This is a genomic window from Pseudoalteromonas sp. Z1A8, assembly GCF_011378855.1.
Classification (GTDB): Bacteria; Pseudomonadota; Gammaproteobacteria; order Enterobacterales; family Alteromonadaceae; genus Pseudoalteromonas.
Genome location: NZ_WTLB01000009.1, coordinates 1 through 57,671, shown reverse-complemented (window position 1 = coordinate 57,671; position 57,671 = coordinate 1). Strand labels below are relative to the sequence as shown.

At 38.8% G+C, this 57,671-nt stretch carries 48 protein-coding genes (1 of these 48 running past the window's edge); 6 read left to right on the top strand and 42 right to left on the bottom strand.

Going from position 1 to position 57,671, the window contains the following annotated elements:
* Nucleotides 1–1,971, top strand: partial view of an adenylate/guanylate cyclase domain-containing protein gene (locus GQR55_RS20340; protein ID WP_346774252.1) — the 3' portion only. It extends 141 nt beyond the left edge of the window; 1,971 of the gene's 2,112 nt are visible here — the last part of the coding sequence; its start codon lies beyond the left edge, outside the window; its stop codon occupies nucleotides 1,969–1,971.
* Nucleotides 1,943–3,604, top strand: coding sequence for an HD domain-containing phosphohydrolase (locus tag GQR55_RS05520; RefSeq protein WP_166419766.1), 1,662 nt, complete (start codon nucleotides 1,943–1,945; stop codon nucleotides 3,602–3,604). The genes GQR55_RS20340 and GQR55_RS05520 overlap by 29 nt, the downstream gene beginning before the upstream one ends.
* 288 nt (nucleotides 3,605–3,892) lie before the next feature.
* On the opposite strand, the gene GQR55_RS05515 is transcribed toward GQR55_RS05520, so the two are convergent.
* From GQR55_RS05515 to GQR55_RS05455, 13 genes are all read right to left on the bottom strand, one after another.
* Entirely contained in the window at nucleotides 3,893–5,320 is a 1,428-nt protein-coding gene (locus GQR55_RS05515; protein ID WP_166419765.1) for an NAD-dependent succinate-semialdehyde dehydrogenase, read from the bottom strand.
* A 248-nt stretch (nucleotides 5,321–5,568) separates the two neighbouring features.
* A complete protein-coding gene (gene fdx, locus GQR55_RS05510) occupies nucleotides 5,569–5,907 on the bottom strand; it encodes an ISC system 2Fe-2S type ferredoxin (protein ID WP_165735300.1) in 339 nt (112 codons plus the stop codon).
* Nucleotides 5,908–5,918: 11 nt separating this feature from the next.
* Entirely contained in the window at nucleotides 5,919–7,781 is a 1,863-nt protein-coding gene (gene hscA / locus GQR55_RS05505; RefSeq protein ID WP_166419764.1) for a Fe-S protein assembly chaperone HscA, read from the bottom strand.
* A gap of 41 nt (nucleotides 7,782–7,822) precedes the next feature.
* Nucleotides 7,823–8,350, bottom strand: coding sequence for a co-chaperone HscB (gene hscB / locus GQR55_RS05500; protein WP_166419763.1), 528 nt, complete (start codon nucleotides 8,348–8,350; stop codon nucleotides 7,823–7,825).
* A 95-nt stretch (nucleotides 8,351–8,445) separates the two neighbouring features.
* Nucleotides 8,446–8,769 (bottom strand): iron-sulfur cluster assembly protein IscA, encoded by a 324-nt coding sequence (gene iscA / locus GQR55_RS05495; protein ID WP_007377674.1) that lies wholly within the window; start codon nucleotides 8,767–8,769, stop codon nucleotides 8,446–8,448.
* A gap of 12 nt (nucleotides 8,770–8,781) precedes the next feature.
* Nucleotides 8,782–9,165, bottom strand: coding sequence for a Fe-S cluster assembly scaffold IscU (iscU, locus tag GQR55_RS05490; protein WP_002958426.1), 384 nt, complete (start codon nucleotides 9,163–9,165; stop codon nucleotides 8,782–8,784).
* Nucleotides 9,166–9,206: 41 nt separating this feature from the next.
* Nucleotides 9,207–10,424: an IscS subfamily cysteine desulfurase gene (locus GQR55_RS05485; protein WP_002958425.1), complete on the bottom strand. Its 1,218-nt coding sequence runs from the start codon at nucleotides 10,422–10,424 to the stop codon at nucleotides 9,207–9,209.
* 24 nt (nucleotides 10,425–10,448) lie between these two features.
* Complete coding sequence (iscR, locus tag GQR55_RS05480; protein ID WP_166419762.1) at nucleotides 10,449–10,940, bottom strand: Fe-S cluster assembly transcriptional regulator IscR; 492 nt, start codon at nucleotides 10,938–10,940, stop codon at nucleotides 10,449–10,451.
* A gap of 236 nt (nucleotides 10,941–11,176) precedes the next feature.
* Nucleotides 11,177–11,902 carry a tRNA (cytosine(32)/uridine(32)-2'-O)-methyltransferase TrmJ gene (trmJ, locus tag GQR55_RS05475; RefSeq protein ID WP_024589846.1) on the bottom strand — a complete coding sequence of 242 codons (726 nt, stop codon included), beginning with the start codon at nucleotides 11,900–11,902 and terminating at the stop codon, nucleotides 11,177–11,179.
* Nucleotides 11,903–12,097: 195 nt separating this feature from the next.
* Entirely contained in the window at nucleotides 12,098–12,853 is a 756-nt protein-coding gene (locus GQR55_RS05470) for a class I SAM-dependent methyltransferase (RefSeq protein ID WP_007586369.1), read from the bottom strand.
* A 57-nt stretch (nucleotides 12,854–12,910) separates the two neighbouring features.
* Nucleotides 12,911–14,089: a response regulator gene (locus tag GQR55_RS05465; protein ID WP_166419761.1), complete on the bottom strand. Its 1,179-nt coding sequence runs from the start codon at nucleotides 14,087–14,089 to the stop codon at nucleotides 12,911–12,913.
* A 140-nt stretch (nucleotides 14,090–14,229) separates the two neighbouring features.
* Complete coding sequence (prlC, locus tag GQR55_RS05460) at nucleotides 14,230–16,269, bottom strand: oligopeptidase A (protein ID WP_166419760.1); 2,040 nt, start codon at nucleotides 16,267–16,269, stop codon at nucleotides 14,230–14,232.
* A 345-nt stretch (nucleotides 16,270–16,614) separates the two neighbouring features.
* Nucleotides 16,615–17,295 carry a DUF2461 domain-containing protein gene (locus GQR55_RS05455; RefSeq protein WP_166419759.1) on the bottom strand — a complete coding sequence of 227 codons (681 nt, stop codon included), beginning with the start codon at nucleotides 17,293–17,295 and terminating at the stop codon, nucleotides 16,615–16,617.
* 78 nt (nucleotides 17,296–17,373) lie between these two features.
* On the opposite strand from GQR55_RS05455, the gene gorA reads away from it, so the two are divergent.
* The 3 genes from gorA to GQR55_RS05440 all read left to right on the top strand — a co-directional run bounded on the left by gorA (nucleotide 17,374) and on the right by GQR55_RS05440 (nucleotide 20,622).
* Entirely contained in the window at nucleotides 17,374–18,735 is a 1,362-nt protein-coding gene (gene gorA, locus GQR55_RS05450) for a glutathione-disulfide reductase (protein WP_166419758.1), read from the top strand.
* Between the two features lie 310 nt (nucleotides 18,736–19,045).
* Complete coding sequence (locus GQR55_RS05445; protein ID WP_166419757.1) at nucleotides 19,046–19,678, top strand: hypothetical protein; 633 nt, start codon at nucleotides 19,046–19,048, stop codon at nucleotides 19,676–19,678.
* Between the two features lie 107 nt (nucleotides 19,679–19,785).
* On the top strand, nucleotides 19,786–20,622 hold the full coding sequence (locus GQR55_RS05440; RefSeq protein WP_165739313.1) for a mechanosensitive ion channel family protein: 837 nt from the start codon (nucleotides 19,786–19,788) through the stop codon (nucleotides 20,620–20,622).
* Between the two features lie 52 nt (nucleotides 20,623–20,674).
* Here GQR55_RS05440 and tldD read toward each other — a convergent pair whose 3' ends face one another.
* From tldD to GQR55_RS05315, 25 genes are all read right to left on the bottom strand, one after another.
* Nucleotides 20,675–22,114, bottom strand: coding sequence for a metalloprotease TldD (gene tldD, locus GQR55_RS05435; protein ID WP_165739311.1), 1,440 nt, complete (start codon nucleotides 22,112–22,114; stop codon nucleotides 20,675–20,677).
* On the bottom strand, nucleotides 22,111–22,950 hold the full coding sequence (locus GQR55_RS05430) for a carbon-nitrogen hydrolase family protein (protein ID WP_166419756.1): 840 nt from the start codon (nucleotides 22,948–22,950) through the stop codon (nucleotides 22,111–22,113). Before GQR55_RS05430 ends, tldD begins: the two co-directional genes overlap by 4 nt.
* The gene (locus tag GQR55_RS05425) at nucleotides 22,947–26,804 is read right to left on the bottom strand and encodes a YhdP family protein (RefSeq protein ID WP_166419755.1); all 3,858 of its coding nucleotides are present in this window, start codon (nucleotides 26,802–26,804) and stop codon (nucleotides 22,947–22,949) included. Before GQR55_RS05425 ends, GQR55_RS05430 begins: the two co-directional genes overlap by 4 nt.
* Entirely contained in the window at nucleotides 26,804–28,276 is a 1,473-nt protein-coding gene (rng, locus tag GQR55_RS05420; protein ID WP_002958405.1) for a ribonuclease G, read from the bottom strand. Before rng ends, GQR55_RS05425 begins: the two co-directional genes overlap by 1 nt.
* Before the next feature lies 1 nt (nucleotide 28,277).
* Nucleotides 28,278–28,847, bottom strand: coding sequence for a Maf family protein (locus GQR55_RS05415; RefSeq protein ID WP_166419754.1), 570 nt, complete (start codon nucleotides 28,845–28,847; stop codon nucleotides 28,278–28,280).
* Entirely contained in the window at nucleotides 28,847–29,326 is a 480-nt protein-coding gene (mreD, locus tag GQR55_RS05410) for a rod shape-determining protein MreD (RefSeq protein WP_007586341.1), read from the bottom strand. The genes GQR55_RS05415 and mreD overlap by 1 nt, the downstream gene beginning before the upstream one ends.
* Nucleotides 29,319–30,161: a rod shape-determining protein MreC gene (gene mreC, locus GQR55_RS05405; RefSeq protein ID WP_197175766.1), complete on the bottom strand. Its 843-nt coding sequence runs from the start codon at nucleotides 30,159–30,161 to the stop codon at nucleotides 29,319–29,321. Before mreC ends, mreD begins: the two co-directional genes overlap by 8 nt.
* Nucleotides 30,161–31,204 carry a rod shape-determining protein gene (locus GQR55_RS05400; protein ID WP_007586338.1) on the bottom strand — a complete coding sequence of 348 codons (1,044 nt, stop codon included), beginning with the start codon at nucleotides 31,202–31,204 and terminating at the stop codon, nucleotides 30,161–30,163. The genes mreC and GQR55_RS05400 overlap by 1 nt, the downstream gene beginning before the upstream one ends.
* Before the next feature lie 134 nt (nucleotides 31,205–31,338).
* Nucleotides 31,339–33,387 carry a formylglycine-generating enzyme family protein gene (locus GQR55_RS05395; RefSeq protein WP_166419753.1) on the bottom strand — a complete coding sequence of 683 codons (2,049 nt, stop codon included), beginning with the start codon at nucleotides 33,385–33,387 and terminating at the stop codon, nucleotides 31,339–31,341.
* A 121-nt stretch (nucleotides 33,388–33,508) separates the two neighbouring features.
* Entirely contained in the window at nucleotides 33,509–37,249 is a 3,741-nt protein-coding gene (locus GQR55_RS05390) for an H-type lectin domain-containing protein (protein WP_166419752.1), read from the bottom strand.
* Nucleotides 37,246–37,737: an agglutinin biogenesis protein MshP gene (locus tag GQR55_RS05385; RefSeq protein ID WP_166419751.1), complete on the bottom strand. Its 492-nt coding sequence runs from the start codon at nucleotides 37,735–37,737 to the stop codon at nucleotides 37,246–37,248. The genes GQR55_RS05390 and GQR55_RS05385 overlap by 4 nt, the downstream gene beginning before the upstream one ends.
* Nucleotides 37,727–38,566, bottom strand: a complete 840-nt coding sequence (locus GQR55_RS05380) for a type II secretion system protein (protein WP_166419750.1) — start codon at nucleotides 38,564–38,566, stop codon at nucleotides 37,727–37,729. Before GQR55_RS05380 ends, GQR55_RS05385 begins: the two co-directional genes overlap by 11 nt.
* On the bottom strand, nucleotides 38,566–39,102 hold the full coding sequence (locus tag GQR55_RS05375) for a prepilin-type N-terminal cleavage/methylation domain-containing protein (protein ID WP_166419749.1): 537 nt from the start codon (nucleotides 39,100–39,102) through the stop codon (nucleotides 38,566–38,568). Before GQR55_RS05375 ends, GQR55_RS05380 begins: the two co-directional genes overlap by 1 nt.
* Nucleotides 39,089–39,580, bottom strand: coding sequence for a type II secretion system protein (locus tag GQR55_RS05370; RefSeq protein WP_166419748.1), 492 nt, complete (start codon nucleotides 39,578–39,580; stop codon nucleotides 39,089–39,091). The genes GQR55_RS05375 and GQR55_RS05370 overlap by 14 nt, the downstream gene beginning before the upstream one ends.
* An 8-nt stretch (nucleotides 39,581–39,588) precedes the next feature.
* The gene (locus GQR55_RS05365; RefSeq protein ID WP_166419747.1) at nucleotides 39,589–40,119 is read right to left on the bottom strand and encodes a prepilin-type N-terminal cleavage/methylation domain-containing protein; all 531 of its coding nucleotides are present in this window, start codon (nucleotides 40,117–40,119) and stop codon (nucleotides 39,589–39,591) included.
* Between the two features lie 22 nt (nucleotides 40,120–40,141).
* A complete protein-coding gene (locus GQR55_RS05360) occupies nucleotides 40,142–40,726 on the bottom strand; it encodes a prepilin-type N-terminal cleavage/methylation domain-containing protein (RefSeq protein ID WP_166419746.1) in 585 nt (194 codons plus the stop codon).
* Between the two features lie 4 nt (nucleotides 40,727–40,730).
* Complete coding sequence (locus GQR55_RS05355) at nucleotides 40,731–41,951, bottom strand: type II secretion system F family protein (protein WP_166419745.1); 1,221 nt, start codon at nucleotides 41,949–41,951, stop codon at nucleotides 40,731–40,733.
* Nucleotides 41,938–43,665: a GspE/PulE family protein gene (locus GQR55_RS05350; RefSeq protein WP_166419744.1), complete on the bottom strand. Its 1,728-nt coding sequence runs from the start codon at nucleotides 43,663–43,665 to the stop codon at nucleotides 41,938–41,940. Before GQR55_RS05350 ends, GQR55_RS05355 begins: the two co-directional genes overlap by 14 nt.
* Nucleotides 43,662–44,804 (bottom strand): tetratricopeptide repeat protein, encoded by a 1,143-nt coding sequence (locus GQR55_RS05345; protein WP_166419743.1) that lies wholly within the window; start codon nucleotides 44,802–44,804, stop codon nucleotides 43,662–43,664. The genes GQR55_RS05350 and GQR55_RS05345 overlap by 4 nt, the downstream gene beginning before the upstream one ends.
* The gene (locus tag GQR55_RS05340) at nucleotides 44,801–45,703 is read right to left on the bottom strand and encodes an AAA family ATPase (RefSeq protein WP_166419742.1); all 903 of its coding nucleotides are present in this window, start codon (nucleotides 45,701–45,703) and stop codon (nucleotides 44,801–44,803) included. The genes GQR55_RS05345 and GQR55_RS05340 overlap by 4 nt, the downstream gene beginning before the upstream one ends.
* 2 nt (nucleotides 45,704–45,705) lie before the next feature.
* Nucleotides 45,706–47,358: a pilus (MSHA type) biogenesis protein MshL gene (mshL, locus tag GQR55_RS05335; RefSeq protein WP_166419804.1), complete on the bottom strand. Its 1,653-nt coding sequence runs from the start codon at nucleotides 47,356–47,358 to the stop codon at nucleotides 45,706–45,708.
* Nucleotides 47,342–47,668 (bottom strand): agglutinin biogenesis protein MshK, encoded by a 327-nt coding sequence (locus GQR55_RS05330; RefSeq protein WP_165724855.1) that lies wholly within the window; start codon nucleotides 47,666–47,668, stop codon nucleotides 47,342–47,344. The genes mshL and GQR55_RS05330 overlap by 17 nt, the downstream gene beginning before the upstream one ends.
* A complete protein-coding gene (locus GQR55_RS05325) occupies nucleotides 47,646–48,341 on the bottom strand; it encodes an agglutinin biogenesis protein MshJ (RefSeq protein ID WP_166419741.1) in 696 nt (231 codons plus the stop codon). The genes GQR55_RS05330 and GQR55_RS05325 overlap by 23 nt, the downstream gene beginning before the upstream one ends.
* Nucleotides 48,338–48,937: a PilN domain-containing protein gene (locus GQR55_RS05320; protein WP_240916827.1), complete on the bottom strand. Its 600-nt coding sequence runs from the start codon at nucleotides 48,935–48,937 to the stop codon at nucleotides 48,338–48,340. Before GQR55_RS05320 ends, GQR55_RS05325 begins: the two co-directional genes overlap by 4 nt.
* Nucleotides 48,934–49,857: an MSHA biogenesis protein MshI gene (locus GQR55_RS05315; RefSeq protein WP_165724857.1), complete on the bottom strand. Its 924-nt coding sequence runs from the start codon at nucleotides 49,855–49,857 to the stop codon at nucleotides 48,934–48,936. The genes GQR55_RS05320 and GQR55_RS05315 overlap by 4 nt, the downstream gene beginning before the upstream one ends.
* A 78-nt stretch (nucleotides 49,858–49,935) precedes the next feature.
* On the opposite strand from GQR55_RS05315, the gene GQR55_RS05310 reads away from it, so the two are divergent.
* Entirely contained in the window at nucleotides 49,936–50,844 is a 909-nt protein-coding gene (locus GQR55_RS05310) for a pyridoxal-phosphate dependent enzyme (RefSeq protein ID WP_166419740.1), read from the top strand.
* A gap of 3 nt (nucleotides 50,845–50,847) precedes the next feature.
* On the opposite strand, the gene GQR55_RS05305 is transcribed toward GQR55_RS05310, so the two are convergent.
* The 4 genes from GQR55_RS05305 to GQR55_RS05290 all read right to left on the bottom strand — a co-directional run bounded on the left by GQR55_RS05305 (nucleotide 50,848) and on the right by GQR55_RS05290 (nucleotide 57,488).
* The gene (locus tag GQR55_RS05305; RefSeq protein WP_166419739.1) at nucleotides 50,848–52,536 is read right to left on the bottom strand and encodes an EAL domain-containing protein; all 1,689 of its coding nucleotides are present in this window, start codon (nucleotides 52,534–52,536) and stop codon (nucleotides 50,848–50,850) included.
* Between the two features lie 246 nt (nucleotides 52,537–52,782).
* A complete protein-coding gene (arsB, locus tag GQR55_RS05300) occupies nucleotides 52,783–53,799 on the bottom strand; it encodes an ACR3 family arsenite efflux transporter (protein ID WP_166419738.1) in 1,017 nt (338 codons plus the stop codon).
* Between the two features lie 10 nt (nucleotides 53,800–53,809).
* On the bottom strand, nucleotides 53,810–54,526 hold the full coding sequence (gene arsH, locus GQR55_RS05295; protein WP_166419737.1) for an arsenical resistance protein ArsH: 717 nt from the start codon (nucleotides 54,524–54,526) through the stop codon (nucleotides 53,810–53,812).
* 181 nt (nucleotides 54,527–54,707) lie between these two features.
* Nucleotides 54,708–57,488, bottom strand: coding sequence for a response regulator (locus GQR55_RS05290; RefSeq protein ID WP_166419736.1), 2,781 nt, complete (start codon nucleotides 57,486–57,488; stop codon nucleotides 54,708–54,710).
* Between the last annotated feature and the right edge of the window lie 183 nt (nucleotides 57,489–57,671).

Here is a 57,671-nt window from a genome sequence, read left to right as displayed (position 1 = left end):
CGCTCAAAAATAGCCGACCTTGTTACAAAGCTTACCGATGCAGGTGTTATTGTCATTGCGTTCGATATATTTTTTTCTGAGCCGGAAGAAAATCCCGTCGCAAAAATTATGTCTGAAATACCCGATTTATCAAAAAAGTACGCTATTCCCTTTGCTGAAATAACAAAACAAGTCGATGCAGACACAAAACTAGCAAGCGCATTATCTAAAAATGATACTGCTCTGGGGTTTTTATTACTGAATGAACAGCTCACCAGCCAAAAACCGCTAGCCAAAAGCAGTGTTGTATGGGCAACCGAGGAGCATACTAATTCACAACTTAACCAGTTTTCTGGCGCTATTGTAAATATTTCTCAGTTACAAAATGCTACAACGGGTACCGGTTTTATCAATGCTCATAGTGATGAAGATGGCTTTATTCGTAAAGCAGCTATTGTAAGCCGAGTTGGCGATAAGCTCTATCCTTCTTTAGCTCTGGAAGTTGCTCGACTTTATACGCTTGCTGAAAACATAGAAACTCGTTCCAATATATTAAATGATATAACCTTATTCGAAGGTATAAAGTTTCAAGATAAGTGGATTCAAACGGATGAATATGGGCAAGTATTAATTCCTTACAAAGGGCGTGCGCATAGCTTCCCTTATTATTCTGCTACCGATATTTTGTCCCAACGAATTGGCTCAGATGAATTAGAAGGCACTGTTGCTTTTATTGGCACATCTGCAATTGGACTCGCTGATTTAAGATCAACACCTGTTGGTTTGCAGTACCCCGGTGTAGAAGTACATGCCAATATATTTGAAGGATTAATGCACCCAGAACTACTTCCATCTAAACCTAACTGGTCGTTAGGAGCAAGCCTATTCATTATTGTATTAACTGGTAGCGTATTGTCGTTTTTTAGCCATGGTAAAAGCGCACGTTTTATTATTGTTTTGTCTCTTATAATTACAAGTGTGGTTATATTTTTAAATGTTTATTTATGGTCAGTACAAAAAATTAGTTTACCTTTATTAATGCCTCTTTTAATCATCATAATATTAGCGGGTTATTACATTATTATTGGCTCTATTGCTGAGATGAAACATAGCCGAAAAATAAAATCTATGTTTGACCAATATATGCCTCCTGAACGTATAAATCAGATGATATTACAAGGTAAAAGTTTATCTCAAAAAAGTGAGCGAAAAAATATGACAGTGCTGTTTGCCGACATTCGTAGCTTCACCTCGCTATCAGAAAGTATGTCGCCTCACCAGCTAAGTGAATATTTAAACGAATATCTTACGGCTATTACTAAAATCATATTTGATAATAACGGAACTATTGATAAGTACGTAGGCGACATGGTGATGGCATTTTGGAATGCTCCGCTAAAAGATGAAAACCATGCCCGCCATGGTGTTGAAGCCGCAATGGGTATGATCAACGGGTTAACGCAAATAAATAAGTTATTTGCAGAGAACAGCCAGCCTGCAATAAAAATTGGTATAGGCATAAGTACTGGTGAAATGAATGTAGGTGATATGGGTTCGGTTTATCGTAAAGCCTATACAGTTCTTGGTGATACTGTTAATTTAGGATCGAGAGTAGAAAACTTGACCAAATTTTACGGGGTAGTTATTCTTGTTACAGAAGAAACGATGAAGGAATGCCCTCATATTTCATTTCGTCTAATAGATAAAGTGCAAGTTGTTGGAAAAACAACGACTGTACAGTTATTTGAACCTATAGACTTTATAGATAAGCTCGATGAAAAGCAGTTAAATGAAGTTAAAAAATCACAGCAGGCCATGACGCTTTTTTATAATAAAAACTGGCCACAAGCGCTTAGCTTATTTAAAGAACTACAAATCACTACCGTATTTAGCTCTAACGTTTATACCATTTTTATCGAACGTATTAAGGGCACTGATTTAAAAACACTTGCTAAGGATTGGAATGGTGCCTTCAAACATACTAAAAAGTAGTAAAAATATGCGACAGCACATTAATGACAAAACAAATCTTCAACATTTTATCGATATTAGTATTAGGCTAACAACCGAAAAAAACTCGTCTAAGTTACTTGATGAAATACTGCAAGTTGTGATGTCGATAGCTAATTCTGATGCTGGCAGCATTTACTCTATTACCCCAAACAAACAACTCAAGTTTGAAACAGTAATAAATAAGTCATTAAATCTTTATTTAGGTGGCACTTTAGGTAGCCCTGTTGATTTTCCTAACATTGATCTTTTTATTGATGGCAAACCAAATGAAACAGCGATTGTCGCCCACTCGGTTAATTCAGGAGAAGTGATTAACATTCCTGACGTGTATGATGCTCTGCCTTTTGATATGAGCGCTGCACGCAAAATGGATGAACGCATCGGTTATCGCTCTGAGTCTATGCTAACTATACCTTTAAAAGATCACGAAGATGACATTATTGGTGTAATCCAGCTTATAAACGTAAAAGATGTACATAATAAAAATATCCCTTTTAGTGAAGAGCTCGTTACTTTAATCCGCTCGTTCGCTTCTTTAGGCGCCATTTCATTAACGAACTCTACTTTAATTAAAGATATGGAAGTGCTTTTTTCAACTTTTGCCGAAGCGATCGCTATGGCAATCGATGAAAAATCACCTCATACAGGTGGCCACTGTAAACGAGTGCCTGCACTAACGTTAATGCTTGCTGATGCAGTGCATAAAATAGATAAAGGTCCGCTTGCAGAGTTTACAATGAGTGCAGCTGATCGCCATGAGCTAAATGTTGCGGGATGGCTACATGATTGTGGAAAAATTGCTACTCCAGATCACATCATGGAAAAATCGACAAAGTTAGAAACCATTTTTGATCGTATAGAGTTTATTGATGCCAAATTTGAAATAATTAGCCGAGATTTAGAGATCTCTTATCAACAGCAAATAATTTTTGCAATGAAAAAAAATAAGCCGATTGAAGTTTTACAACTTGAACGGCTACTTGATACAGATCTAAAACAATTAGCGCTCGACCGAGCTTTATTACAACGAGTGAATGTTGGTGGAGAGTTTTTAGGCGAAGAGGAACAAGCTCATATAATCAGAATATCAAAGCAGTATTCACTGAAAATAAAGGGTGAAAAAACACCGTTACTTACTGATAATGAAGTTGAAAACCTAATGATACGACGCGGCACACTTACACAAGATGAGCGTGACATAATGAAGCGTCATATGGATATAACTAAAAATATATTAGATATATTGCCGTTCCCTAAACATCTTAGTAATGTGGCTGAATATGCATTGGGCCATCATGAAAAACTAGATGGCACTGGCTACCCACGCGGATTAACTAAAGAGCAAATGTCTGTACCTGCGAGGTTAATGGCGATCACTGATATTTTTGAGGCCCTTTCAGCTGTAGATAGACCTTACAAAAAAGCAAAACCAGTAAGTGAATGCTTGAATATTTTAGGAAACATGGTCAGTAACAATCATCTTGATCCTGACATTTTTGCTATTTTTATTGAGTCAGAAGTCTATAAAAATTATATCAATGAATATGCTAACCCAGAGCAGCTAGATGAGATAGATTTTGATAACTTACCCGGTTACACACCTATAAGTTAGCACCTATAAGCCATGCCTTTATTCAAAATGCGCTTATTACAGCCTATACCTATCCAAACAAAAAAATGCCACCTTACGGTGGCATTTACACACGGGGTTATTTCTACTTATAGAAATCCTTTTACTTTTTATTTGTTTTTTTATGTTGTTTTATTAACAAAAAATATGTTCCCAAAGGTAGCATTTAGCGCTTTGGGTAGCAACAGTAAAAGGTAAAGTTCATATATCTGCCATATTAACGTCATAAAAAAGCGCGAAGTAAATTCGCGCTCGTATACTTAACTGCCGTTATATTTTAATACAAACGTATTTTTCTTCTAGGTACTCATCCAGCCCTTGATGCCCACCTTCTCGGCCCAAACCAGATTGTTTAACGCCACCGAAAGGCGCTACTGGGTTTGATATAACACCTTCGTTTACACCTACCATACCAAATTCAAGCCCTTCACTAATTCGGTAAATTTGCTTAATATTTTGGCTGTAAAAGTAGGCTGCCAGACCAAATGGTACATCGTTAGCAAGTGCAAGCACTTCACTTTCTTCATCAAAAGGAATAACCGTTAATACTGGACCAAATACTTCTTCGTGGTAAATATCCATCTCTGTCGTTACGTTGTTTACTATTAATGGGTTTTGAAAGCTGCCACCTAAGTCACTATTATCGCCAATCAACGTAGCACCTTTATCGAGTGCGTCTTGTACTAACTGTTGTACTTTATCTTTGGCTTTAGGGTAAATGAGTGGGCCAATATCAACATCGTCTTCAAAACCATTTGCCACTTTTAGCGCTGCAACCTTAGGCGTGATTTTTGACAGTACTTTGTCGAGAATATTACGCTGTATAAAGATACGGTTTGCAGCAACACATGCCTGCCCACTATTTCTAAATTTAGCCGCCATTAGCCCTTCTACAGCTTCATCTAAATCTGCATTATCAAAAATGATAAAAGGCGCATTGCCGCCAAGCTCCATCGAGGTGCGTTTAATTGTGTCTGCACATTGAGATAGCAACTGCTTACCTACACCGGTAGAGCCGGTAAATGTAAACTTACGCACGACTTCTGAGTCAGTCAGCATTTTACCTACTGTTTTGGCATCTTGTGAAACCAGTACATTAAATGCACCTTTAACAAAACCAGCTTGATCGGCCAAATAAGCAAGTGCGATAGCGCATAGTGGCGTATGTTCAGAAGGTTTAAGTATAAAGCTACAGCCCGCAGCGTAAGCTGGAGCTACTTTACGAGTAACCATAGCAACAGGGAAGTTCCACGGCGTAATACCAGCTACAACACCGACAGGCTGCTTAAAGCTAGTTAAACGATGCGAGTCATCTGTTGGCGGAATTACATCTCCGTAACTACGTTTGGCTTCTTCTGCAAACCATTTGATAAAACCTGCACCGTAATCAATTTCACCAAGGGATTCTTTAAGTGGTTTGCCTTGCTCTTTAGTCATTAGCTCTGCAAGTGTTTGCTTGTGCTTTATAACTAGCTCATACCAGCGCATTAACGTTTCGCTTCGCTGCGTTGCATTCGCCGTTTTTAGTTTTACAAAGGCACCTTGTGCGGCGGTTATTGCATTATTTACGCCTTGCTCGTCTATGTCACTTACATCTACGATACTTTTTTCGGTCGCGGGATCGTTAACGCTAAAGCGCGTATCAGTTTTATAAAATTCGCCGTTAATAAATGAGTCAGAAAAAATAAGATTACTCAAAATACACCTCCGAAATAAATTTTAGGGGTTAGGTTCAACCCGTAGCAGCGGGTTTACCCCGCGTTTATATAATCTGAAAAATACGTAATCATTTTTGAGATAAAACCTAAAATTAGTAAAATTTAGCTTAAAACGTTTGAGATTTAAAAAACGCGACATAAAGTCGCTGCTACATGTTTATGAATGGTTTTTTGAAACAAAAAAGCCGCTGTATCAAACAGCGGCTTTTAAAAATACATCGTTAAAAACTAGTGCTCTTCATTAACGATATTGAGATTGTACTTAGGTATTTCAACCACTAGGTCTTCATCTCTTATAATTGCTTGGCAACCAAGGCGTGACTCAGGCTCTAAACCCCATGCTTTATCTAGCATGTCATCTTCTAGCTCATCACTCTCTTGTAGTGAATCAAATCCTTCACGAATCACTAAATGACACGTAGTACATGCACACGACTTTTCGCAGGCATGTGCAATACTAATGCCATTTTTAAGTGCAGCGTCGAGTACTGTTTGGCCTGCAGGGGCTTCAATTGCAGCGCCGTCAGGACATAATTCAGGATGTGGAAGAAAAACAATTTGTGGCATTCTAATCTCTCTTAAATGTTGTCTACTGACTGCCCTGTAAGGGCCTTTTTAATTGATGCATCCATTCTACGCGATGCAAAGTCGCTACTCGCATTATCGACTTTTTCGATAGCTGCTTTAATTTCGCCAGGCTCTTGTGCATTTTCGCGCACTTTTACCAGTTCTGCAATTTCAGCGCGTAAGTTAGCAAGTTGCATATCGTCAAGTAATGCAGCATCGGCTGCAAGTGATGCATTAAGCGCTTCTATTACGCGTAACGCTTCTACTTGTTGCTCTTTAAGCATACGTGCTTGCATGTCGCCTTTAGCGTTGCTCATTGACTCTTTTAGCATGTTAGCTACTTGGTCGTCAGATAAACCAAACGAAGGCTTAACTTGAATTTCAGCTTGTACGCCTGTTGATTTTTCCATAGCTGAAACACTTAATAGGCCATCAGCATCAACTTTAAAGGTTACACGAATATGCGCAGCACCTGCCGCCATTGGTGGAATACCTTTTAAGCTAAACTTAGCAAGCGATCGACAATCATCAACAAGCTCACGCTCACCTTGCAGCACATGTAATGACATAGCTGTTTGGCCGTCTTTAAACGTCGTAAATTCTTGCGCGCGTGCTACCGGAATTGTTGTATTACGCGGAATGATTTTTTCAACCAAACCACCCATAGTTTCAAGGCCTAGCGATAACGGTAATACATCAAGCAATAGCATGTCAGAATCGGGCTTATTGCCAATTAACACGTCGGCTTGAAGCGCAGCACCTAGGGCTACAACACGATCAGGGTCGATTGAAGTTAGCGGCTCTTTATCAAAAAAGCTTTGTACTTGGCTACGTACCAGTGGCATACGGGTTGAACCGCCTACCATAATAACTTGCAGTACTTCGTCGTTTTCTATGCCAGCATCTTTTACAGCACGACGACACGAACGCAGTGTTTTTTTAACGAGAGGCATAGCCATTTCATCAAACGTTTCGCGTGTTACTTCTACTGTGTATTTTTTATCGTCAAACTCAAGACCCACGTTTACTTTAGCGTATTGGCTTAATGCTTCTTTACACGCTTTTGCTTTATTGATGAATAAACGTAAAACTGAAGGTGACAACGCTGACACACCAGTTTGCTGCTTAAAGTAATCAACAAGTAGTGAGTCAAAGTCATCACCACCGAGACTTGAGTCGCCGCCAGTTGCCATTACTTCAAATACACCTTGGTGTAATCTAAGTACTGATATATCAAATGTACCACCGCCTAAATCGTAAACAGCAATAATACCTTCTTGGCCAGAATCTAAACCATAAGCAACGGCTGCTGCTGTTGGCTCATTTAATAAACGTAGTACGTTAATACCAGCCAGCTCTGCGGCATCTTTAGTACTTTGGCGCTGTGCGTCATCAAAGTACGCTGGTACTGTGATTACAGCCCCTAAAATTTCTTGGTTGCCAAAACTTTGCTCAGCTCGTGCTTTTAATGCAGCTAAAATATGGCTTGATGCTTTAATTGGACTGATTTTACCTGCCGCAGTTTCTATTGCTAGCGCACCATTGTGCTCACAGAACTCATACGGTAGTTGCCCATAACTTTTCTCTATTTCAGCCTGAGTTTTACCTAAAAAACGCTTAACCGAAATAAGTGTATTAGCAGGGTCTTGCGTTGCGGCTTGTGCAGCCTCTGCGCCAACAGTAATACCGCCTGCTTGATAACGAACAACCGACGGTAACATAGCCGCGCCAAGATCATCAGTTAACGTGCGGGCTTCGCCACTTTGTACTGTTGCAACCAATGAATTAGTTGTACCAAGGTCAATACCAATAGCTAGTTTATGTTCGTGTGGTGCCGCGCTCTGCCCCGGCTCAGCAATTTGCAATAATGCCATAATGCTCTTTAAACTCGTGTTGCTCGCTTTGCAGCAAGTAATTAATCGTCAAATAAACTGTCTTCAATGCGCTCTAGTTCGTCACGTAATTTATAAACAAATTTCAGTTTACGAATATTGTCTGCGGCAAGTTGATATTGCTGCTCATCGTTACTTGCTAGTTGCTCGGCAAGTTGTGCACTGTACTGCGCGTTTAGTTGCTTAATTTGTTTTTCAAAATTTGCAATCGCAGTATCAGGATCGCTCGACGATGCTAACTCTTCAAGCTCTTCGCGAAGTTCCATTTGCTGCATTAAAAACATTGGATCTTGCAAGGTTTGCTGCTCTGCACGAATATCAACGCCTAGCTCGCTCAACATATATTCAGCACGCTTTACTGGGTGCTTTAATATTTGTAGCGCATCGTTAATTTCGGCGGCGCTTTGCACAGCCATTAACTTATCGCGACTGCTCGCATTGGCGTGGCGATCGGGATGCACAGTACGTTGTAATTCCAAGTAGTGCTTATTAACTGTTACCAAATCAATATTGTAGTCAACTGGTATTGCAAATAACTCAAAATAGCGCATAACTTCAACCAATAAAATTCAGAAATTAATTTCAAAAATAACAAAGCCCTACATTAACTGGCAGGGCTTATTTATACTACAAAGATCTTTAAAGCTTAAACGGTAAAGCTTTCGCCACAACCACACTCATCTGCTTGATTAGGGTTTCTAAATTTAAACCCTTCATTTAAGCCTTCTTTAGTGTAGTCGAGCTCTGTGCCATCGATGTAAACTAAGCTTTTAGCGTCAACAATTAATGTTACGCCTTTAGCCGCAAAAGTTTCATCGTCTTCGTTTAAATCGTCAACAAACTCAAGTACATAAGCAAGACCTGAACAGCCCGTCGTTTTAATGCCAACGCGCAGGCCTAAACCTTTACCGCGGTTTGCTAAAAATGATTGTACGCGGTTTGCTGCCGCATCTGTCAATGTCACTGCCATGAGTTTCTCTTCTTACTTCGCTTGTTTGCTTTTGTAGTCTGCAATTGCTGCTTGAATTGCGTCTTCGGCTAAAATTGAACAGTGAATTTTCACTGGTGGTAATTCTAGCTCTGCACTGATATCAGTGTTTTTAATTGTCGCTGCTTCGTCTAGCGTTTTGCCTTTAACCCACTCTGTTACAAGTGAAGATGAAGCAATTGCGCTACCACAACCGTAGGTTTTGAATTTTGCATCTTCAATAACGCCAGTGGCAGATACTTTGATTTGCAATTTCATTACGTCACCACATGCTGGTGCGCCTACCATACCCGTTGCCACTGACGGATCATTCTTATCTAGAGTACCTACGTTACGTGGGTTTTCTACGTGGTCGATTACTTTATCACTATAAGCCATTATTCTATCCTCATTACCTGCTAGGGTATGTGCTCACACTATTAGTGGTGAGCCCATTCAACTGAATCTAAATCAATACCTTCTTGATGCATCTCCCAAAGTGGAGACATCTCACGTAGGCGACCGATAGAGTTTTTCATTAATTCGACGGTGTAATCAATCTCTTCTTCGGTAGTAAAGCGACCAATACTAAAACGAATTGAGCTATGTGCTAATTCGTCGTTACGGCCAAGTGCACGTAATACATAAGAAGGCTCTAAGCTTGCAGATGTACAGGCTGAACCTGACGATACTGCAATGTCTTTTACTGCCATAAGTAACGACTCACCTTCAACAAAGTTAAAGCTGATGTTTACAATGCCAGGTACTGATTGGTCTTGCGTGCCGTTAAAGTATACTTCGTCCATATCAGCCATAATGCCGTCGATTAAACGATTACGTAAGGCGCTGATGTGTGCGTGATCTTTTTCGAAATCTTGCTTAGCAATTTTAAACGCTGTACCCATACCCACTAATTGGTGAGTAGCTAGCGTACCAGAGCGCATACCGCGTTCATGTCCGCCACCGTGCATTTGCGCTTCAAGGCGAGCACGTGGTTTACGACGAACGTAAAGTGCACCAACACCTTTAGGGCCATACACTTTATGTGCAGAGAACGACATAAAATCAACTTTAAGCTGTTGCACGTCGATTAATACTTTACCCGCGCTTTGCGCTGCATCTACGTGGAACATAATTTTACGTTCGCGACACATTTCGCCAATAGTCGCGATATCTTGAATTACACCTAGCTCGTTATTAACGTGCATGATGCTTACAAGTACTGTGTCGTCACGCATTGTGTCGGCAAGTTTTTGTAAATCAAGTAGGCCGTTTTCTTCAACGTCCATGTAAGTTACTTCAAAACCTTGGCGCTCAAGCTCACGACATGTGTCGATTACAGCTTTATGCTCAGTTTTAGCGGTAATAACGTGCTTACCTTTTTTCTTGTAAAACTGTGCTGCACCTTTAATAGCAAGGTTATTTGATTCAGTTGCACCCGATGTGAAAACAATTTCACGTGGGTCTGCATTAATTAAATCAGCAATATCTGTACGTGCTTGGTCAACAGCTTCTTCTGCTTGCCAACCAAAACGATGTGAGCGTGACGCAGGATTACCAAACTTACCGTCCATTGTCAGGCATTGCATCATTTCTTTAGCAACACGTTCATCAACAGGCGTGGTCGCTGCGTAATCTAAATAAATCGGTAACTTCATTTCTCTCTCCGCTGCAGGTCAACCTTAAAGTTGACAGCTTACTTGAATGTTTTCCAACTGCTTAATTGCATTATTAATACTGTTATCTTGGCGCGATGCTATTTCTTTAACATCTGATTTTTTCACCAATTCAGCAAGGGTAATATTATTCAAAAATTCTTCTATGCGTGCGCTTAAGTCTGACCACAAATTATGTGTTAAACAACGCATACCACTCTGACAGCCGGTATCGGCACCTTGGCAACGTGTTGCATCAACCGATTCGTCTACGGCGCTAATAATATCGCCAACAGAGATAACGCCCGCTTCACGTCCTAGTAAATAACCACCACCAGGTCCACGAACAGAACTTACTAGGCCATTTTTACGTAAACGAGCAAATAATTGTTCAAGGTAAGACAAAGAAATTTCTTGTCTTTGTGAAATATCAGCAAGGGCTACAGGACCTACACCTGTGTGTAGTGCAACATCCAGCATAGCTGTAACGGCATATCTGCCTTTTGATGTTAACTTCATAACGCCCCCTGCACAAAAGAGTGCAAATTTTAATTACCAGAGTAAATTAGTCAAGTATTATCACTTGATAAAAATTTGATTTAGAAACTCTTACTTTTAAATTGTAGAGTTAACAAATTTTTAATACTTGACCTCTTTGGTCAAGTATTACAGCCATTGTAATTACCTGAGTATTTTAGTCAAGTATTAGCTAGTTATTTACCCTTTGGTTTTTATAACTAATAGCTATACCTAAGTTACTTAGGGATAGCCTTATTAATTGAGGTGAGAATACCGCGTAAAATATTCATTTCGGCATCTTCAGGGTGGGCGCGGTTAAATAAACGACGTAATTTAGTCATAACTAAACCAGGGTGTTGTTTGATGATAAAACCTGTTTTGAAAAGCGTATCTTCAAGGTGATCATAAAACAGCTCTGTTTGCTTTGAACTTGGGTAAACTGCGTCGTCTTCTTCAACCTTTTTAGGTTGTTGATTCAAAAATGCCATGCGCGTTTCGTAGCTAAGCGTTTGTACGGCCATTGCTAAATTAAGCGAGCTATATTCTGGATTAGCAGGAATACATACATGATAATTACAAAGCTGTAATTCTTCATTAGTTAAACCACTGTTTTCACGACCAAATACTAAAGCTACAGGACCATTTACGGCTTCAGCAACGAGTTTTTCACCACATTCACGTGGTTCAACCATTGGCCACGAAAGCGTGCGAGAGCGCGCACTAGTACCAATAGTTAATGTACAGTCAGCTATAGCTTCTTCAACAGTACCTACAATAACTGCGTTGCCTAAAACATCAGTTGCGCCGGCAGCAAGTGCACTTGCTTGGCTATCGATTTCGCAGGCAGGATCAACTAAATAAAGTTTTGATAAACCCATGGTTTTCATGGCGCGAGCCGCCGAACCAATATTGCCGGAATGTGACGTGTTAACTAAAACAATGCGAATATCATCTAAGATCATTACTGTGCTACTTTGCTATGCCAAAAAATTGCGCAAATTCTAACATGAAAATGTAATAAGATCCTAGATTCAAAAGGCTAGATCCTAAGATCAAACCCAATATTACGATTCTTACATGGATAAGTTGTCGCTGAAATCAAAGTATGGTTTCAGCGACATAAATTCTAGGGATATAACGCCGATTTGTTTTGATGCTTAAATCATTGCCGCCTTTACATAGACATCAAAACGGTTCTTTTTGGTTTTGATCTGCATACTTGGGGTTTTTTCGTTTAAGAATGGAGCGTAATCGGGGCGCTTTACAACAACACGCTTACTGGCAAGTGGATAGGCAAAATCAAGTAGGTCGTCAGCGTCGTTGTCTGCACCAACAAGCTCTTGGAATACGCGCATTTCTTTTTTAACTAATGCTGATTTTTCGCGATGCGGGAACATGGGATCTAAATAAACAACATCAGGCATGCTTTCGCATTGAGAGAGCAAAGTATGACTTGAGCCAAATATTAGGCTCATGTTTTCTTTCATCCACAAACCAATTTCAATATCGCTATAGGCTCGCTTTAAACCATCGTATAAAAGTGCAGCTACAACCGGGTGACGTTCATGTAATATAACTTTGCACCCTAGCGAGGCAAGTACAAAACCATCTCGCCCTAAACCAGCGGTAGCATCAAGTACAACAGGCGTTGCGCCTTTATTTAAACCCACCGCTTTGGCAATTGCTTGCCCTTTACCACCGCCAAACTTACGCCTATGGGCGGCAGCACCGGTTACAAAATCAACGTTAATTGCACCTAGTTTTGGCTCGTCGGTTTTAAATAGACTTAATCCTTTATCATCGTAATGTAAGCTAAAGCCACTGCAATTTTGCGCCCATTGGGCTAAACCAAAGCGTGTTTCTAATTCATTTAAATAAGGGCGTAACTCTTTAAAAGCACACTGAATAACCACAATAAACTCCGACGATAAAATACGCCTGCAGTATATCAACCGCTTTGCTTTAAAGCACTAAAATAGCTCTATATCACTATGATGATTAGTATTAACCTTAGTTGCTTCTGCTTTACTACGTAAATTAGATATAAGCTCATTGCGGCTTTCGGCAACTTGTTTAAGCTGATATTTGATAAACGCCAAATCACTATTAGCCGATACAAACAACTGCATTGTTTGATCCAATTGAGATATGTATAAAGTGAGATCCGCAGAATTTGCTTGTGTTTGTTGTAGCTTAATAGCGCAGTCAAGTTCATGTAGCTGCTCTATAAACACTTTAGTACTTTTGTTTTGCTCTACATTTTGAGTAGTTAACTGCTTAACAATATCTTGAAGGGCTGTACTTATTTGAGCTGCCTGCTCATAACTGCTTTCGCTTCTTTCCATAGTCACAACCTTTTCGTTGGTCGCTTCTAATATATGCGGAAACAGATCTTTGTAGCGCCCATATAAAGCATCGTTATCAACGGGCATATTTTTTATTAAAAGGGATACTTTGGGGTAGTTAATAATAGTACTGCTGCCAATATCAACAAATCGTTTGGCATGTCGATGCTGCTCTAGCAGCTCTTGCTCTAATGGGCACACACCACTTTGCTGACTGTAAAACATACCTTTGCTTTGATACCAAAACACCACAACAACATCTAAATTTAAAGGTGCAAAAAAAGCTAAAAAATATTCACTCAATAACTGTAAGTTATTAGCATGATAACTTTGCCCAACGTAGCGCATTATGCGTCCCATATCGCCGGATTCTGTCATTGCCATTTCAGCAGTTTTATTTGCTTTTACTATATCTAGTTTTAGCTTTACACATTTTTGTCTGTATTCATAAAGCACTTTTATACGTGCTATTAGCTCTTCTGTATTAAAAGGCTTAGTAATGTAATCGGATGCGCCAACACTGTAACCTTTTACACGATCACTAAGCTCTATTTTAGATGAGAGAAACATAACGGGAATATCTTGGGTGTTTTCATTCTGTTTTATTGTTTTACATACCTCATAGCCTGACATACCTGGCATTTCAATATCGAGTAAAATAATATCTGGGTTGTATTTATTGGTTAGCCTTAATCCTTCATCGCCATCTTTTGCATGAATAATTTTACAAAACCCTGCTAAAGACTCTTCAATTATATGATGAACATATTTGTCGTCATCAATTGCCAATACCAACTTTGCCATGCCTTAGTCCATTTTAATAGGTGTGTTAAAAGCATAGTACGGCAGGATAAAATTACTAAAAATTATTAGCTAATAATTTTAAAATAATAAAAAAGCGCCATTGAGGCGCTTTAATTTGGTTTGTGCTGAACATTTTGTTTTTAAACAGCAATACCACTGTGACGCAGTAATGCATCAACATTAGGCTCTCGCCCACGGAATTTTTTAAATAACTCCATTGGCTCTTCGCTACCGCCTTTCTCTAAAATGTTTTGCATAAAGGCTTGCCCTGTTTCGGCATTAAAAATACCTTCTTCTTCAAATTTAGAAAATGCATCTGCCGAAAGTACTTCAGCCCATTTATATGAGTAGTAACCTGCACTATAACCGCCCGCAAAAATGTGGCTAAAACCATTTTGAAAACGGTTAAACTCTGGCGGTTTAACAATTGATGTACGGCTACGTACGTCGTTTAGTATCGCTTGAATTTGACAAGGTTCATTTGCTACATAGTCATTATGTATTTTAAAGTCGAATAGCGAAAACTCAATTTGACGCAGCATTTGTACGCCTGAATTGTAATTTTTAGCGGCAAGTAACTTATCAAGTAACTCTTTAGGTAATGGCTCACCCGTTTCATAGTGACCCGAAATAAAGCTCAGGGCTTCTTCGTCATAACACCAGTTTTCTAAAAACTGACTAGGAAGCTCTACCGCATCCCACGCTACACCATTAATGCCAGCCACTGGCGCGGCATCAACTTGTGTAAGCATGTGGTGAATACCATGACCAAACTCATGAAATAACGTAGTTACTTCGTCATGAGTAAACAGCGCAGGTTTGTCGCCAACCGCTTTATTAAAGTTACACACTAGATAAGCCACTGGAGTTTGTAGCTCGCCGTTAGCACGGACTTTACGCCCCATACAGTCGTCCATCCACGCACCACCGCGTTTGTGGTCGCGTGCATATAAATCAAGATAAAAGCGACCACGTAACGTGCCACTGCTATCTACAATTTCAAAAAAGCGTACATCTTTGTGATAAGTATCAAAATCGGTAACTTCTTTTACGCTAATACCAAATAAACGATTAACGGTTTCGAATAAGCCGCTAAGTACTTTATTTGCTGGGAAGTAAGGACGTAGTACTTCATCTGAAATAGCGTACTTTTCTTGCTTAAGCTTTTCGCTGTAGTAACCAAAATCCCATGCTTCTAATTCAGAAATACCGTGTTTTTGCTCAGCATAGGCTTTTAGCTCTGCGACTTCTTGCTCTGCTTGTGGTTTTGATTTAGCTGCTAGGTCTTCTAAAAATGAGAATACTTGTTCTGGTGTTTCGGCCATTTTAGTCGCTAGTGACTTTTCAGCGTAGCTGTTGAATCCTAGTAACTGTGCAAGCTCATGGCGAAGCGCAAGCTCCTCACTCATAATATCTGAGTTATCAAATTCACCGGCGTTAGGGCCTTGATCTGATGCCCGCGTAGAAAATGCAGTGTAGGTTTCTCTGCGTAGTTCGCGGTTATCTGCGTAAGCCATTATTGGTAAATATGATGGAAAATCGAGTGTAAATAACCAGCCATCTAATTCTTTACTTTTTGCTGTATCGGCTGCAAGTGCAAGAGCTGATTCTGGCAAGCCTGCTAAATCGCTTTCATCAGTAATGTGTTTGTGCCACGCTAAAGTCGCATCCATTACATTGTTGCCAAATTTTGAGGCAAGCTCTGATAAACGCGCACTAATTTCGCCGTAGCGCTTTTGCTGCTTCGGTGCTAATGCAATTCCCGATAATTTAAAATCACGTAGCGCATTAGTAATTGTTTTTTGTTGTGCTGTAGTCAGCGTTTTAAATTCGTCGCTGTTATAAAGCGTATTGTACGCAGTGTATAAACCTTGATGCTGGCCTACAAATGTCGAATATTCAGATATTAACGGTAAGCACTGCTCATAAGCCTCGCGTAATTCGTCGTTATTCATTACTGAGTTTAAATGCGATACAGGGGAGAACATGCGCGATAATTTATCGTCGGCTTCTTCAAGGGGTAATACTAAGTCATCCCACGTGTACGAACCTTTTGCTAGCACGTCATCAATGGCTTTACGACAAAGCTCAATACCGTCTTTTAGTGCTGGTACTACGTACTCAGGCTTTATTTTTGAAAATGGTGGTAAGCCTTCAAGGCCAATTAGTGGGTTGCTCATAAATACTCTCTTTGCGTTAATGCATTACGTTTAAGTTGGGTCTAAAAGTAAAAAAACAACTCAGCCGCTTTTAAGTTATGTGATTTTAATAGGGTTGATCCAGAGCAAAACACAAATAACCCATTAATGAGTCAGCCACTTTATAACGCTCTAGGGCGTGTTGAACTTTGTGGATTGAAATTTGTTCAATCTAGGGGCGATTAAATCACGGCGCGAGGTTTGTAACCTAGTGGGCTAAGTAAAAACCGAGCAACAAAGAGTTAATCGTCCCTAGAAAGAACCCAAAGGGCAGCGCATGTTTGGTATTTATGCTGCGTTATCGCCTATTTATGGGGAATAACCACACTATATAGGCTCTGCCTTGCCTAAAAACCAAACACACTGCTGCAAATTCACCCACCAAAGATCAACACGCCCTACTACCGTATCAACTAAGTTATTGCTGCATACTTGTTTTTGAGTAAGTGGGCTCATGGCTATAAAGTCTTTTCGCTTGAGCTCATTTATTAATGGGTGCTCTTTTTCAAACCCTCTTGGCGGTCGCTTTAGTGATTCTCCTGACATTTCGAATATAGATTTAAATTGCTCATCATAAATTGCTTTTTTATAGCTATTTGGGTTTTCATCTATGCAGGTTCTAATTGCGTTAAGCGCCTTTGATTCTGGTCGCCAAATACCCGCACCTATAAAACATTCGTCATTTGCTAAGTGAAAGTAAAACCCCGGGGCGTGTACGTCTTTTCCCATAAAGTGGCGAAATTGAATCCCTACATTAGTTTTATATGGGGTTTTATCTTTACTAAAGCGCGCGTCTTTATGGATTCTCATTAAGCTACCGCCCACTTTTTTATCTGATGCGACAAAATGGCTAGAAACCTCAGCAAGTGGTGCTTGCATTTGCCTAATGAAATCTAAAGCGGGCTCTCTTACGTATTCCTCATACTGTGATTTATGGTCGTTAAACCAGTCTCTATTATTGTTTTGATCAAGCTGAGCAAGAAATTTGAATGTTTTTTTACTAAACATAGGTCACCTAAACACTCTTTATTTTTAAAACTTAATGTTATGCTAATGCGCATAAAACTCAACGCCTAAGGACATAAAATGACACAACACTTTGATTATATTGCAATCGGTGGTGGCAGTGGTGGTATTGCCTCTGCAAATAGAGCGGCAATGCGTGGCGCTAAAGTAGCACTTATAGAAGCAAAACACATGGGTGGCACATGTGTAAACGTAGGCTGCGTACCTAAAAAAGTAATGTGGCACGGTGCTCAGGTTGCCGAAGCAATTAATTTATATGCCCCAGATTACGGCTTTAATGTTGAAGTTAAAGGCTTTGACTGGAGCAAATTAGTAGAAAGCCGTGAAGCCTACATAGGCCGAATTCATAAAGGTTACGACAGTGGCCTGGCTAGCAATGGCGTTACTGTAATTAAAGGCTTTGCTAAATTTGTAGATAACAAAACAGTTGAAGTAAACGGCGAGCACTACACAGCCGACCATATATTAATTGCAGTAGGTGGACGCCCAAGCATTCCGCATATTGAAGGTGCTGAACACGGTATCGATTCAAATGGCTTTTTTGAATTAAAAGAGCAACCTAGACGCGTTGCAGTAATAGGCGCAGGCTACATAGCCGTTGAGCTTGCTGGTGTATTACATGGTTTAGGTACTGAGACACATTTATTTGTACGTAAGCATGCCCCACTTCGTAGTTTTGACCCATATATAGTAGATACGCTTGTTGAAGTAATGGCTGCCGAAGGCCCTACTTTACATACTCACTCTGTACCAAATAAATTGGTTAAAGAAGATGATGGCTCTGTAACACTACATTTAGATAACGGCAAAACTCATAACGTTGATCAAGTAATTTGGGCCATTGGCCGCGAACCAACAACTAATGCTATTAACGTTGCAGCAGCAGGCGTAGAAGTAAACAGCAGTGGTTTTGTAAAAGTTGATGAGTTTCAAAATACCACAGCTAAAAATGTATACGCGGTTGGCGATATCATCGAAAATGGTATTGAACTTACACCAGTAGCAGTAAAAGCAGGCCGTACTTTATCTGAGCGCTTATTTAATAAAGAGCTACCAGATGATTTAAAAATGGATTACAGCTTAGTTCCTACCGTTGTATTTAGTCACCCACCGATTGGGACTATTGGTTTAACTGAGCAAGAAGCTATTTCTCAGTATGGCGAAGAAAACGTTAAGATTTACCAATCTGGTTTTACGGCAATGTACACAGCGGTAACTAAACATCGCCAGCCTTGTAAAATGAAGCTTGTATGTGCCGGCCCAGACGAAAAAGTAGTTGGCCTACATGGCATTGGTTTTGCGGTTGATGAAATGATTCAAGGCTTTGCAGTTGCCATGAAAATGGGCGCTACTAAAGCTGATTTTGATGCAGTTGTTGCGATTCACCCGACAGGCTCGGAAGAATTTGTAACGATGCGCTAGGCGCTAAACTCTAAGCTCTAAGCTCTCAGCTCTCAGCTCTCAGCTCTCAGCTCTCAGCTCTCAGCTCTCAGCTCTCAATTATAAAAAGCCCTTGCTAAGTAAATAGTAAGGGCTTTTTAATGCTTATTATATTGTTCACAGCCAACGTTACATCTAAAACCTTTATTAAACATTAAATAAATATCTAAGCCATTATTTTAACAGCAAAAATATTAGACCGATAAAAATATTAAAAGTTTAAATTTTGTTTTGGCTTTAAGGTATTTTTACAATTAGAATCTCGCGCATTTATAGTTTCTCTTGGTTATTTATGTTTTTACTACGATCATTTATTTACTTACTGTGTCTAGCGGGTGTTGCCTCTTTGATTCAACTTGAAGGATTTGAGTTACAACAAAACGCACTTTACAGTGAAGAAACGCTCACTGAACATATGCAAGATATTTTAACTTTTTTAAGCTGTATTTTGTTTTTCTATGCTTCACGAATTAACTTTCAACTCAAAATACCGGCGGTATTGCTTTCTGCATTAACGGCCATGATGTTTGTGAGAGAGTTTGATACCTCTCTAGACTTATACCTATTTGATGGTGCTTGGCAAAGTATCGTCTATTCTATTTTGGCTGGCGTGTTTGTTTATTTAATAACAAAGAGAGGGAGTACTTTTAACGCTTTAAAAGCCTATAGCCTCACTCCTAGTTATGGAATTTGCTTATCAGGCATGGTTACTTTACTCGCATTTTCGCGAATGATGGGCAAAGGTGCATTTTGGCATTCAGTAATGGGCGATGACTATGTACGCGTAGTGAAAAACATTGTTGAAGAAGGAATAGAAACGCTTGGCTATACTCTAATTTTTATTTCAGCCATTGAGTTTGTACTCATATGCCGAAAAAGAATGGCTAAAAATCACAAGTATTGCACTGATGAAGTAACTCAATAGCGTAGCTCCATTTTTATTGGTTACTTTTTTTGCACTAAATTTGCTAATTGGTTTAATAAATCAATATACTGAGCCTGTTTTTATCAACTCGCGTTTAATTGGATATTATGACTAAAGATATATTGCTGCATCCGTTTCTTCTTTCAATTGTAATGATCACAATTGCATTTGTACTAAAAGTACTTGTTGATAAGCTCGCTAAAAATCGCGCAGAAAAAAAAGAAAAAGATATTCGTTATATCGCACACAATATTAAGCATTTTATTAATTTTGTAATGATGATATCGCTGCTATTTGTGTGGTCTACCGAAATTCAAAACTTTGCACTTTCTATTGCTGCTTTTGCTGTGGCGATTGTACTTGCAACGCGTGAGTTTATTCAGTGTGTTATAGGCTTTTTTTACCTAGTAACAACTCGCCCATTTAGAGTAGGTGACTGGATACAAGTGGGTGATTACTTTGGTGAAGTAGCTGAAACGGATTGGATAAAAACAACCATGCATGAAATTGATATACATACTTATCAATTTTCAAGAAAAACCATATATATTCCTAATAATAAGCTAATTACCAGCTCTATTAAAAACTTAAACTTTGTAAAACGCTTTGTTACACATCATTTTATTATTGTCCGTCGAGAGAGCTTTAACCCGTATCCTATTCACGACACATTGAATGAGCAAGCTAAGCTGTACTGCGAAGAGTTTCAAGAAGTAGCAAGCCGTTATAATTCGATGATTGAGCGCAAACTTGATGCAAAAATCTCTGGTCCAGAGCCGGTAATTCACTTTGGTACAACTGATTTAGGTGAGTTTAAAGCAAGCTTTACCTTGTTTTGCCCGACAGAAAAGGCGCTTGAGATAGAGCATAAATTAACAGAGTGCTTTTTTGCGTTATGGTATGCAGAGGCTGAAAAAAATAAAGTGGATGAAGGCGAGGTATAAACCCCACCTTCATTAAAAAAAAAGCGCGAACTTACTTCGCGCTTGGCAATATTTAAGCTGTGCCGCCAACCGTTAATTTATCAATTTTAAGGCTTGGTTGGCCTACGCCTACCGGTACGCTTTGACCATCTTTACCACAAACACCCACACCTTTATCAAGGGCAAGGTCGTTACCAACCATAGATATTTGCTGCATTACTTCTGGGCCGTTACCAATAAGCGTTGCGCCTTTAATTGGTTGAGTAATTTTACCATTTTCAATTAAGTACGCTTCTGATGCGCTAAATACAAACTTACCTGAGGTAATATCAACTTGTCCGCCGCCAAAGTTAGGCGCGAATACACCTTTTTTAACACTACTGATAATATCGGCTTGGCTGTGCTCTCCGCCTAACATGTAGGTGTTAGTCATGCGAGGCATAGGTAAATGTGCGTAAGACTCACGGCGTGCGTTACCGGTAGGGCTTACACCCATTAAACGCGCGTTTAGCTTATCTTGCATATAGCCTTTTAAAATACCGTTTTCGATAAGTACGTTGTAAGCGGCTGGTGTGCCTTCATCATCTACATTAAGTGACCCACGGCGATCGGCCATGGTGCCATCATCAACAACAGTACACAGCTCAGATGCTACTTTTTGGCCAACCTTACCACTAAACGCAGATGCGCCTTTGCGGTTAAAGTCGCCTTCAAGTCCGTGCCCTACTGCTTCGTGTAAAAGTACGCCTGGCCAACCATTGCCAAGTACAACTTCCATAGTACCTGCTGGTGCATCAATAGCCTCAAGATTTACTTTAGCTTGGCGTACCGCTTCTTCAGCAAATTCCATCCAACGTGGTTTACCGTCAACAAGTTCTTTAAAGTAACCATAATCTAAACGTGCACCACCACCTGCGCCACCGCGTTCACGGCGACCATTTTTTTCAAGCAGTACTGAGCAGTTTAAACGAATAAGCGGACGAATATCGGTAGCAAATGTGCCATCACTTGCCGCTATTAATACTTCTTCGTATACCGCCGACATTGAGCTAATTACTTGCTCTGCATCGGGAGCTAATTCACGAATGTAGTTTTCAAGTTCACGTAATAAGCTCACCTTGTCGGTATCGCTCATACTCGAAATTGGTTGATGCGGTGCAAACTGCTCTTTAGCTTTAACATCACTAAATACTTTAATTGCTCTATCTTCGCCAGCATCTGCAATGCTACGAGCCGCTGTAGCCGCTTTATTAAGTGCTTCGAGGTTTATTGCATCAGAGTAAGAAAAACCTGTTTTTTCGCCGCTTACAGCACGTACACCAACGCCACGTTCAACGTTATAAGAGCCTTCTTTAACTAAGCCGTCTTCAAGCACCCATGATTCGTGGTGGCTTGATTGAAAATATAAATCGGCGTAATCCACTTTATGCTGATGTATGTAAGCGAGCGTTTTTTCGAGCTCTTCTCTATTTAGCTGGCTGTCGTGTAGTAAATGCTGTTCAACCGAATTCATAATAAATGCTCTCTAAATCGTTGATGAGACTGCACGGGCATATCTCGTCTAATTTTTTGTAACTGGTCTAAATCTGCGTTGCAGCTTATAAAACCGGTGCCTGTTGGCAATTCACTCAGGGTACTTCCCCAAGGTGAAATAATAATACTGTGGCCATATGTTTGTCGGCCATTTTCATGTGTACCGTACTGAGCTGCTGCAACTACATAACATTGTGTTTCTATTGCGCGAGCTGCTAGTAATGGCTGCCAATGCGCTTGCCCTGTGACGACTGTAAATGCACTGGGGACTAAAATAATATCGGCGCCTTGGCGTACTAGTTCGTTAAATAAGCCACTAAAGCGCAGATCATAACATACTGTTAAGCCTATTTTACCAAAGGGAGAATCAACAACAACCACATCGTTACCTGCCTGGGTAAAATCTGACTCTCGATAGCTACCGGTTTTGTCATCTACGTTTACATCAAATAAATGTATTTTGTTATACGTTGCAACCAGCTCGCCTTGATTATTATATAAGTGCGACGCTGCATAATATTTATGTTCGTTAAATGGCTCAGGCATTGTCCCTGCATTTAACCAAATATTATGGTGTTGGCACAATTCACTAAGTTGTAGTTTGTATCGCTCAACCTGCTTAGCAATGGCTAGCGTGTCGTTGCCACTTTTACTAAACACTAAAAAAGCCTCAGGCAAACAAACAAGTAATGGTCTTGTTGCTGGAAGTGTTTTAAGGGCACGCTTTAAGCTTGCTATGTTGTCATCAGGGTTTACTCCTGAACACATTTGCAGGGCAATTATTGTGGGTTTGCTTAGTATTTCAGTTTTGTTCATTGCGTTACTGTTACTTGTGCATCTTTAAGTTTTAAATCGACTGATACTTGTGGCTGATTTTGCGCAGCTTGAGGTAGCGTAACTTCACGACTTTTTCTGTCGAGTTCTTGAACAATAGGATCGTTCATTTTACCCGTCACTTTAAAGTTGATCTCTGAGATCACGCGCGCAGAATGAATAACTTTATCAATTGCTAAGGCAGCAAGCCCTGTTACTGGGTTTACCATCCATGCAACTATTACAGGAATACTCGAGGTTACCTGCGGCGCAACAGCAAGGTCATAATCTATATCTAGCGTGTTTAAATTTGCATAGCCTTTAATGGTTAAATCGGCAGGTACACCGTCCATCTTAGTATCTTTAGTGTAAGCAATACCGTTTTCTAACTGCATAGTGCCTTGCATGCTGTTATAAAAAAAGCCCTCTGAAAATACATCTCTAAAATCAAGTTTCAGCTTTCGTACTAATGAATCAAGGCTCAGTAACGAAAATACGCGAGCACCGCCATCGCTAACTTCAGTTAAATGACCTTCTCCTAAATCCCAAGCTATCTCGCCACTTAAAGTTTTCACATCAAAATTGTAAGGGGCTGCTTGCCAAGTAAGATCATAATTTAGATCGGCTTTTGAATCTTTAATCGCAGAGGTTATATCAAACTCGCCAAAAAGAGCGCCTATGTCATCACTTTTAAGCTCGCCACTTAGCGCTGTTAAGCCATTTTGCCACTGCCCTTTAGTGCGCAGTACATGATCGCCTTTATCGACCACAAGTTGTGATATTGATAAACGCTCGCCATCACCCAATAGCGACGCACTCACTTTATCAAGTTGGTAGCGATCTATTTTGCAATCACTACATTCAAACTCAATGGCAGGTATTTTAGTAAGCCAGCTCAAGTCTTCCTCAGGAAGCACATCTGTTATTTCAATTACTTGCTCGGCTTTTTTTGCAAAATTGAGCCTTAGATAATCGGCATCAATTCGTATGGGCTGGCTAGGCTGTGATGTAGGGATAAAAACCCCTGCTCTAAGCTCTTTAGCATTTAACTTTAGGTATAGATCGTCTTTTGATGGCGCTAAACGCATTTCAAAATCATTAAAAATGATGTTACTCGCATCAAGCATACCTATACTTGCAACCACCTCATTAAGCGGTGGCATAATCCCTTTTGATTCTTTATCTGGATTTGCTTTACCAGCTTTAATTATTTGATCAATCAGATCAAACCAAGGCACTAGTTCACTCTGTTCAAGGTTTATATTTACGCTTAAGTCTTTTTGGTTTAATCCTAAATCTTGTTTTCCGAGCACAAAATGGACATTACTAAACTGTGATTTTCCATTTTCTAAAATAGCATTAAAGTAAAACTGCTGGTTGGCGTTTGCGGTAATGAGATTAGAAATGTCATCACCTTGTACTATTGCATCAAGCGCCCACACTTGTTCACTATTTTTATTATAAGGTGCAGGTAAGTTACTCGTTAAGCCAAGTAGTTCTGAGTTTACCTGTGCACGGTAATTAAAGCCTTGCTCGGTAAAATTAAGTACTAAGCCAATATCAACATCACTTTGCCCGCTTAAATAATTTTTTAATATACCTTGCCCACTATCTATTAGTGTATCGGCGTCAATTTTGGCGTTTATATCTATGTTTGCTTGGTAATTTTTTGCATCACTTTTACTGCTGTAATTAATAGTTAGCGGCATGCCCAACCATTTCGCAGTCGCATTTTTAAGTGTGATATTGTCGTTTTTAAAATTAAGCTCGCCAGTTAAGTTTTTAAGCTCAATCCCTGGCGTTGCTATAAATACTGGCAAGTCATTTAAATTAACCTTGCCGCTAACACTGGCCCCACCTTTAAATTTTGAGCCTACTAAAAGCTCAATACTGGCATCGGCTTCGCCTTTGCCCTGCACAACTTTAAAAATTTCAGCAAGAGGTTTGGCAATAGGTGTCGCTGCAAAAAAGTCATGTAACTTTTCCATTTGTGCTTTTTTATCAATTTGCACAATAAGTTCATCAGCATGCATTAAATCTGCAATGCTTACCTGTACACTATTACCAATATCTAAATTAACCAACTTACCTTGCTGGCTATATATGTCCATACGCTCATTATCAAAATGTAGCTGTACGTCGGCATTGGTGACCAAAGGCCAATCAGGATCAAACTCATAGGTTGCGTTATCTATTTGCGCTAATACATCAAACTGACCACCACCATCAGTAAATGGGAAACCAGATAAAGGTCCTGCAAATAATACTTGTGCTTTAGATACTTCTCCGCCTTTAATTGCACCATTTAAATAGCTAACGAGCTCAGGGCTCATAGCTTTTAATGGGAAGTAATGACCTGCAATTTTGGCATCTGGGGCGAAGGCTTCAGCGTAAAGATCTAATCGAGGATCATCTGTTAGACTAATTTGTAATTCTGCAGCAACAGTAACTTCATTATTATCAAACCATATATTGTCACTACTTATATGCCAGCCATCATCTCGCTTAGCTAAATCTAGCTCTACATTTAGCTGATTATAATTTATGTCGTTGCTAAAGCTTTCGCCTGTAACTAATGTGCCATTTTCACCAAATAAATTTATTCGACCACTACTTTGATTAAGTAAACCATTTACTCTAAGTCCTTGTGCTGCAGGTACCGATCTTAATTCTTGCCAACCAATATTGTCAGCCTCAAACCATAATTGCCATTGCTGTGCATTAGAGAAATTTAAATAAGCGTGATCTATTTGCCCACTAGGTTGGCGCTCTAAAAATGGCTCAAGTGCATTAAAGTTACTTAGCCCTGCTAGGTTACTCAGTAATTCAAAATCGACTTGATGAAGCCACACTTTATTTTGCGGCCCTAACTGAGCTTCAAATTCTAAACTTGGCCATATTTTGTCGTTACTATTAAATGTTAAACCGGTACTTTTTAAGTGCCAGCTATTTTGATCTGGGTATAAGTGAAAGCCACCTTCACTCAAACTAACTTGCTGACTTTGATCCTCTCGCTGCCAGCGCACAAAGCTTGGCAACCATTGCATTTTTATATCACTTACAAGGCCTTTATCTAGCTTTAACCATGCTTGTAAATTAATGTCGCTATGCAGTTGTTGTTTTTCGGTATTAATATATTGTGCAAACCAGTTAGATACATCGACCTTATTTGCTTGCACATAAATGTCGCCCGCAACTTGTTCTAAGGTATCGCCAGTGAGTGCTATGCGCGCGTCAAAATCACCGACCGAAATACCCGGCAATGCTAAGCTACCACTGCCAAGATGCTGCTCATCGTCATTTTGCCAAACAATATTTTTAAGGAGTAACTTACGTTCTTTACCGTCTTCTAAAATAAAGTTAATACTAGAGTTTTCTATTGCAAAGTGACCTGTTTTACCTAAAAACAACTCTTCTATTAACTCTTTTTGTTCAAAAGAGACTTCGTCGTTATCACCGGTTTTAAACAAGTTGGTAATATTTACACTGGTATGAAAACCATTAATAACAAAATAATTGGATTTAAATTGCAGTGCTTTTAAGCTTTCCCATAAGTTTAGCTCTAAGCTGGTTTTGGCAATGGTGAGTGATATTGGCGCGGTTTCGTTATCTTTAAACGATAAATTCTCTAGTACTAATGCAGGACCACTGCCCTGCCAGCTTGCTGATATTTCACCTATAGATAAGCTTATTTCAAACTTTTCGTGTAAATAGCTTTCTATATTACCTTTGTATTCGTTTGCATACGGGAGGGTATATTTTAAAATTGAAACAATAACGGCCAGTAATACCAAAATTATGGCGCAGGTCTGCCATAACTTTCTAAAACAAAAAAAACAGACCGTTTTTGCTTTCATTACATCATTACCACATCAAACTGCTCTTGGCTGTATAAGCTCTCTGTTTGAATATTGACTTGCTTACCAATAAATAGTTCAAGCTCGGCAAGGTTATGGTACTCATCGTTTAGTAGGGCTTCACTTACAGCAGGCGCTGCGTACACCATAAACTTATCGGCAGCGTATGCTCGATTAACGCGTACTATTTCACGCAGTATTTCGTAGCACACTGTTTCAACTGTTTTTTGCGATCCACGACCAGAACACGCCGGGCATACATCACATAAAATATGCTCTAAGCTTTCGCGGGTACGCTTACGCGTCATTTCAACAAGTCCAAGTGCTGAAAGCCCGTTAATATTCGTTTTAGTGCGATCTTTAGCAAGTGCTGACTCAAGAGAATGCAATACGCGGCGCTTATGATCCTCACTTACCATATCAATGAAGTCGATAATGATAATACCGCCTAAGTTGCGCAGCCTAAGCTGGCGAGCAATTGCAGAGGTTGCCTCTACGTTGGTATTAAAAATGGTTTCTTCTAAGTTACGATGTCCTACAAATGCACCGGTATTAACATCAACAGTCGTCATTGCTTCAGTTTGGTCAATAATTATATAACCACCCGATTTTAAGGTAACTTTGCGATGTAGTGCTTTTTGAATTTCGTTTTCAACGTCAAACAAATCAAATATAGGTCGCTCACCAGGATAGTACTCAAGTACTTGAGAAAGCTGTGGGACAAACTCTTCTGTAAATAACTTTAGTTCTTCATAGCTAAGTTTAGAGTCAACGCGAATGCGCTCCATGTCTTCACCTACGTAGTCACGTAGGGTTCTAAAGGCAAGCGTTAAATCTTCGTGTAGGATACTGGCTTTACTCGTTTTTCTACGACGTGATGTTATTTTTTCCCATAATTTTCTTAAAAAACCGGCATCGTGTCGTAATTCAGCTTCGCTAGCGCCTTCTGCAGCAGTACGTACAATAAAGCTGCCATTTTCGTCGCCATATTCAGCGACTATTTTTTTAAGGCGTGAGCGCTCTTCTTCAGTTTCAATGCGCTGACTAACCCCGACATGGGTCGCATCTGGCATAAATACTAAATAGCGAGAAGGTATCGTTATATCAGTGGTGAGTCTTGCGCCTTTAGTGCCTAGCGGATCTTTTACCACTTGCACCATAATGTATTGGCCTTGACGAACTAACTCTCTAATGTCTTGTACTTTTTTTATTGGTACGTCGTCTACACCTTCAACAATAGAGGCACTATTTACAATATCGGATGCATGCAAAAATGCGGCTTTTTCAAGGCCGATATCTACAAACGCAGCCTGCATACCCGGAAGTACACGACTTATTTTTCCTAGGTAAATATTGCCTACAATACCTAGATTACCAATTCGCTCTAGCTGTATTTCTTGCAGTACACCGTTTTCTATTAGGGCAACACGGCTTTCGCTCGGTGTGACATTGATCAGTAATTCTGTACTCATGTTACCTTCTTAAGAATGTTTTTAATAATTGTTCGGTTTCATATAAAGGTAAGCCTACAACAGAAAAATAGCTACCCGCAATATGAGTTACAAAGCGACCACCTAAACCTTGGATACCATATCCGCCGGCTTTATCTTGTGGCTCACCCGTCTCCCAGTAGGCATTAATTTCTTCATCTGTTAAGGTTTTAAAAGTAACGTCAGTGCTTACAACGCAGCTAATTACATCATTTTGCGTCGCAAATGCTACAGCGGTAAGTACTTGATGTGTGTTACCTGATAGGCGTTTTAATGTATTTATAAAATCGTTTTTATTACGTGGTTTACCCAGTGATTCGTTGTCGATAACAACCACTGTATCACTACCAAGTACGGGGCGATCTGTATACCCAAGCTCTACACCACTTTGAGCTTTTAAGCGCGCTAAACGCTCAACAAGTGCTCTAGGTTGTTCGTTTGGAAGTACACTTTCATCTGCATCAACACTAAATTGTGTAAATTCGACACCTAATTGGCTTAATAACTCTTTACGACGGGGAGAGGCTGATGCCAAATATACTGCGGTAGTCATTACCTGATCCTAAAATGTCTGCGATATTTACGAAGTAATAAAAAGACCCAAAACCAGCTAACCATTCCGGTTGCTACTGGCCATAAGTACTGTGGATTAAAGTAAACACCTAGCAAAAAGTGATTTAGCCAAAACTGCATTAAATGATACAGCGTTAAAAACAAACCAATTAATAAGCTTTGCTGCCAAAGCGAAAAGTTACGAATTTTTTGAAAATTACTCGCAGTTACAAATATACATATTGAAAATGTAAGCGAGTTCACACCTAGCGGTGAGCCAGATGCTAAATCTATTAATAAGCCAACAACCCAAGCCGTACCAATATTTAATCGATGAGGTACTGCAAGTGACCAATACATAAGTACAAGTAAAACCCAGTCAGGCCTAAATGGTTCAAACGAAAATGGGAGTGGCATTAATGCCATTATTAACGCAAAAAAGATGCTTAGCGCAATTAACAATGAATAACGATTAATCATCGCTGATTTGCTCCTGTTTATTACGCCATAAAATAACTAGCAAACGAATGCGATCTAATTGCGCAATAGGCTCTGCAAAAACTTGTGCAAATGGACGACCTTCATCACGGTTTATTTCGGTTACTACAGCTACCGGATATCCCTCAGGGAATGTGCCACCTAAACCTGATGTAACAAGTACATCACCAATGCGTACATCTAAGCTGTGAGGTACATGCGAGAGCTTAACTACGTTAATTTTACCTATGCCTTCAACAACGGTTCGTACATCGTTACGAAGTATACGCACAGGTGTAGCATGCGTGGTGTCGGTCATGAGTAATACCCGTGACGTTGTTGAACCAACCTTTGTAAGCTGCCCTACTACACCCATTTCATCAATTACGGCTTGGCTTTCACTAAGCCCGTCAGTGGTACCGCGGTTTATAACAACTTGATGGCTATACGGGTTTGAGTGCACAGAAAGTACCTGAGCAATAATTTTACGATTTGATTGCTTTGCCGATGAGCCTAATAAGGCGCGTAGTTTTTGGTTTTCTCTGGCTAGAAATTGATACTGCTGCAATTGCTCGCTTTGTAGCATTTGCTTTTTTTTCAGCGCTTCGTTTTCGGTAAGAAGTTGATCCCGCGTGTGCAGGCTTTTAGCACTTAAGCTAAATAATTCGTAGGGTAAATTAGCAACATAAATTAGTGGGCTAACTAAGGTATTAAGGCTGGTACGAACAACGGTACCACCTTGCGTATATCTGTCTCCAACTATGAGTACGATACTCAAAAGCACTGCGACAAAAAGTCGCAGTTGCAAAGAGACTGTGCGTCCAAACATTAATTTCATTAATCGTAACTAAAAACGTCACCACCATGAACATCGATCATTTCCAGTGCTTTACCGCCGCCACGTGCAACACACGTAAGTGGATCATCAGCAACAACAACCGGAATACCCGTTTCTTCCATTAATAAGCGGTCTAAATCTTTTAGTAGCGCACCACCGCCAGTAAGTACCATACCGTGCGCAGAAATATCTGATGCCAGCTCTGGTGGTGATTGCTCAAGTGCAACCATTACTGCGCTCACAATACCCATTAACGGCTCTTGTAGAGCTTCTAGGATTTCATGTGAGTTAAGTGTGAATGAACGCGGAACACCTTCTGCAAGATTACGACCGCGTACTTCAATTTCGATTGGCTCATCAGTTTTAAATGCAGAGCCAATTTGATGCTTGATGTTTTCGGCTGTTGCTTCACCAATTAAGCTACCAAAGTTACGGCGTACATAATTAATGATAGCTTCGTCAAACTTATCACCACCAATACGAACTGATGATGAGTAAACAACGCCGTTAAGTGAAATAATAGCAACTTCAGTTGTACCACCACCAATATCAACAACCATAGAACCTGTTGCTTCTGATACGGGTAAGCCTGCACCAATAGCAGCTGCCATTGGTTCTTCAATTAAGTAAACTTCACGAGCACCTGCACCCATTGCAGATTCACGTATTGCACGTTTTTCTACTTGAGTAGCACCACACGGTACACAAATTAATACGCGCGGACTTGGGCGCATAAAGTTATTGTTATGCACTTGTTTAATGAAGTGTTGTAACATTTTTTCTGTTACAAAAAAGTCAGCAATAACACCGTCTTTCATTGGACGAATTGCTTTTATATTACCCGGAGTACGGCCTAACATAAGCTTTGCTTCTGTACCTACAGATGCAACACTTTTAGGTCCACCAGCACGCTCTTGGCGGATAGCAACAACAGAAGGTTCATTTAATACAATGCCTTCGTCTTTTACATAAATGAGGGTATTGGCTGTACCCAAGTCGATCGATAGATCGTTAGAAAAAATACCACGGAGTTTTTTAAACATGAGGCTGGATGACCTTTGAAATACGTTCTTATATTAGCTGCCTCACTTTAACATGCTCAATTATATGAGCAATATAAAGCGCAGCGCCTTTGTGAATTTGTGAAAAAAGGAAGCAAAGCTTCCTTAATTAAGTTTTATCGTTCGCGAACTAAGCGAAAACCAATGTAGTTAGATCTAAAATCAGGCGCTAAAATTAAACGCGTAGATGCGCGAGCAAGGCTTGGTGCAAAGTTCCACGCTCCGCCTCTTACTGCTACATCAGACTCACCTGATTCTTTATCGGTCCATTCCCATACATTACCTACGGTATCGTATAATCCAAATGCATTTGGAGAAAAAGAACCTACTGGCGAGGCACGTCTGTTTGACCACTCACTACCACACCAACCACAGTTAGCTAGGTTTTTACCAATTTCGTTACCCCAAGGGTATTCTGTTTCGGTTCCAGCGCGTGCTGCGTATTCCCATTCAACTTCGTTCGGTAAACGAAATTGCTGCCCTGTTTGACCCGATAACCATTCAGCGTAAGCTTTTGCATCGTTATAAGTTAAACATACCGCAGGAAAGTCACTGCCTTGCTCAAAACCAGGGTTACGCCAATTTAAATTTGCTTCCCATACTGGTTCGCCATTTAAATAATACGCACACCCTTTATTTTTTTCCGCTTGGGTTTTATAACCTGTATTTGCTACAAACTTTTCGTAGGCACCTACGGTTACTTCTTTGCTTTGCATAGCAAAAGAATTTGCTATTACTTTTTCAATAACTGGGCGCTCATTGGCTAAACCATTGCCATTAATATCGCCCATTTTAAATTTGCCTGCAGGAATAACCACAACTGGAGTTTCTACGTTTGCATTTAATACATTAACGTTTTCACTCACTTTGCGTGCTGTTACTTCTGGTTGCTCTCGAGTATAGGTCGGTGCAGCAATCGACTTAGGCTTTTTTACTAAATTTGCATTAATTGTTTGTGCTTTGTTTAAATCAACACGAGCTTGGTAAGGTTTATAACCTAACTTACGTATTTCAACGTTGTGAACACCACGCGGTAAACGCGTTATTAAGCGTGTAGAACCAAAGCTAACACCATCAATAAACACTTCATCGTCATAAACATTAGATCGTAGTGTTAATTCTACAGACTGATCCTGCTTTTTATTGGCAATAGAAGAGTAGTCTCTTTTTACCGGTGCCGACTTAATTGAATAATCACGTACTGGTTGCTCATTTAAACGAGAAACCGATACTGTGTTGGCATTATCCTTGGTATTACTGAATGTTAACTGACTATCAGTAAATGTTGTGCCATAAGCGGGTTGATAAGCAGCAGTAAGCGGAGTGCCGTACTCAGAACAATAGCGGTTATCTATACTTAATAAGCTACATAAACGACTGCTGTTAACTTCGCCGCGCATGGTTACACTTAAGTTAACGTTGTAGTTACCCTGGCCGCTAAATGCACTGTTAACCACGTGGCTACTTAATATTTGTACTTGAGCGCCCGCCAAATTACGTTTTGGTTCAACAATGCGTTCTTCTGTTAAGTTTGCAAATATTTGATCAACAAAGCGTTTAGTCGCTTTTTGTAGACCCATTTGTTGACCGCGTTGCTCACACGCTGCTAGCGTTTCTGTACGCTTACAGTTAATAGTGTGATTAACCTCAAGTGTGCCTTCACGTGTAAACTCGTTACGTAAACGCTCTACTCGGGCTGTTGTTAACTGCTCTTTTAAACTTTCTAACGTATTTAAAAGCGCATGTTTAGCAACACGAATTTGCTCTATGTCTTTACGGTGGGATGCAATTGCCGCCAACTGCATAGAAATATCATCTTTATTTTGCTTATGATCAATCACCGCTTTTTGATAGCGTGATTGAGCCGCACTAATATTAATAGTGGGATCATCAATTAAACGACGGTACATTTCGTTCATTGCATCGAGCGCTTGGTTTTTTTCTTTATCTAGCTCGGTAGAACGAGAACGAAGTAGCTCTAGTTGATTTTGTAACTGACTTTCTTCTTTAAGATGTTTTTCAAGTATTCTTGTCGAGTTATCGTATTCTGTTTGTTTAACACTAATCTCTGAGTCAATTCCAGTTACTGTAGCTGTGTCTTGTGCAAATGCACTACTGGCTAATAAACTAGCTGAAACTAACAGAGATAAAGGGGTAATTCGCATATATTCCAGTCCCAAAAAGCGGCAATTATTTGGTCGTTATTATTTTTTATAATTAAAGCCTTATGCTATGTACTTGCAGCACAAAACACAAGCTTTGTTCAATTATTATCTTAGTTTACAACTATTCGCGTGTTTCACGCCAGTAAATAACCCGATCATTTCCTCTAAAGCGGCCAAATTGTAAAATAGCACGAGGATTAAGTTGTGTACCATCACCTTGCCAATCCCACTTTAGCCAATCATAAGTATTATATTCTAAGGTAAACTCGCCCAAACCATTTGGTTGTGCATAAATGCCATTGTTTGCAGGATACACTCCCGCTTCTAATTGACCTGATGCTCCACCTCCATATTCATAGCCCAATTGCGGACTACTAGGTGATATTTGAGTGATTTGGGTATGATCAAACACACTACAGTTATCTTCAGCGTTATTCACAAATCCACTACCGTTGTAATACTGAGACTGCATAGGAATAAGTAAAGGGTCGAGATCGGAGCCTGCGTTATTGCCAAGTACTAAACGTCCAAACCTAAACTCTATTGGTAAGTCATTTAGTCTTACGCTATTACAACCACCCGAACATGCTTTTTGTGTATTAGGTTTATCATTTGCTTCAATAAGTGTTGCCCCTTCTATGTCAGAAAGCGTTGCCATCAAACTGACCATGGCAAATGGCCCGTCTGGTTGCCCTACACCTAATCTTTTAAGTATGGTATTTATTTGGCTCATTTGCCATTGGCCGTCACTTATGTCCCCCCAGTTATTATTTCCTAGGTTTACTAAGCGGCTAGCAAGATTAGTTGCGGGTATATAGTTAGCTACTTCATTATTTTCGGCATTGATGGCTACACTGGACTTATCGAAGCCCTCTTTATAATTGGCCATTAGCTCACCATTTTGATTTTGTGCTTGTACTGTAAAGCCAAGTTCAAAAGGTTGATCGAGGTAAGTTAAATTACTGCCATAACGTGTACATTGCGCTGCGGCTTGCACACCTAATATTTGATACTGTGAAGGTGCAAAACGGCCAACATTGTATAGCTCACCTTTCACGTCTCCCGCACCAAAGTAATCGGCATCTTGAAGACCTGCGGTTAAATCAACAATGCCAACTTGGTCGTAATTATATTGCGATACGGATTCACTCAAACTACCTGTATCACTAAAGGGTGATGTACTCATCGCTTCAAGCGTACCTGAAATGCCTGGTGTAGGCGCTTTAAGCGATGCCTCTACAAGCGGTTGCTCTGTAATAAAATGCTTGGCAATGGTGTTATTTGTAATATTGCTGTAGTTGTCTGGGAAACCATCGTTGTTGGTGTCTTGCCCTGTTTGCCACTGCACTGCATTCATTTTTAAATCAAATGCTTCGCCCGTTAGTCTAAATAAACTCCCATCAGCGTCTGCTGCATAACCATCACTTGCAACTTCCATCGCTAATCCAAATGGCTTTACAACATATTCATTTGAACTACCTGTTAGATTGACTGATAAGTTAGTAATCGGATCTAAAATTAAGTTGGTTTTTACATTTAAACTCAACTTTCCTGCATCGGGGTAATTAATAACAATTGGCGCTTTAGACTCATTATCAAAATTAAGTATGAATGGTTTAGCTGCTTGCTCTACCGCAAAGGTATTATTGTTATTACTAAGTGATACTGTATCAGAACAGCTTGCACCAGCACTGCATGTGTACGATAAGTCTAGGCTTACATCGCCACCGGCGGGAAATGCGGCTTCACATACTCCCGTTGTGGTATTTGTTTTTACCGCCTGAATAGATAGCGCTTTTGCATTAAATCCAGTATTTGAAGGCTTTGCTGATAACTGAGTAGGAATTGTAGTATTGCCATCGGTTTCGTTATTAAAAATAAACCCTGCATCAGAAAATGTGACTTTACAGCCGCTCAAACCAACATTATTACCACCGATGTAACAACGAAGAGGTGCCGAAGGATCTGCAGTGTTATACCCAAATGTGGCGCTACCAGTTGTACGTTTGGCAAACTCAACAGTTGTTGAGCCTGTAAAATTAATATTCTCCCCCGTAACCCAGCTTTGTTGCCCACTATTATCTGGAGAAAGGTTTAAACTAGATGGCTCAGCAAATAATAAATCGCAGGCGTCATTTGCGCACGCTGTGAGTGTCATCTCTTTAGCTTCACACGTTAGACCTTTGTTATCGCTGATTGTTAAACGATAATGATCTAGGGTTTCTGGTGTATAAATGCCACAAAAACCAGGGATACTCTCTGGTACTGGTAGAGCGTCAAACGTTGAGCTCCCTTCGGTAATAATTTGAGTAGCCGATGTAATTGACCCCTGATACGTTACATTTTGTGCAATTCTTACCTCACCAGTGGCAACAATGTAGGCCGCAATATTGGCATCTGCTGCAATAGCAATCGCTCCATCAACATAAATAGCTAAATATGCACCAGTTTCTACCACTATATTTGTTTTACCTATATTCAAAAATGAAGTCGATAAAAGTGATGTGGTGTCTTTTAAAAAAATACGTGTAGGCGCTGTTACTCGGTACTCTGTTTCCAGCATGCTTAACTGCAACTCATCATAGTAATAATCGCCAGCTAAGGAAGTAGGTACTGGCCCTGTTGAGCTACCATCGTTTGTAACCGTTGGTACTTGCGCCGCTTGATTAGGCTCTAAAGAGTTATAGCCACCAGCAACACATGCTTGACCATTACATAAAGGAGGACTCGTCAGCGCTGTAGAGATTAAATTCGTGGTTGTGACAAACTGTGCATTACCGTCTGTTATTTCTACCCCCTGAACCAACTGTACCTCACCGTTATTATAAGTAGAAATAGCGCCCGGGAATAACGTATCACAATCTAAAATATCACCATTAAATACGAAGGTACTGGTCATAGCGAGTATTGAAGCTTCTTCTTTTACGTGACGGCGCTCGTTATCGCCATCACGGTCTTCATCAACAACCAAGCCCAACCTATTTGTTCTTAAGTTACAGCTGCGTAGCCAACCGCCGTCATCTTCTCGGCGTGAGTTTTTACTTGCTACAACTAATGGAGCCACACTAAAGCTATTAGTAAAACTAAAGTAATTACAGCCATTGCTCCAACCGTCAACTTCAAAACCGGTAAAAAATGTTTCCCAGGACACTTCAAGTCCATTATCGTCTGTAAATACGCGGTTACTTCCAGGCTCAACAGCCATATAAGCAACCGTCTCACTTTTTATAACGCCGAGTGCTGTTTCTGAAGCTTCTAAGGCAATATTAACGCCGCTAGCAGATAAAGAATTACTTTCTACTGCAACGGTCAAAAAAGGCACTAATGCTTGAGTAGGTGGGTTACTATCTATGCTGTTGAGCGTTTGTAATGAATGGAAAAAGTTCGGCCTTTGAGTAAATGGTTCCGCGAATACTAAAGACTTATAACCTTTAGGAGTAAATGGGGAAAAACCTGACTTAGGACCATATTGTAGCTCTAATAGTAAATCGGTACTTCCTACTTCCATGATTGTTCCATCAGGAAACTCATGTACGCCATATTCAACAGCCAAATAATGAGCTCCCATCGTAACGTGCTCACCATCCTCACCCGAAGGCTCAAGAGGTAGTGCCTCAAAGCTGGTTGTGGTTATATTACGTATTCTTATTATTGCGGGGTTTCCGCCTTGGTTTGTTGAGAGCATAAAAACAGCAGGAGGTGTTATGTATTGCTGTTGAAAATTTATTTTTGTCCAAATAGGTGATGTGTATGTATCTTGCAGCTCTATAAAGCGTCCTTCAATTTTAGGCGGTACCGCGTTTGCGTAATTACAAAGCAACACGCAGCTAAAAAATATAATGACTAATGCATTTTTCATCATGGTAACGTTTTAGCCTCTACGCTTAGTGTTCTTTGTGTTTGCCAATAGTCTTTTCTGCAGCTACTCCCCACAGAGCAATCAATTGCAGCACACGTTGCACTGCTTTGTAGATAATATATATTCACAAGCCCATTTGCTGTACTGCTGTCGGGTAGGTCTATATATTCATCACAACTTATCACTACTTTACAGTTAGCTAAATATGCAGTTTGGAAAGTTAGATCAGTAGTAACCAATGCACAGCTTTGAACTGAGCTATTTACAGGAAATAGTTGTGTTAAACCACTTTCAAGGCCGCTTTGCGCCGCCATATAAGCGCGAGCGCCGTAATACTCAATCGTGTTTTGTTGTGATGCGCCAGAAAGCACTTTAACTAATGCTAACCCTAGCGCTAATAAAGCAACAATAATTACTAAAGAAACAATTATTAAGTTCCCTTTTTGCTTACTGGGTAAGGCTTTTCTGTGAGAATTCTTTTTAAGGTACATTAGGAATATGCACCTCATGGTTAAAGTTCATTACTTCGGTATCGTTAAATTGCATTTGCGCATTTACGTTAAGCACAGCGTTTCTTTGTAAGGAGAGCGCATCAAGAGTAAAAAATAAATCGCTCGCTAAATTATTGGCAATGTAAATACCTAATAAATCACGTTTAACACCACTGCTTACTTGTAAGCTCACAGCATCTAATTGATTAATAGTAAAACCGTAATTGGTATATCTATATAAATATTGCCCTTCAACACAAAAACTTACCGGTTCTGAAAGCAAATAAAGGCGTTTACTTGGCGACTCTTGGGCAAATGCTTTACTAAATTGCCACTCATCAATTGCACTCGCTGAACTATTAAATGCAGATACTTTTAAGCGCTTATTATTATTTTCATCATATATATCAGTACTGCTTAACGGGTATATCGTTGCCCAATCTCCAGCTTGCGGCTGCGTTAAATTATTAAGTTCAAAATCAACAGCGCTAACATTAAAAGGTGCTACGGTAGGTAGGTAATTTGTATAGTGAGTTGCCGATAAAAATGGCGTAAATTCTAAACACTGCTGCGCACCACACGCTCCGCTAGTATTATTATCGCAAGAGAGCCTTAAAGAATTTGGCGTAGCATGGCGCAACTCTTTACTAAGTCGCGTTATTAAAAAACGAGCTTGTGCAACCGCTTCTTGGCGCTTTACACCTTGTGAGTAAATACTGACACCTGCACCAATAAACGAAAACGCACTTACGGCTAAAATGCCAATAATAATCATGACAAGTAACAATTCTATAAGTGTAAATGCATTTTGGTATTTAGCACTTTGCATTAGTAATTCCCTTTATATGCACTAAAGCCGTAAACCTCACCTAAAGGTGATGTTACTTCAATAGTAATGCGCTTAAAGGTTGTGCCATCGTTGGTGGTCGATTCATTAAAGTCGCTATCGTATTCAACGGTAACAACTAAATTAAAGTCGCTGTACTGACTTAACACCTCACCTAAACTATTTGTAATAGGTTGGTTAGAAAGTGCAATATAGTCATCTACATCGTTATAACTAGTTCGAGATTCTGAGTCGGTGCCTAAATCGCCTGCTGCTGTACAGGGCTCTGCACCTAAGGTTGTTTCGCCGCAACGTCTAAAAGGAGCGCTTCTATCGCTGTGCTCATCAAACGACTTGCTTTGAATTTCGTTCATTAATGATTGACCAAATTCAGATGCTCTCAAAGCAATAATTGGCTCTGCACTTTTTTTGGCTTGCGGGGCTATTAAAGCAGTAATAATGCTAAGCGAAATAGCAAACATGACTATGCCAATAATAAGCTCAATTAAAGTAAAACCTTTTGCTTTAAGGGCACGCATAGATAAGCCCTTCACCACTGATGCATACGCCAGCTAATCCAACATCTATTCGACATTGCGTAGTACAAGTTTGATTTGATTTACCTAAAGGATCAAAACTAATTTGGGTAAATATATTCGCGTTACTATCTAAAGCATTAAAGGTTATATCACTTCTTTGCGTGTCTATTTGTACCACTAAATGATCGGTGTTATTGGCATCAGCTCCTCCGATACATGTATCAGGTGTGGGGGGAGCAATAAGTGTGGAGGTTATATAAAGGGTATGACAACTTGCCATTGCTGTATTTTGCATGGCACGTAGCTGCACTGTTCTCAGTGCATTTAAAGCACGATCTCGATATGAATAGGCGTCTTCTGTTGAGCTGCCCAGAAATTTGGGAACTGCCGTTACCGACAGTATTCCCAATATTACTAGAGTAATAATTAACTCAATGAGTGTGAAGCCACGCAATCGTTGCTTACTACTGCTTTTCATTTATGTAATTAACAGCCCGTTAAATAAGTATCAATAGTAGGTGTTTCTACTGAAACTGGGGGTGTACCAGCATTCGCATCACTAGCTTCTGTATATTCGATGCGACATAGGTCTGTCTGTACATAACTATTTGGGAAAATTATTACTTTCTTATCAGCTGCAATCTCTACAATATTAAAATCTGCTGAATCATCAGCAGCAAAGCTAACATCTAAAAATGCCTCAAAGGCAACCTGTGTTGCTGCAGGGTATCCATAAACAGTAGGTACATCTACACCAGTATCGACTGTTACGGATTCAGACGCTTTTTTGTGATTACTGGCAATAATAGACTTACCGTTTACGATATTCATACCACTGCGAATAGAGCCCTGTAAGCCTTCAAGTGTTGAAGCATTGGCATCACCTTGCAAGTTTAAAAAGCGAGGTGCTGCAGTAACAGCTAAAATGCCTAAAATAACAATTACGATGATCAATTCAACAAGTGTAAAACCTGCTTGTTTATTCATTGGTAAACTTTTTAACGATTGCGTTTTCATAAGTAAGCCTCTTTTTAATTACTTAATTTTTAAATATTTTTACTTTGCCTGTTTTAGCAAAATATGAAAAACCTGTTAACCCTAATATTTCACCCGTATTGGTAGGTATATTTTTAATATCAAGGGTATGAGTTAAATAATAGACGCATTGCGTACTTTCTGCATTGTACCTAACTAAAAAACTTACACTTTTTATTCTTGATATTTCATTACTTAACGTACTACTGGGTGCATCTTGTAAAATGACATTTAATACTTCGCGACATTTATTAGCATTTATAGCTTCTGCACGAGTATCTTTTTTTTCTGTTTCATCACTTGTTGGTGTACCTAACATACCATCAACACCAACTATTACCCCTCCATAATTAACAAATGTTTTATTTGACCTACTATTTGGCCTTCCCTCTAATTCCCATTGACCTCTAACCATGCCTACGGCTGATGAAAAACCACCTGCGATAGCATCTACGCTCGCATTATGAGCTTGATTTTTAATACCTATATATTGAGGTATAGCAAAACTCATAATTACTGCCAATAAAATAACAACAATAACTAACTCAAATAATGAGAAACCTTTTGAGTAAGCCTTTGATGCTATCACTTGGTTAATTACCTTTAATCGCTGACATCATGTTCCACATCGGCATAAAAATACCTAATGCTAAAATCAGCACCATAATGGCAACAAACACTGTTAAAATAGGTTCTATTTTTGCGGTTAAACTACGTAGATCGTAATCAACTTCACGCTCATAATAATCGGCAGCCTCTTGAAGTAACTCATCAACCCGGCCTGTTTCTTCACCCACCGCAACCATCTGTAACACAAGCTGAGAAAACAGCTCAGAGCTTTTTGACGCTCTAAGTAAACTATCGCCCTTTTCTATATCTTGGCGCATAGTTATAATCGCTTTTTCCATATAGCTATTATCTACTGCATGCGCGGTTAGTGATAATCCAGTGGTCATAGGTACACCAGAGCGCAATACCATAGCTAAACTTTGACTGTAACGTGCAAGCAACGTACGTTTTAAAATATCGCCAATAAAGGGGATTTTTAATTTATATTGATCCCACTTGAAGCGTCCAGCATCTGTATTTAAATAACGTTTCCACGCGAGGACAGATCCAATACCCATTACCAACAGCAACCACCAATAGTTAACAAAAAAGTGACTGGTGCCAATTAATATTTGAGTCATTAACGGCAATTCGGCATCAAATTTGGCAAACATGCTCGCAAAGGTAGGAATTACAAAAATATTCAAAATAATCATGGCTCCTACTAAAGCCAAAATGACAAAAGTGGGATAGCGCATTGCTGCTTTTATACGTTTTCGGGTTTCCTGTTCTTTTTCAAAATAAATAGCGAGCTGGTAAAAAGCATCCTCTAACCGGCCAGAACCTTCACCAACCATTACCATTGACACGGTTAATCGGCTAAACACTTCATTATGTATCGCCATCGCACTGGATAAGTCACGGCCTTGTTCAAGCTGCCTGGTAACTTCCATCAAGACATTTTTAAATTCTTTATTTTGTGTTGTATCTGCCAGCCCAATCATTGCTCGTATAATTGGAATCCCTGCTTTTAGTAGCGAATACATTTGCCTAGAAAACATAATCATGTCGTCTAGCGTTATTTTTTCGACAAACAAGTTATCGAAAATTTTAATATTATTTTTGGTTTCAACTAATGAAATTGATATGGGTATAAATTGACGTTTTATTAAACTATCAGCTACGCCAGCTTGGTTGTTTGCTTCTAATTGGCCTTTAACCAATACACCCTTGCTGTCTTTCGCCTTATAGCTATATAGTTGCATCAATATCCCCTACTATTTCTGGGATATACTCAGCCACTTTAAATACTTCATCTAACGAGGTGATACCTTGCTTAGCGTAATTTAATGCCATTGTTGAAAGCGGTGAAAAGTTAGCACTATTTTTGGCCGCTTTTGCAAAGCCTTGTGTATCGTTAGCGCGCAATGCATCCATCATCGCATCATCCATTTCGAGTAACTCAAAAATACCTACTCGTCCTTTATAGCCACTGTGATTACATGCTGTGCAACCTTGCCCTTTAGAAAATTGAGCGTCAGTAACATTTTCGCCTAAGTATTTTAACCAGCTTAGTTCTTGGCGATCTGGTAGGTAAGGTACTTTACAGTCATTGCATACTCGCCTTACTAATCGCTGGGCAATAATAGCCCGCAGGGAGCTTGCCACTAAGTAAGCAGGTGCGCCCATGTCTATTAAGCGCATAGCGCTGGTAATGGCATCATTGGTATGTAACGTTGATAATACGAGGTGACCTGTTAAAGCGGCCCTTAATCCAATATCGACCGTTTCTTGGTCCCGCATTTCACCAACCATTATAATGTCGGGATCTTGCCTTAATGCTGTGCGTAAAATACTTGAAAAGCTCAACCCTATTTTATTATTTATTTGTACTTGGTTAATACGGCCAATACGATACTCAACCGGATCCTCTACGGTAATAATTTTACTTTCTTGTTGGTTTAACTCACTTAATGCGCCATAAAGTGTAGTTGTTTTGCCCGAACCTGTTGGCCCAGTAACTAAAACCATACCATGTGGACGTTTTATAATACTGCGTACACGCTTTAATATGTGTACTGGCATGCCTGTTTCATCTAACGATAATAATCCTGCAGATTGATCAAGCAAACGCATTACAACTGATTCACCATGCTGAATAGGCATGGTAGATAGGCGTACGTCAATGCTATGACTGCGTACTTTTATGTTAAAGCGACCATCTTGAGGAAGGCGTTTTTCAGATATATCTAATCCCGACATAAGCTTTAAACGTAATACTAATGCCGATGCTATTTTTACTTGGTTAAGAGTGTGCTCTTGTAATATGCCATCAATACGCTGACGGATACGCAATAAGCCTTCATCAGGCTCTATGTGAATATCGGATGCACGAACTTGCACAGCATCCTCAAATATAGATTGCAGTAACTTTACAACAGTTGCATCCGATGTTTCATCACCTAAAGAATTTAAATCAAACTCTTCTACATCTTGGTATTCTTCATGAAGTTGTTCTGCAAAGTTAGTAATTTCATCTGTACGACGATATACGTTGTCAAACGCAGCCATTATCTGACTTTCTTGTACAACGGCTAAGTCTATTCGTTTAGGAGCAAGCATAGTTGCAAGTTGATCAAGCCCTCTTAAATCAGCAGGGTCGCTCATTCCAACCAAAACAGAGTCGCCATTATCTTCAATAACTAATGCTCTATAACGACGCGCATAAACCTCAGATAAAAGCTTAGATACATCGTGTGATATTTTTCGCTGTGATATATCTAAAAAAGGCACTTGTAATTGTTGCGCTAAAAAACGCAATAGTTGTGGTTCACTGATAAACTCAAGTGTAATAAGCGTCGAGCCTAATTTACGACCTGTTGCCGCTTGAACATTTAGTGCTTCACTAAGTTGCGCTTCGGTGATCATGTGCTCGTGAACAAGTAAATCGCCTAAGCGCATCTTTAAACTAGGTCTCATACGGCCTCCTTTAGCGCAACTAAACGCTGTAATGCATGCTGGGTCATAGCTGTATTTAATCCACCTAAATCTAGAGCAACCTTATAAAGCTGCTTAGCATCAAGATATTCTCCTAATGCATCCTTTGATGTTGCAAGTGCCAGCCACCACTTAGCTTGACTAGGCTGTAGCTGTGTAAGATGTTTAAAGCTTTCAAGTGCTTTATGGTGCTTACTCGCACTTTGAGCCGCAGTTCCCTGCAGCACCCAAAAATCAAGATTCGCTTGAGATTCAAATTCATCAGTTAAAAGCAGTAATACGCCTTCATACTCCTGCTGCATAATGAGTATTTTGCTTAGCATTACACGCCATTCCAGTACGTTAGGGCTTTGACGAATACCTGCCTGTAAAACCTGCTGCGCAGAATTTATATCTTGTTGTTTAAAATAGGTTGCAGCCAGTAAATTTCTGGCTTCTACGTGTAAAGGCGATTGCGTTAAAATAGTGTTTAAATCACTAATGGCTTCGTTGTATAAACCAAACTGTATTGCCTGTTTAGCTGCAGCTAATTGCCCAATTAATAAATCCTGTGGCGACTTAGCTACTGGCGCACTTTTAGTCATCGTATTTTGAGGCTTAGCTTTAGCTACTGGAGTTATTTTTGGCTTGCTAACAGTAAACTCGCTAGCTGCCAATTTATTATCACTATCTAGTTTAGGGCTTTGTTTAACTTGGGCAATTACAATCGGATCTGCTATTGGCTGAGAAGCTAACAATGTAGCTTCATCCAACTTAGGCTCAACCAAATCATTATCTACTTGATTTACCGGCTCAACTTGCACAAACTTTTTCACAGTGTCTTGTCCAACTGAAGGATCTACAGTATTTTCGTCATCTTCAGAGTCAGATAAATTAGAGGTTATAACCGCAACCATTTTTTGCGGTAGCAAAGCAGGCTGACGTTGAGTTTCTTTTTTGTCTGCGTTCGGTAAATACAAGTACGCTAAAAAAATGACGCTTAGCATAATAAGTACAATTACAACTTTAAATGCAATATTCCTTAAGTCATATATTGGTTTTACATTTATGCCTTCTTGAACATTTACTTGCTTAGCTTCTCGTTGTTCAATATTTTTAAGCATATTATTTATAACGCTCATAACCACTGCCTCCATACCCAGATGGCAGCAATAGCTAAAATACTAAACATTAAAGCACTGTAGCTCCAATACTGACCTGTTCGGTATTTTGCGCAGTCTTCAGTATCTTTTATAGCAAGCTGAATATGGCGATTGGTTATTTTATTTAGCCCTTCACCATACGCTTGTAATAGTGCTTTATGGCATAAAATATTAACTAACCGAGGAATACCACGGCTTGCTCTGGCAATTTTAAGCCCCATACTATTATTAAATAAAGGAGGTCTATTAAACCCTGCAACTTGTAAGCGGTGATTTATATAATAAATAACCTCAGCACCAGTCATAGCCCTTAATTTATAAGAGAAACTAATACGTTGGCGTAATTGCCTTACTTTATTATTAGCTAGTTTTTCATCAAGTTCAGGTTGCCCAAATAACACAACTTGAATTAGCTTTTCACTTTCTGTCTCTAAGTTTGTAAATAATCGCAGTGCTTCTAGAGTCTCCCAACTCAAGCATTGCGCTTCATCTATCAAAAGGACTACACGCTCATTATCTTCTTGTAAATCCAATAAATGATGATTTATAAGCTGCCCAAGTGCTTGCTGATCTAATGCTTTATCTACATCCATACCAAGCTCTATTGCAATGGCCCATCTAAGCTCTTCAGGACTTAAATAAGAATTAGGTAAATAAGCAACAATGTAATCTGGCTCAAGCTGGTTCAATAACTTTCTACAAAGTAGCGTTTTACCTGTGCCAACTTCACCTGTGACTTTAATAAACCCTTCACCCATTTCTATTGCGGTTGTAAGTACCTGCATCGCTTCGTGATGAGGTTCAAGCGCACAAAAAAACTCCGTATTTGGGGTTAACGTGAAAGGCATTTCACTTAAACTGAAAAAGCGCAAATACATAGTTAATTTTCATACCAAGTATTTAAAAGTCTGCGAGTTTCGCCTTGCTGTTTTTTCCAAGTATCCGGCATAACAACCGTTGGCTTGATTAAAATAATCAGCTCTTTTTTCTCTTGGCGCTTACGTATACTTTTAAATAAATTACCAAAAATCGGAATGTCACCTAATACCGGTGTTTTTGATTCTTCATCTTCTGTTGTCGTTTGCATTAAACCGCCAATAACAACTATCTCACCACTTTGTGCACGAATTACCGTATCTGACTCTCTAATATTGCTTTGCGCTAGTGGCAACTCAAAACGCTGATCATCTAACGTGATTACTTTTAATTGCTCTTCGGTTTCAGTCACTGAGGGATGTACATGTAAAATTACTGAGCCGTACTTATCAATTTGTGGCGTTACATCTAGTGCAATACCCGAAAAGAAAGGCGTTAAATCAATCTCTGGCGATGTTGTTGTTGAAGTACCTGTCACTGTTGTGCTCGATACATTCGTTACAAAGTATTCATCTTGTCCTACTTTTATAACAGCTTTTTGATTGTTTGTTGCGGTTACCCGAGGATTAGATAGCATTTGTACATCACCTTGCGTTTCAAGCAAGTTAATAACGCCGTTAAAATCCCCTTTTTGAATTGTTAACGACGATGACCCGCCTAAAACAGCCGATATACTATTACTAATCGTTGTACCTGCGGTTGTTGCAAACGATACACCACCTTCTAACCCACTTGATATTCTTTCCCAGTTAACCCCTTGCTGGTATTCATCTTTTAAGGTTATTTCTATAATTTTAGCTTCAAGAATAACCTGGCGCTGTAAGTTTTCTTGGCTTTGACGCAAAAACTCTTTTAACTGACTAATCTCACTTGGTAATGCATTAACCGTTACCAAACTTGCTTGTGGGCTAGCAACAACATAGCGCCCTTCACTTGCACCAATTAACGACTTAAGAGCAAGCTCTAACTCTTTCCAAAAATCATTTTTATTAATTGTTTGAATACGAGAACCATTTAACTCTAAACTTTCATTATCACTGCCAAACTCTTGGCTTCCTTGGTTAGAGTTACTAGAACGACTAGAACTGCCACTGTTTTGCGCAAACTGGCTTACGCCCCCTGCTACAACACTTACTGTTGATAATCCATTACGCTGCATCATTAAATAGTTTACGGGTATTGTTTCGGTACGCATTTTAGCTGGTAGCACCTGTACAATACGCCCTTCGTTAACTATATCTAAAGGGTACATGCGTTTAATAACCGCAATCACTTCATTAAATGTCACACTTTTGAGATTTAAACTAATAGTGCCACTCACCTCAGGATGTACAGCAACACTAAAAGGGGTGTCGTCTGTTAAGCCGGCAAAAAAGGCGCCTATTTCAACGTCATTAGCGGCTACATCAAAACGCTTTATAGATAAATCATCACTTATAGTTTGCTCATTATTTATTGATGATAGTAGGCTTTGTGTAAGCTCACTCGGCATCTGTAAAGGCGCAATCGCTTTAGCTTCCACAGGTTTTTCAGCCAGCTCTTGTTCTATATGAGTTTTAACTTCTTTACCAGGCTTAAAGCTATGGCAAGCCGTTAAAAATGTAGGCAATAACAGGAGAACAAGCCACGGGTAAGATAAATTATTTTTTAATTTCATAGTCATATAATTCTAATTTTATTTGTTTATCGTCATTTGCTAGCACAACCTTTTTTGAGTTTATGCTTAGCACCCGAAAATCGTCTACAGCATCACCCACTCGATAAATATGGCCAGAAATAATAGCCTTAAATGCGGTACTGTTTTTAATAATAGATTGCAATTTAAGTTCTGTGTTTTGAGTTACACTCTTGTTGTTATTTACATACATATTTGGTTGAGTAGGATCACGTAATTGCGCTAATGCACTGGGTGCGAAAGTGAACAAAAGTAATAAAAAACATAAATTATAATGCGATAAATTTTTCATTGGCGCTCACTGTAGCAATTTGTAAAGTTAGCTCAGCTTGTGGGTACGTTAGTACCTGGTAACTAAACTCTTGTATTAACAATTTTTCTTGGTTATTTTTTAATGCTGCTAAATATTTTTGTAAGCTAAAATAACTACCTTCTAAAGTAACCACCATCTGATGCTCAAAAAATAACGTTTGCGTATCATGCTCACCCAATTTTTCAACATCTATAGCCTGCGCAGGTTTTACATTAAAGCTGCTTACTTTCACATCGCTACTATCTACGAGTAAATCTTTTAAAACAGCAGGTACATTTTTAGCAGCAATAAAACCTTGGCTAAAACTATTGAGCTGATTATTAATGTCCTCTAGTTCATTTCTTGTTTGCGCTATTTGACCACGTAAAATTTTAGTATAATCGTGATTTAGTGCTTGGTTTAGCATTGAAAGCTGTGCATTTATTTGCTGTAACTCCTGCAGCGCTGCATTTTGTTCAGAACGAATATGAGCAACTTCATCTTGCTGTGGAAAAATAACAAACCACAAGCCAAGGTAAATCACCACAAATAAGCCAACAAATACTGTTGAATACTTCTCACGCTTTTGCAGCGATGCAAATTGCGCTTGATACTTAGCCCACATAGGCCAGCCTTTGTTCTTTTTACTTTGGCTATTTATTTTGTTGTTCATGGTTTAGCGCCTTTATCAGTAAGGTCGGTCGCCACATTAAATTCACTCAAACCATCTTTTGTTGACAGTTCTAAAACTGAAAATTCTTTATCAATGAAAAAAGGTGATTGCTTTAAATTATTAAACCACATAGGTAAAGATTTTGACTGCGATACCTGCCCTTGAAGCGTAACACTTTGCCCTACAAATTTAATATGGGTAAGCCAGATATTAGGCTCGTGATACTTGGCTAAATCTTGCATAACCTGCGCATAGTCGGTTGCAGATTGATTCGAACTTTGCTCTAAATAGCTAAATATTTGCTGTTTATGTAAAACTTCTTGCTGAAGTGTTTTTAACTCATTAATGAAGAGCGTTTTCTTTTGCTTCTCTGCTAATTGCTGTTTTACAACTTCTAGCTGGGCTTTCCCTTGCTTGAGGTATTGCCTATTTTGTTCTAAATCAAGCTCACTTGAATAGGCTTTATAACTATAAAAAGCCCAGGTGATTGCAATAATTAATAGCGCACCTAACCACAGCGTAATCATTCCCGATAAAGGGACTGGGTCTCGCCGTACTCGTAAGCTTTTTTGATAAAAATTAATCCGGGTTTTCATAGCACAGACTCCGGATCAGTTAATTGATAGGCAGCACCAAGTGCATAATAAAAGTTAGGTTCCAATTGCTTCGCTAATTCTAAATTGGGCGCAAAATCTACAACCTTTACTTGTAAAAATTCTGCAAGACCAGCCCTAAGAGTCAATGACGATAAGTCGTCGCACTGTAACTGAATGCTGCGAATTGGCGGTTGCTTGAGCTGGCTTTCAAAAAAGTCCATAGAACGCTGAATTTCTAATCCTAACGCTTCTACTAATTCTTGATTTTGATCTTTATCAGAAATACCTAAAAAACCGTTTAATCGTCTAGCTAATACTAATTGTCCATTACGAATAATTAAGATTCGAGGCTCATGATTAACATGTTGCACAATTAGCATATGCGCTTCTTTATACGCGCCAAACAAGGTAACTAAAATCATCTCTTCGGAGGTCATTGCACGTAAAACAGGCTTGGTTTGCTCAAAACTATCTATAAACGGAAGTAGCTGCAGCTTATTAGTAATAAATACATTCATTTTGCTGCTTTGCATTGGTAACGTTATAGGGTAATCAATAAAGTCAGCAACTATGTTTTCAGGTGCTATATCAACTAAATCTTTTGTAGTCCAAGGGAGTGACTGGATGATTTCTTCATCGCTAAGGTTTGGTTTATCCATTTGCACTATTTGATAAAAATAGTGTGGTACAACTAAATTTACTGCACACACGTCGTTAGAAACTTGATTTGTGCAAGCAACAATAGCAGCGGTATAATCGGTTTGCTCAGATACATTTACACTATGTGAACTATGCACCATCCATTGGTCGCGTTGTTTTTTTAAACATACTGCGTTTACAGTATCTGCATACGTTGCAACACCAATAGCTGTATTAGGATCTAAACTACGATTTAACCAAGAAAACAGCTTTTCTTTCATATAGCTACTATTGTTAATTATGTATTAACCAAGTGTCGTACATTTTATTTACTTTGCCAAGTTGAAAACTAATAAAAAATGCATCAATCATTCAAAATAAACGAAAATAACCATATTCAACAAATAGATACAACGTTTCTAAAAAAGAGAAATATTTATTTAGGTGTAAAACGTGACGATCTATTACATCCGCTAATAAGTGGTAACAAATGGCGTAAATTAAAATATAATTTAGCGCATATGCAAAAGATAAATAAAACAGAACTACTTACTTTTGGTGGTGCGTTCTCAAACCATATTCACGCCTGCGCAGCAGCAGGAAAAGAATTTGGCATTAAAACACATGCAATTATTCGCGGGCCAGAACTTGATAACAACAACCCAACAATTCAATTTGCTAAGCAATGCGATATGCACCTACATGTTGTTAACCGTATAGAATATCGAAAACGCCACGACACTGATTACCTTGATACTTTACAAGAGCGCTTCCCCAATGCTTATATAATTCCTGAAGGAGGTACAAATGAGCACGCCTTATTAGGGTGTAAAGAGTTAGTACAAAGCTTACCTGAGCATAACTACTTAGTTTGCCCCACTGGCAGTGGTGGCACACTTGCTGGATTAATCGAAGGTAGCGCTCCAACAACAAAGGTAATAGGCGTTGCCGTATTAAAACAAGCTGATTATTTAAATGAAGAAATTAAAAAACTAAGTAACAAAGCTAAAAACCAAAATAATTGGCAGTTACTCACAGAGTTTCATGGTGGTGGCTATGGTAAGTTTTCACCTGAGTTATGGCAGTTTTGCCAGGATATGGGCCGCACTTATAATTTACCGCTTGAACCTATTTATAGTGGAAAAATGATGTATGCATTATGGCAACTTATTGAGCAAGATTATTTCCCATCTGGGAGTAAAATTATAGCTGTTCATACCGGCGGGCTTCAAGGCTTAAATGGCTTAAAATACAGAGGCCTAATCTAGAAATCAATTAAATACCGCTTGCGTAAACTCTTGAAGAGGTTCTGAAAAGTAAAAACCTTGAGCCCCTACCACTCCCAATTTACCAAGGGTAAATAGCTCTTTTTGAGTATCTACGCCAACCGCATATACGGGTAGATTTAAAAGATTTGCAGCTTCTACTATTTTTTTTATTTTCTTTTGATTTTGAGTGTTTTCATTTAATAAATGAACCAGTTCGTATGATAATTTTAGCCCGCACACTTGGCTGTAACCAACTAACATGGCTACTTTTTCACTACTTTTTATATTATCAATCACAATGTGTGAATGGCCTTTTTTGATTACATTAAGTGCATTAGTTAGCAACTCCCTATGAGTAAAAAATTCTATTTCACTTATTTCAAATTGTAATTTAGCATTTAATTTAAACTCTGCCATTTGATTAGTTACCCATTCCCAAAATGCATTATTAAACCAATTTTTAGGATGTAGATTTATACTAACGGTCAAAGCTGAAGGCTCACTCAGCATAAGCTTTTTAACTTGTGTTATTACAGCTTTATCTAATATTAAAGCGTCTTGATTACTATAAACTTGCTTAATAAAATAACGAGCAGCGAGTAAACCAAGTTGGCTATGCCTAACCCTAATAAGAGCCTCATGCTGTAAAATTTCACCGCTAGAGAGCTCAAATAAAGGTTGGAAGAATAATATAAACTTATTTTTTTTAATGTTTTCGATAACTTGCTTACTAGAGAGTAGTTTTTCTTGGCAATGATTTAAAGCTAAGCGATGACAGTGCTGTAATAAATTGCTTTGCGATAACACGAGTGCTGATTTTGCTAACTGATAAACTGTAACTTGGTCAGCGCCTATTTGATAATCACACGCACCTATTTTAATATCTTTATGGGTAATATTTTTTTGATGATTTTGACATATTAAAAACAAATTTTTATGGAGCTTTTCTACATAGCTATCTAATTCATTAATAGGGATATTTGGTAAGGTGACAGCTAAGTAACTAGAATTTAGTTCTTTTACTGACGCACCTTTAAGTTCGGTCAATTTTTTAATAATTAATACTTTAAAACTGGCTTCTTTATCCGTTTTTTTATCAAAACTACAATCACACTCAATAAGTAAAAATAAACTATGTGATACTGCATTAGCCCCATATAAAGAGCTTAGCTCGCAGCTTTTCACTTGTTTAATTAGCTGAGTTTTTTTCTGTTTTTGTTGAGTCGTTTTAGTGGGTTGTATAACTTGATTTTTAAGTGCTACTTTATGGTTTACTTTTAGTAACCTCCACCAGCGATAAGACCAGTTAACAGCACCTAATATGATCAAATTTAATAATATAAATAAGTAACTTTGTGTTACCCATGCAGGGTAATGATAGAGGCTCAAACTTAGCGTTTTATAAGTAAAAACTTCGCGTTCTAAATTTACTAAGGACCTAAAATGCTCTGCAGATTTTTGCACTTCCAGCATAAAGCCTTCACTTTTAGCTAATGCGATCAGCACATCATTATTTATAGAGGGAGATAAATTTAATTCAAAAACCTGTTTAACAAACTGCTGCCCAGAAACATGCACTTTTTGATGTAATGCATCATTCAAAATGAAATTAAAACTAATAAGCATCATCAAAAATAAAACAAAAGAGATACCCTTGAAGTTTTTTAAAAGCCAGTGTTTAGTCTTTTGCATAGCCTGCCACTCGTTAAATTATTAACTAAAGTGTTGTTCAAGATCTATAGAAGTACAAGGCTCTACACTAAGTTTAAATGTTTATTAATAGCGCTAAACAAAAAAGCTTCAGATAAACGAGAGCTTACAAAAACAAACAGCTATGCCCTTTATTTTATAGTTAGATTAAATCTAGCTCCTCAGGCTTAAGTTAATATTAGATGTTTCGCAATTGAAACCATGCAGCATAGCAATCATGCTCTAGCCCTAGTTAAACCAATGGCGTGTTTTGTTAGCAAAATACACTAAGCTGAGCATTACAGGGACTTCTACTAACACACCTACTACGGTTGCAAGTGCAGCACCAGAGTGTAAACCAAACAATGAAATAGCCACTGCAACTGCTAACTCAAAAAAATTAGATGTTGCGATCATGCACGCTGGCGCCGCTATATTGTGCTCTAGCTTCATTTTTTTTGCGGCAAAATAAGCAATAGCAAAAATACCATAGGTTTGAATCAGTAGCGGAATAGCTATAAGTACAATCGCTTCGGGGTTGGCTAAAATAGTTTGTGACTGAAAACCAAATAATAAAGCGACTGTCGCTAATAATCCCACAATAGAATAGGGTTTCATAATGCTCAAAAACTGATTGAGTCTAGAATGATCCTCGGCTTTATCAAGTTTTTTACGCGTAACCGCACCTAAAATTAATGGTATAAGTACATACAACACCACAGATAAAAATAACGTATCCCACGGTACTGTTATATCGGTTACACCCAGTAATAAACCCGCTATAGGTGCAAATGCAAATATCATAATAATATCGTTAATAGATACCTGCACTAGCGTATAGTTAGCATCGCCTTTAGTCAGTTGGCTCCATATAAATACCATTGCAGTACATGGCGCAACACCCAGTAAAATCATGCCTGCAATATATTCAGTTGCAGTTTTTGGGTCGACCCAGTCTGCAAATATACCCTTAAAAAATAGCCAACCTAAAAATGCCATTGTAAATGGTTTAATAAGCCAATTAAGTACAATGGTTAGTAATAACCCTTTTGGCTTTTTACCCACGTCTTTAATAGATGAAAAATCAATTTGAACCATCATTGGATAAATCATTAGCCAAATAAGTATCGCTATTACTATATTTACATGCGCATATTCAAAGCTTGCTATTAGTATAAATAGCTCTGGTATTATTGAGCCTGTAAAAATACCAACAGCGATTGCTAAGGCTACCCAAACAGAAAGATACCGCTCAAATAATCCCATTTATCCCCCCCTAAATAGAGCGTTGATTAACGCGTTGGCTAAGATCTTCTGCAGATTCCACTCGTTCAGAATAGCGATCTACAAAGTAATCTTTTTGATCTCGTAATAATAAAGTAAATTTAATCAGCTCTTCCATAACATCAACAATCCGATTGTAGAGCGCAGAGGGTTTCATCCGTCCATTTTCTTCAAACTCTAAGTGCGCTTGTGGCACTGACGACTGATTAGGTATTGTTACCATGCGCATCCACCGCCCTAATACTCGTAGTTGGTTCACCACATTGAATGATTGCGAACCGCCACTAACTTGCAACACAGCTAATGTTTTACCTTGCGTTGGCCTTACACCTCCTAGACTAAGAGGGATCCAATCAATTTGATTTTTGAATATACTCGTCATTGAGCCATGACGTTCTGGTGAGCACCATACCTGCCCTTCTGACCAAAGCATTAAATCTCGCAACTCTTGTACTTTAGGGTGTGATTCATCTTCACTATCGGTTTGAGGTAAACCTTCAGGGTTAAAAATTTTAACCTCAGCACCAAAATGCGTTAATAAACGAGCGCTCTCCTCTATAACTAACTTGCTATAAGAACGCGCTCTTAATGAGCCATATAACAATAAAATTTTAGGTTTATGCTCAGAAAAACTAACGTTAAAATTTGATGTGAGTGGAACAACACTGTGTGCTTTATTTGTATTTGGTAACCCATTAACTTCTGACATTGATAACTCAACCTTTGGTAAAAACAAACATATGAAAAACCGTATATATGAAATTTCACACATAAAGTTCTATGAGTCAAACTCTATTTTATAAAATTTACTTTTAAGTTATTTAAAATTAGCTCAAGACAATGGGAGGTATTATGGTAGATATCTGATATAAATAATTTTAATGGTTCAACTATTTACTCAAGCAGTGGATTATAGTTTCACGTAATTTTTGCGCTTTAATTGGTTTTGCAACATGGGCATTCATGCCAATAGATAAGTATCGTGTAATATCATCTTTCATAACGTTAGCTGTTAAGGCGATTATTGGGATGTTTGCGATAGTTTCGTCATTATCACTACGAATAATTTGACTCGCCTCAACACCATCCATTATAGGCATATGAATATCCATCAAAATAATATCAAACGCTTCCGATTTTACTATTTGAATACATTCCAATCCATTGTCGACCAAATGAATTTGGGCACCAGCATTTTCAAGTATATTTGTAACGATTATTCTGTTGATCGAGTTATCTTCCACAACTAATATTTTGATACCCGCCAGTGACTTTTCACTGACGATATTGGCTACAGGAGCTTTATTTATAGAGCCCAACACTTTACGTTCAATCGCCTCATACAAAACACTCGTATATACAGGTTTATGCAAAATAGTTTGTATACTGACTTTCTTGCCTGCATCATTAATTAAACTTTCATCACTCATTGTAAGTACGATAATCTTGCTATAAAGCTGGGGGCTAATACTATGAATACGTATTAAAAAGGTTTCGCAACTCATCACTGGCATTGCCCAGTCAACAATAATGGCTTTAAATTTTTCTTTATTCTGCTCAATAATATCAATAGCTTGCTTAACTGAGCAGCAACTTGTACACACTAACCCCATAGCACTAAGTTGACTCCCAATTACCTCAAGGTCATCTTTATTATCATCAATAATTAATACTTCAAACGGATCAGTAAAAGTTAGGCCGGGAGTATCTTCAATCAATACCTTATTATTCAATTTCACCTTAATCGAAGCTATAAATTCACTACCTACACCTTGGGTACTTTTTACCGTTATATCACCACCCATCGATTGGCATAAACGCTTACTTATTGTTAATCCTAAGCCTGTGCCACCAAACTTTCTGGTTGTAGAGCTATCTGCCTGAGTAAAAGATTCAAATAAATCGACTAGGTTTTGTGCAGCTATACCAATACCGGTATCTTTAACAATGAAATACAAACAAACACTCTTAGGATCGGCTAATGATCTTTTCGATTCTATTGATACTGATACAAAGCCATGAGTAGTAAATTTAATTGCGTTAGAGCATAAATTTAGTAGCACTTGGTTTATTCGAACTACATCACCGATTAAATCGAGTTTAACTTCCTTATCAATAACAATATCAAATGTGATCCCTTTGCTTTGAGCTAGCTCATCAAAAGTTGCTTTGATGTAGTCAACAACCGAATTTACAGAAAAAGGAAACTCCTCAAGGTTGATGTTTCCAGACTCAATTTTTGAAAAGTCTAAAATATCATTAATTACAATGAGCAACTGGTCAGAAGAATATTTTATTTTATCTAAATACTGTTTTTGCTCTGGTGGTAAATTGCTGTCTAATAAAATATTAGTAAGTCCAATAACACCATTCATTGGAGTTCTTATTTCATGACTCATATTAGCTAAAAAGTCTGATTTTATTGACGCTGAATGTTCGGCTTCATTTTTTGCAATTAACAACTCTTCCGTTCGCTGCTCAACTCTATATTCTAATTTAAGTTTTTCGCTATCAAGCTCCTTTAATAATTGAACTCGCTTACTATTTAAAAGTAGTACAAAAGCTAAAAAACCACTCAATATTGTGATTACTGCAATTGCGCTATAAATAAGCATTTTATTTTGTTCAAAATATGAGGGTTGATTATTAATAATAATAGAATGTTCAGGCAGGTTTTTGGGGGCTATCTCAAACTTTTTTAATTGTTTAAAATCATAATAGTAAGTACTTAACTGATCGCTATCGACCGGTTCTAAATATTTATTATTATCAAAAAAAACTATTGATTCGGCAACTCGAGCGCCTATTTTTTCACCCGATAGCAAATATCCTCCAACAATCCCCGAACCTAACAGTGAATGCCAATAACTAAAAATAGGAACAGAGCTGTTACTTGTTAGTCGCTCCACAAATTGAAATGGGCTAAGCACCGTATCGTTATAACGTCTAAAAATCGGCGTAAATAGTATTATTGAATCAGCGGGCGCATTATTTACTTTGTTTATTAACTCATCGGCAGGTAAATCAAACCACTTTTCTAACTTTAAATGCGAAAAGTCTCTATTAATAATCGGCATAAGATGTTGGTAAAAATTAGACCCTATACCACTTTTTCTATCCAGGATAACAATTAACTTTTTAGGGTTTGTTAAGTTAACAGCGTTTATTACCCCTTGCTTATAATTTAGTTTGGGTCGAATAATAATTCCATTTTCATTTTTTGGTACTTTAAACTTACCACCCGGTGTTAGGTATATTATTGGTATCCCTGTAAATAAAGTGTCAAATTCAGATAATAATGAGGCAGCAGGAACGCCTCGACTAATAATTATATCTATTCTTTTATCGTAATATTTCTGTTGTAAATAAGCCTTCATCAATCGCTTTTGTCGCATTTCATTGAATCGACCAACGTCCATATTTTCAATAAAAAGATCAAAACCGGCATTGCGCTCTAATAATTCAGAACGTAATCCCCTCTCGACACTTTGCTGCCATGGAGAATCTTGGTTTAGAGAGTTTATTAGTAAAACTTGGGTTGTATTTTTTGAAGAGATTTTTTTTTGAATTATTTTTTTTGAAGCAATTGTATCTGAAATATTTGTGAGCGCTTGTACATTAAGGCTCAGTAGCTGAAAAAAAAGAAATACAGTCACTAAATAGGTTTTCATATTTCTCATAGATTCGTTCAAAAAAAGTCTGTAGAGGATAGATTGCAATCATTTATATATCAACTAATACAAGCCTCATAAAAACAAAAAGCCGCTATTTAGCTAACACCGATCAGTTAAGGTATTTTTGATCGGTTGACCGATCTTTTGGTTGCTTCACAATACCCTTATCATCTTTTGATT

What these genes read in the sequence shown, in the direction of transcription:
- GQR55_RS05355 (WP_166419745.1), bottom strand. Translation starts at nt 41,951, where the DNA reads ATGCAACTATATAGCTATAAGGCGAAAGACAGCAAGGGTGTATTGGTT.
- iscU (WP_002958426.1), bottom strand. Translation starts at nt 9,165, where the DNA reads ATGGCTTATAGTGATAAAGTAATCGACCACGTAGAAAACCCACGTAAC.
- GQR55_RS05340 (WP_166419742.1), bottom strand. Translation starts at nt 45,703, where the DNA reads ATGTATTTGCGCTTTTTCAGTTTAAGTGAAATGCCTTTCACGTTAACC.
- iscA (WP_007377674.1), bottom strand. Translation starts at nt 8,769, where the DNA reads ATGGCAGTGACATTGACAGATGCGGCAGCAAACCGCGTACAATCATTT.
- gorA (WP_166419758.1), top strand. Translation starts at nt 17,374, where the DNA reads ATGACACAACACTTTGATTATATTGCAATCGGTGGTGGCAGTGGTGGT.
- GQR55_RS05305 (WP_166419739.1), bottom strand. Translation starts at nt 52,536, where the DNA reads ATGCAAAAGACTAAACACTGGCTTTTAAAAAACTTCAAGGGTATCTCT.
- GQR55_RS05445 (WP_166419757.1), top strand. Translation starts at nt 19,046, where the DNA reads ATGTTTTTACTACGATCATTTATTTACTTACTGTGTCTAGCGGGTGTT.
- GQR55_RS05390 (WP_166419752.1), bottom strand. Translation starts at nt 37,249, where the DNA reads ATGATGAAAAATGCATTAGTCATTATATTTTTTAGCTGCGTGTTGCTT.
- GQR55_RS05325 (WP_166419741.1), bottom strand. Translation starts at nt 48,341, where the DNA reads ATGAACAACAAAATAAATAGCCAAAGTAAAAAGAACAAAGGCTGGCCT.
- hscA (WP_166419764.1), bottom strand. Translation starts at nt 7,781, where the DNA reads ATGGCATTATTGCAAATTGCTGAGCCGGGGCAGAGCGCGGCACCACAC.
- GQR55_RS05375 (WP_166419749.1), bottom strand. Translation starts at nt 39,102, where the DNA reads ATGCGTGCCCTTAAAGCAAAAGGTTTTACTTTAATTGAGCTTATTATT.
- GQR55_RS05520 (WP_166419766.1), top strand. Translation starts at nt 1,943, where the DNA reads ATGGTGCCTTCAAACATACTAAAAAGTAGTAAAAATATGCGACAGCAC.
- trmJ (WP_024589846.1), bottom strand. Translation starts at nt 11,902, where the DNA reads ATGATCTTAGATGATATTCGCATTGTTTTAGTTAACACGTCACATTCC.
- GQR55_RS05315 (WP_165724857.1), bottom strand. Translation starts at nt 49,857, where the DNA reads ATGAAAGAAAAGCTGTTTTCTTGGTTAAATCGTAGTTTAGATCCTAAT.
- tldD (WP_165739311.1), bottom strand. Translation starts at nt 22,114, where the DNA reads ATGAATTCGGTTGAACAGCATTTACTACACGACAGCCAGCTAAATAGA.
- GQR55_RS05330 (WP_165724855.1), bottom strand. Translation starts at nt 47,668, where the DNA reads ATGAAAAATTTATCGCATTATAATTTATGTTTTTTATTACTTTTGTTC.
- GQR55_RS05385 (WP_166419751.1), bottom strand. Translation starts at nt 37,737, where the DNA reads ATGTACCTTAAAAAGAATTCTCACAGAAAAGCCTTACCCAGTAAGCAA.
- GQR55_RS05455 (WP_166419759.1), bottom strand. Translation starts at nt 17,295, where the DNA reads ATGTTTAGTAAAAAAACATTCAAATTTCTTGCTCAGCTTGATCAAAAC.
- mreD (WP_007586341.1), bottom strand. Translation starts at nt 29,326, where the DNA reads ATGATTAATCGTTATTCATTGTTAATTGCGCTAAGCATCTTTTTTGCG.
- prlC (WP_166419760.1), bottom strand. Translation starts at nt 16,269, where the DNA reads ATGAGCAACCCACTAATTGGCCTTGAAGGCTTACCACCATTTTCAAAA.
- mshL (WP_166419804.1), bottom strand. Translation starts at nt 47,358, where the DNA reads ATGAAATTAAAAAATAATTTATCTTACCCGTGGCTTGTTCTCCTGTTA.
- GQR55_RS05465 (WP_166419761.1), bottom strand. Translation starts at nt 14,089, where the DNA reads ATGGCAAAGTTGGTATTGGCAATTGATGACGACAAATATGTTCATCAT.
- GQR55_RS05440 (WP_165739313.1), top strand. Translation starts at nt 19,786, where the DNA reads ATGACTAAAGATATATTGCTGCATCCGTTTCTTCTTTCAATTGTAATG.
- GQR55_RS05350 (WP_166419744.1), bottom strand. Translation starts at nt 43,665, where the DNA reads ATGAGACCTAGTTTAAAGATGCGCTTAGGCGATTTACTTGTTCACGAG.
- rng (WP_002958405.1), bottom strand. Translation starts at nt 28,276, where the DNA reads ATGAGTACAGAATTACTGATCAATGTCACACCGAGCGAAAGCCGTGTT.
- GQR55_RS05430 (WP_166419756.1), bottom strand. Translation starts at nt 22,950, where the DNA reads ATGAACAAAACTGAAATACTAAGCAAACCCACAATAATTGCCCTGCAA.
- GQR55_RS05310 (WP_166419740.1), top strand. Translation starts at nt 49,936, where the DNA reads ATGCATCAATCATTCAAAATAAACGAAAATAACCATATTCAACAAATA.
- fdx (WP_165735300.1), bottom strand. Translation starts at nt 5,907, where the DNA reads ATGCCACAAATTGTTTTTCTTCCACATCCTGAATTATGTCCTGACGGC.
- GQR55_RS05290 (WP_166419736.1), bottom strand. Translation starts at nt 57,488, where the DNA reads ATGAAAACCTATTTAGTGACTGTATTTCTTTTTTTTCAGCTACTGAGC.
- arsB (WP_166419738.1), bottom strand. Translation starts at nt 53,799, where the DNA reads ATGGGATTATTTGAGCGGTATCTTTCTGTTTGGGTAGCCTTAGCAATC.
- GQR55_RS05425 (WP_166419755.1), bottom strand. Translation starts at nt 26,804, where the DNA reads ATGAAAGCAAAAACGGTCTGTTTTTTTTGTTTTAGAAAGTTATGGCAG.
- GQR55_RS05320 (WP_240916827.1), bottom strand. Translation starts at nt 48,937, where the DNA reads ATGAAAACCCGGATTAATTTTTATCAAAAAAGCTTACGAGTACGGCGA.
- GQR55_RS05485 (WP_002958425.1), bottom strand. Translation starts at nt 10,424, where the DNA reads ATGAAGTTACCGATTTATTTAGATTACGCAGCGACCACGCCTGTTGAT.
- GQR55_RS05400 (WP_007586338.1), bottom strand. Translation starts at nt 31,204, where the DNA reads ATGTTTAAAAAACTCCGTGGTATTTTTTCTAACGATCTATCGATCGAC.
- GQR55_RS05370 (WP_166419748.1), bottom strand. Translation starts at nt 39,580, where the DNA reads ATGAAAAGCAGTAGTAAGCAACGATTGCGTGGCTTCACACTCATTGAG.
- GQR55_RS05415 (WP_166419754.1), bottom strand. Translation starts at nt 28,847, where the DNA reads ATGACTACCGCAGTATATTTGGCATCAGCCTCTCCCCGTCGTAAAGAG.
- mreC (WP_197175766.1), bottom strand. Translation starts at nt 30,161, where the DNA reads ATGAAATTAATGTTTGGACGCACAGTCTCTTTGCAACTGCGACTTTTT.
- arsH (WP_166419737.1), bottom strand. Translation starts at nt 54,526, where the DNA reads ATGTCAGAAGTTAATGGGTTACCAAATACAAATAAAGCACACAGTGTT.
- hscB (WP_166419763.1), bottom strand. Translation starts at nt 8,350, where the DNA reads ATGCGCTATTTTGAGTTATTTGCAATACCAGTTGACTACAATATTGAT.
- GQR55_RS05345 (WP_166419743.1), bottom strand. Translation starts at nt 44,804, where the DNA reads ATGAGCGTTATAAATAATATGCTTAAAAATATTGAACAACGAGAAGCT.
- GQR55_RS05365 (WP_166419747.1), bottom strand. Translation starts at nt 40,119, where the DNA reads ATGAAAACGCAATCGTTAAAAAGTTTACCAATGAATAAACAAGCAGGT.
- GQR55_RS05380 (WP_166419750.1), bottom strand. Translation starts at nt 38,566, where the DNA reads ATGCAAAGTGCTAAATACCAAAATGCATTTACACTTATAGAATTGTTA.
- GQR55_RS05395 (WP_166419753.1), bottom strand. Translation starts at nt 33,387, where the DNA reads ATGCGAATTACCCCTTTATCTCTGTTAGTTTCAGCTAGTTTATTAGCC.
- iscR (WP_166419762.1), bottom strand. Translation starts at nt 10,940, where the DNA reads ATGAAGTTAACATCAAAAGGCAGATATGCCGTTACAGCTATGCTGGAT.